The sequence below is a fragment of the Ruegeria sp. AF8 genome, from assembly GCF_056541825.1.
On record NZ_JBQFYW010000005.1, the window covers coordinates 1 to 53370 of the forward strand.

The following is a 53370-nucleotide window of genomic DNA, read 5'->3' on the forward strand; positions in this document are numbered from 1 at the left end:
GCCCGGGACAGGTGGCCAGAGACTATTCGATGAATAATCCCTCCAAAAACCCCGCATAGTTGGGAAAAAGAAAGGCCGTGGCCTAGCCGGGGCTGTCCTTTTGCGCGACGCGGGGTGACCGCTCCGACGGACACAAGACTTGCCAAACGCGCATCAAATCCTCACTTTGTCAAAGAGTTACAAGCTGAGGAAATCTTGCGCCCTGGCCACGCATCTTGAGCATATCTTTCTGAATGTCTTCAATATTGTCCTGCCGGTTCTGATCTGTATCGGCCTGGGTTATTGGCTTGCCATCATCAAGGCGCCGTTCGACAACAAGGTGATCGGAGAGCTGATTTCGCGGGTCGGCTTTCCCACATTGGTCATTTCGCACATCACCACCGCCAGGATCGACGCCGCCGTTTTTTTGAATGTCATCGGGGCGGCGGCTCTGACGGTCGTGGGATTTGGCATCCTGAGCTTTGTCGCATTCAAATTTTTGAAAATTTCAGTTCCCGCGTTTCTCGGACCCTTCATGCATGGCAATGTAGGCTCTGTCGGTCTGCCCATAACATTGCTCACCTTCGGGGGTACCGGGATGGCCTATACGATGGGCTTCGTCGTGGTTGTCCTGCTCAGCATGTTCTCGGTCGGTATCTGGATACCCTCGCGCAGGATTTCCCTGAAAACCGTATTGGCATCGCCGGTGATCTATGCGGCATTCGTCGCGCTGGCCCTCGTCGTGACCGATACAGCATTACCCAAACCACTGGCTTCGAGCCTGGATATTCTTGGTGGGCTGGCAATCCCGTTGCTGTTGCTGACGATGGGACACACCCTGGCCACTTTCAGGATCGGCAAGCTGGGGCAGTCGGTCTTGCTGGCTTCCGTGCATCTAGTCATAGCCGTCGCAGTGGCGCTGAGCGTAGTGCGGATTCTGGGACTGACCGGTACCGAACGCGGGGTAGTCATCCTGTGCTGTCTGATGCCATCATCGGTTGCGAATTACCTGTTCGCCGATCAGTACCTGCCCGATGAAGCGCCGGATGTGGCGGGCTTCATTCTGGTCTCGACAGTGGTGTCCGTGCTTGTCCTGCCGCTGGCGCTGACGTTCTGGGTCTGATCCCGCCAAGGCAGGCAGTTTTGCCATCGGTTGACATCTTATTCTTGAAGAACATGACGTTGACCGCTCCAAATGAGGTGCAAGGGTCCTGTTCGGAAACGGGCCGCAATTGGTGACGAAAACTGCCATTCAATTTCCACATTCTTAAATTAGTTCTGAATCAGAAACAGAGTTGGAGAAGAGTATGGATTGGGCCGCCAGCATTTTCGCCCAATTTCGATTGACATTCTGGGGGTGGGAATCCCGCCTGGCCATTTCTTATCTTTTTGTAACGATCCTGATGGTTTATGCGATCTGGCTGCTTCGCGGCAGACCGTCGGGCTTCCTTCGGTTCCTGCTGCCCAGGGAAGTTTACCGGCATAGGTCCAACTTGATCGATATCCAGATCTTCGTCGTGAACGCATGTCTCGGCGCATTCGGTGTGTTTGGCGCCGTGTTGTTGACTCCGGTTGTAACCCACAATTTTCTGGAGGCATTGGTGAGTTTCAACACCGCCCAGTTGCGGCCAATTCAAGTGTCCTGGGGGCGGAGCGCGCTGGCAACGGTCATCATGATCTTGTCCATGGATTTCTGTAAATACTGGGCGCATTATATCCACCATGAATACAAGCTTCTCTGGCCGTTTCACGCATTACATCATTCAGCCGAGGTGATGACGCCACTGACGGCCACGCGAAACCACCCGGTTTTTCTGGTCATCCGAAACCTGATTTACAGCGTCGTGCTGGGACTGGTGCAGGCTCTGATGCTCTATTTGCTCATCGGACAGATTGATCTGCTGACGATCGGGGGCGCGAATGCCGGGTACTTTTTGTTCAACCTGTTTGGGGCCAATCTCCGTCACAGCCATGTCTGGCTCAGCTATGGCCGGGTGATGGAACACATATTGATTTCGCCGGCCCAGCATCAAATTCACCACTCACGTGCGGTCAAGCACCACAACAAAAACTACGGTGAGGTTTTTGCCTTTTGGGACTGGATGTTCGGCACGCTCTATATTCCGAAAGCACAGGAAAAGCTTGAGTTCGGTCTGGCTGACGCCCAGGGGAATGCAATCGAGCAACCCCATGTCACATTGCGAGATGCACTGTTCAAGCCGTTTTTCGAGAGCCTTGAGGAGGCGACCGGGATACAGCCTGTGCGCCGCGCACCCGCAAAAGAACCGGCGGACCCGGCAAAGTGACCAGAGGCGTATCAATATGGCTGGATGTTTTGCGCGCCGTGGCGACCATAGTGGTTGTCTTGTCACATTGGGCCTACCCGCGCTTCACTGAAACCAGATATGCGTTTTTTCGCGACTGGAACCTTGGAAGTGACGCGGTCATCGTTTTCTTCGTGATTTCAGGATGCGTTATCGCCTATGCCGCCGAGCGCGACGCAAAGCCAGGGCGTTTTGTGTTCAATCGTCTGACAAGGCTTTGGTCCGTCATTCTCCCGGCGCTCATTCTGACGATGGCGTTTGATGCTGTGGGGATGCACAAAGACCCGTCCGCGTATCCCTCGAAATTCTATCAGGCTCATTCGGTGGTCGATTTTCTCGTCAGGGGCCTGAGTTTTTCAAACGAGTGGTCGCTGTTTGGTCGTACGCGGCTTGGCACCAATGGGCCGCTATGGTCGCTTAGCTATGAGGCGGCGTATTATGCCCTGTTCGGAGTTGCGTTCTTCCTGCGTGGTCCGTCCAGACTGGCTATGCTGATGTTGGGTGCGTTGGTATTTGGCCTCGATGTCTTGCTCCTGATGCCAGCCTGGTTGCTTGGGGTGGGTTTCTGGTATTGGTTGCGCTCAGGCGGCCCCCGGCGAATTACGCGGTATGCGGGGTTCATATTGGCCGTTGTTGGACCTTTGGGGTACCTGACGTGCCAGCTCACCGGCGTTCCACAGGTTCTTGCGGCGGCCACTGCGGATACGTTGCACGTGCAGGACGCGCGGTCACTGCTTGGATTTTCAGATGAGTTCATCTGGAATTTCCTGATTGGTGTATTTACGGTCTGCCACCTTGTCGGCATGTCCGCTGTCTATGCTGGCAGGCAGGGTCAGTTTCAGATGCTCAGGTGGCTCGCGGGTGCAAGTTTTTCGATTTACGTCGTTCATTATCCCACGCTGCATCTTTTGGATGCCTTCCTGCCGGATATGCCCGGGCGAGACGCGCTCCTCCTGTCTGGGTCAGTGGCTGCCGGATTGGTCTTCGCATCGATATTTGAACGCCCGATTGGAAAACTACGTTCGGCAATCAGGACAGGCTGGGCCAGACCCCGACTGCAGGCGTCAAAGGCCAGTACACCGCCGCCGGGCTGAAGATCGGGCACAACAGGCAAACTGCTCGGTAGATGACCGGAAACGGGGTCAAAGAATGGCCGCGCCCGGCGTCGTTTTCACCAGATTGGGCAAAACATTTTAGGGTTGCCACAGCTCCCAACCCCCTGTATAGCGCGCGAGTTCTCAGCAAGAACGTCAAGGCGGGTTGATTCCCGCCTTTTGGGTTCGAAGAGGGTTGGCGATGCGCGTCTGTCCTCCTCTCAACCCCAACGCCTGATAAAAGGCTGTTATTATGCAAAGCCAAAATATCCGTATTCGGCTGAAGGCATTTGACTATCGCGTTCTGGATGCCAGCACGCAAGAGATCGTCAACACTGCCAAGCGGACCGGCGCGAACGTGCGCGGCCCGATCCCGCTGCCGAACAAGATCGAGAAGTTCACGGTTCTCCGTGGCCCTCACGTTGACAAGAAATCCCGCGACCAGTTCGAGATCCGCACGCACAAGCGTCTGCTCGACATCGTTGATCCGACCCCCCAGACCGTTGACGCGCTGATGAAGCTCGACCTCGCTGCTGGTGTGGACGTCGAGATCAAGCTGCAGTCGTAAGATCGGAGGGTATAGATTATGCGCTCTGGTATTATCGCAAAAAAAGTTGGCATGACCCGCCTGTTCATGGAAGACGGCAAGCAGATCCCTGTGACCGTTCTTCACCTGGACAACCTGCAGGTCGTTGCACAGCGTACCGCTGAGAAAGACGGCTACACCGCCGTTCAGCTGGGCGCCGGTGCCGCCAAGGCAAAACGCACCTCCAAGGCCATGCGCGGTCACTATGCCGCTGCCAAGGTCGAGCCCAAGCGCAAGCTGGCCGAGTTCCGCGTCTCCGAAGACGCGCTGATCGAAGTGGGCGCCGAGATTTCGGCGGAACACTTCCTGGAAGGTCAGAAAGTTGACGTTTCGGGCACCTCGATCGGTAAAGGCTTTGCCGGTGCGATGAAGCGCTGGAACTTCGGTGGTCTGCGCGCCTCGCACGGTGTTTCGATCAGCCACCGTTCGCACGGCTCAACGGGTCAGTGTCAGGACCCGGGCAAGGTGTTCAAAGGCAAGAAGATGGCCGGTCACATGGGTGCTGCCCGTGTCACCACCCAGAACCTCGAGGTTGTCAAAACCGACGCCGACCGTGGTCTGGTCTTCATCAAAGGCGCCGTTCCCGGACCGAAATCGGGCTGGGTTACCGTCAAGGACGCCGTCAAGAAGAAAGCACCGGAAGGCCTGCCTTTCCCGGCTGCTGTGAAATCGGCTGCAACCGAAGCACCTGCGGAAGAAGCGCCCGCGGAAGGTGGTGAAGCATGAAACTTGATGTAATCAAACTGGACGGCGGCAAGGCCGGCGACATCGAGCTGGATGCGGACCTGTTCGGCCTCGAGCCGCGCGCGGACATCCTGCACCGTGTGGTCCGTTGGCAGCGCAACAACGCGCAGGCCGGCACCCACAAGGTCAAGACCCGCTCGGAAACCAGCTACTCGACCAAGAAGATCTATCGCCAGAAGGGCACCGGTGGCGCTCGCCATGGTGACCGCAACGCGCCGATCTTCCGCAAGGGTGGTATCTACAAGGGCCCGACCCCGCGTTCGCACGGCCACGACCTGCCGAAAAAGTTCCGCAAGCTTGGCCTGCGCCACGCTCTGTCGGCGAAAGCCAAGGCAGGTGAACTGGTCGTGATCGAGAACGCCGAAGCCGAAGGCAAGACCGCCGCACTGGCCAAACAGGTTGCAAACCTGGGCTGGAAACGCGCTCTGGTCATCGACGGCGCGACCGTGAACGAAGGTTTCCTGAAGGCGTCGCGCAACATCGAAGGTCTGGATATCCTGCCGTCGATGGGTGCAAACGTTTATGACATCCTCAAGCGTGACACCCTGGTGCTCACCAAAGCGGCTGTCGAAGCACTGGAGGCTCGTCTGAAATGAGCGCGAAGGCAGAACACTACGACGTGATCCGCAAGCCGATCATCACCGAAAAGTCGACCATGGCCTCTGAGAACGGCGCGGTTGTCTTTGAAGTGGCGATCGACAGCAACAAGCCGCAGATCAAAGAGGCCGTTGAGGCGCTGTTTGGTGTGAAGGTGAAAGCGGTGAACACCACCGTGACCAAAGGCAAGGTAAAGCGGTTCCGCGGCCAGCTGGGCCGTCGGAAAGACGTCAAAAAAGCATATGTGACCCTGGAAGAGGGTAACACCATCGACGTGAGCACCGGTCTCTGATCGGAACGTCTTTGGAGAAAGATAAAGGCCCCCGCGAAAGCGGGGGTTTTTTGTTGGTGCCTAACTCAAGAGGATAGCAAGTTTGATTGTATTGGCTTGTTTAGCCACCCGTTGCGCGATAGTCGTCTAGCAAATTTAACTTGTAGAAACCACTTGTTGATATATATGGCAACACTGTTAGAGTTATGTGAGTCGGGTCTACTGATAAAAATTGATCCGCTAGAAGATGATGAGCAACCTTGGAGAACGCTATATGCAACGCCTGAATTTGTTGAATGGCTTGACGCTGTCCTTCCGGTCATGGACCACAATGAGCTTTATTCAAGTTTGTTGCCAATCGAACAGGTGTTCGCAGTTTTTCACGAATTTGTTTCCGGCGACGAGTTCTCTACGGATCGCCGCTTCAAAAAACTAAACTTCAATCCTGAACAGTATGTTTGGGAGATAAAAACGGATGACATACGAATATTTGGTTGGGTGCCGCAAAAAGACGCCTTTATCTGTTGTTACGGTGACAACGCGGATCAAATCAAATTGCTTGATCTTTACAGTAGGTACGTAGCTCAAACATCGTACGTTCGACATGAAATCGATTTGGACGAGCCGAAGTGCTGCCAGAGCAAGGAGTATAGTGATGTCATATCAACTAAAGATTGACCCTAAATCACGCAAAGCAGCCAAATTTATTTCTCAGCTCCAGAAGAAATTGCAAGCTGAGTTAGTTGCATCAGGCATGACACAGCAAGAAGTCGCTGAAGTGCTGGGAGTCGATCGGTCGGTGGTAAATCGACGTTTAAAAGGTAGTGCGAACTTGACTGCTAGATCGATTGCAGAGTTTGCTTATGCGTTTGACAAGGAAATCGACCTTGAGTTCGTCGAGAAAGATCGTCGGGAAAAGACAAACTCTACTGAGGCGACTTCAAATGTGATCGACTTGCGGCAAGATGCACAAAACTCTCCAACTGGAAACCTCGTCTCCGGATCGACGTTTAGAATTGAAAGTGCGGCGTCGTGAATTCAGAAGCATATGGCACGACAGTCTTCTGCGATGACATTAGGTACGAAACTAATGGCAAGCTGACGTTGGTCGGGTGCTACACCGGCGAAATGAACTTCTCTGGACCGGCTCCAGGTTTGCTGCCCAACTTTGGTGCTCTTGTTAATTTGAGGGTACCGATAAATGTCGAGATCAATACTATTAAACTCTGTGTCTACCTTGAACTTGAGAGTTCTCGGGATGAGATTTTTAGCACTGAAATTGAGATTACGGACGAACAGCGAAAGAATGCATTTGCTGGGACTGAAAATGAACGCCCAGAGGACAAAGTCCTCTCTATGACGTTTCCTCTTCACTGGTCACCACTTCCGGTGAATGAAAAGGGGAGGATTAAGGTGAGAGCGTACTTGGACAATGATATAGAGGTGCGACTTGGCACCCTAAAAATGAACTTTGTCGAAGGTGATGGCAAAGGCAAAGAAGCCTAAAGGTTCTTGAGGGCTTGAGGGCTTGAGGGGTAAAGGGGAACAACGAAGTTTCTGCTTCAATCCCCTATAGACACCCACCCCCAACCCTGTTACATGCTCCCAATCTTGCGGCCTCGGATTCGTTCCGGGGCCTCTGATATTTGTAACCGGGGACCTTCGGGGCCCTATACCCTTGGCACCTACGGGGGCCTATCACATAGCGGGGGAACCCCTCGCACTTGCTAAACGGAAGACAGAAAGCATGGCACTCAAGTCGTACAAGCCGACGACGCCGGGCCAGCGCGGGCTGGTGCTGATCGACCGTTCGGAGCTTTGGAAAGGACGTCCGGTCAAGTCTCTCACTGAGGGTTTGACCAAATCGGGCGGCCGGAACAACACCGGACGGATCACTTCACGCCGCCGCGGCGGTGGCGCAAAGCGTCTCTACCGGATCGTTGACTTCAAACGGAACAAATTTGATGTCGCGGCAACCGTCGAGCGGATCGAATACGACCCGAACCGGACCGCATTCATCGCACTGGTAAAATACGAAGACGGCGAGCAGGCATATATCCTGGCTCCGCAGCGTCTGGCTGTTGGTGACAAGGTTGTGGCATCCGCCAAGGCCGACATCAAGCCGGGCAACGCAATGCCGTTCTCGGGCATGCCCATCGGTACCATCATCCACAACATCGAGATGAAGCCTGGCAAAGGCGGTCAGATCGCACGTGCGGCCGGTACTTACGCTCAGTTCGTTGGTCGCGATGGCGGCTACGCTCAGATCCGTCTGAGCTCGGGCGAGCTGCGCATGGTCCGTCAGGAATGCATGGCCACCGTTGGTGCCGTGTCCAACCCCGACAACAGCAACCAAAACCTCGGTAAAGCCGGTCGTATGCGCCACAAGGGCGTGCGTCCGTCGGTTCGTGGTGTTGCAATGAACCCGATCGATCACCCGCACGGTGGTGGTGAAGGTCGTACCTCGGGTGGCCGTACGCCGGTTACTCCGTGGGGTAAGGACACCAAGGGTAAGCGTACCCGCAACAAGAACAAAGCGTCCCAGAAGCTGATCATCCGCTCGCGGCACGCCAAGAAGAAGGGACGTTAATCCATGTCTCGCTCTGTTTGGAAGGGTCCTTTCGTCGATGCTTACGTGCTGAAAAAAGCCGAAGCAGCGCGCGAGTCGGGCCGCAACGAAGTCATCAAAATCTGGTCGCGTCGTTCCACCATTCTGCCCCAGTTCGTGGGTCTGACCTTTGGTGTGTACAACGGCCAGAAGCATATCCCCGTCAACGTCTCGGAAGACATGATCGGTCAGAAGTTCGGTGAGTACTCGCCGACCCGGACCTATTACGGTCACGCCGCAGACAAAAAAGCGAAGCGGAAGTAAGTCATGGGCAAGGAAAAGAACCCCCGCCGCGTGGCCGAAAACGAAGCAATGGCGAAAACCCGCATGCTTCGCACCAGCCCGCAGAAACTGAACCTGGTTGCGCAGATGATCCGCGGCAAGAAAGTCGAGAAGGCTCTGACCGACCTCACTTTCTCGAACAAGCGTATCGCGCAGGACGTGAAGAAGTGCCTGCAATCCGCAATCGCCAACGCCGAGAACAACCACAACCTGGACGTGGACGAGCTGATCGTCGCAGAAGCCTGGGTTGGCAAGAATCTGGTCATGAAACGCGGCCGTCCGCGGGCCCGTGGCCGTTTCGGCAAGATCATGAAGCCGTTCTCGGAGATCACCATCAAGGTGCGTCAAGTTGAGGAGCAAGCCTAATGGGTCATAAAGTAAATCCGATTGGCATGCGCCTGCAGGTCAACCGCACCTGGGACAGCCGCTGGTACGCAGACACCAAAGATTATGGTGACCTGCTGCTCGAAGACCTCAAGATCCGTGAGTTCATCCAGAAAGAATGCAAGCAGGCCGGTGTTGCCCGTGTGATCATCGAGCGTCCGCACAAGAAGTGCCGCGTGACGATCCACACTGCACGTCCCGGTGTCATCATCGGCAAGAAAGGTGCGGATATCGAAGTTCTGCGCAAGAAGCTTGCCGCCATGACCGACAGCGAACTGCACCTCAACATCGTCGAAGTGCGCAAGCCCGAGCTTGACGCGCAACTGGTTGCCGAGTCGATCGCTCAGCAGCTGGAGCGCCGGGTTTCTTTCCGCCGCGCGATGAAGCGGGCCGTGCAGAACGCCATGCGCATGGGCGCCCTGGGTATCCGGGTGAACGTCGCGGGCCGTCTGGGCGGTGCCGAAATCGCACGGACCGAATGGTACCGCGAAGGCCGCGTGCCTCTGCACACTCTGCGCGCCGACATCGATTACGCACTTGCCGAAGCCTCGACCCCTTACGGGATCATCGGGATCAAGGTCTGGATCTTCAAAGGTGAGATCATGGAGCACGATCCGCAGGCACGTGACCGTAAAGCACAGGAACTCCAGGACGGCCCTGCACCCCGTGGTGCTGGTGGCGGTCGTCGCTAAGGAGGGAAAGATATGCTTCAACCAAAGCGTACAAAATTCCGCAAGATGCACAAAGGCCGGATCAAGGGCGAAGCCAAGGGCGGCTCTGATCTGAACTTTGGCACCTACGGTCTGAAAGCACTGCAGCCCGAGCGCGTCACCGCGCGCCAGATCGAAGCTGCACGTCGTGCCATGACACGTCACATGAAACGTCAGGGCCGCGTCTGGATCCGGATCTTCCCGGATACTCCCGTGACCTCGAAGCCGACCGAAGTCCGTATGGGTAAAGGTAAAGGCTCCGTCGACTTCTGGGCGGCCAAGGTCAAGCCCGGTCGCGTGATGTTCGAGATCGACGGCGTCAACGACGACATCGCCCGCGAGGCCCTGCGCCTGGCCGCGATGAAGCTGCCGATCAAGACCCGTATCGTGGTTCGCGAAGACTGGTAAGCGATTGGGGCCTCGGCCCCGCTCGTGACAAGATTGGCCCCGTCGGGAAACCGGCGGGGTTTTTTCTGCGCCACTGGAAAACCTTGATGGTGAAAATGGGATCGACGCGTATCGGGTACACCTCTAGGCTGCTGGACATCCAAAGGGGAGCGCCATGGTCCAGCTGCGTAAGAAGGTTTTCATCAAAGAAGTTATCACTTCAGACCAGATGGGTCAGGCATGCGCGCCAATTGTCCGTGTGGCTGCAATGGCGGTATTTCGGAATCCATTGGCCGGGAGATTCGCAGAAGACTTGTCAGAGTTGTTTGAGGTCGGTGGCGATTTGGGTGAGGGCCTCGCCGCCGAAGCAATCGCTCAATTGAGCGGCGCTCCGATCTCTTACGGGAAGGCCGCGATTGTTGGCTTGAACGGTGATTTGGAGCAGGGTGGCGCGGTGATTCACCCCAGGCTTGGAGCTCCGATGCGCGCGGCGACCGGTGGGGGCGAGGCCGTAATCCCCTCCAACGCCAAATTGGGTGCGCCGGGGTGTGCAATCGACTTACCTCTTGGTCATAAGGATAACCCGTGGTCGTTTGACCATTTTGACACGATGACATTGAGTGTCCCCGACGCTCCGAAGCCGGACGAAATCGTACTATGCCTTGCTTATGCCGACGGCGGTCGCCCTATTCCGCGTTGTGGCAAAGGCCCAATTAAGATGTGATCCTGGCAACATTGGCTGGTCATGGCAAAAAGGCTGGGTTATTCCCGGCCTATGGCACAGATTGAATCCCTCTTCGTTACCCGTCTCTACCGCGCAGCTTTGTCCGAGTTCGTTCCCGAAATCGACCCGGAAGAGTTGGAAAGCTCCTGTCTTGTCATCGCCGAGGACGATGAGGCCGGGCAGGAATGGTGCGAGGAAAACGGCTATCCCGGCTATACCAGCTATGCCTCGCTGACCGATCTGCCCTGGCGGTTCCCGATCTTTGCTGATCTGGTCAAGGTGCTGGACCAGCACGTCGCGGCCTTCGCCAGGGATCTGGAGTTTGATCTGGATGACCGCGAACTTAAGCTTGAGGATCTGTGGATCAACATTCTTCCAGAGGGCGGGATGCATGCCAGCCATCTGCATCCGCATTCGGTGATTTCCGGCACCACCTATGTGTCCATGCCCGAAGGCGCCAGTGCGCTGAAACTGGAAGACCCGCGATCAGGCCGCATGATGGCCGCCCCGATGCGCCACAAGGAGGCGCGGCGTGAATTGCAGCCGTTCATCTATGTAAAGCCGCAGGTGGGCGATGTCCTGCTGTGGGAAAGCTGGCTACGCCACGAGGTGCCGATGAACATGGCGGAAGAGGAGCGGATCAGCGTCAGCTTCAACTATCGCTGGGACTGACACCGGGCCTCAGTCGAACACGACCTCGACAGGGATGCCGGCCAGCATCTCGCCCAGATTGGAAACCCGCGTCGCCCGGTCGAAACGGCCGTGGTTGTTCAGCCCGGTTCCAAGCAGTTGAACAATCTCCGGCGACCCCGCGAATTTCGAATGGCTGCCCGAGGTTGAATCGTCGATTTCCGTCAGGTCGATCGCCACAACGCCCAGATCGGCCAGTTCCGCGCTGTTGCTCGCGCCGACGCGAGGTACCCCGCCCGCCAGCCGCCGCGAGAAGTTCAGTGCGCTGTCGTCCTGCGACAGCAGCACAAAGATTTCCTTGTCGTGCGGGCCGATCTCCTGCAACTGGATCCGGAACAGGTCCATGTCGATATCGGGCGAGGCCAGAACCACAGCCTTCAGCGCTGATGCGTTTTGCAACCTTCCGCGTTTTGCAGCATCCACCAGCGCCTCCATGGTCAGAAACCCTCCCATGGAATGCGCGAATACATCGAATCCATCGGCATTGGTGCGCGACAGGATGGTGCTGATCTCCTCGATCTTCGGGCGGGCGATCAGCGCGCTGTTCAGGTCATAGACATATTTCGTCAGCTTCGCCGCCGAGGCCCAGTCGAACAGGACCGGCACGCCCTCATAGCCGGAATCCTCGACAAACTGCGCGAGGCGCAGAACCGCATCGCTGGTTGTGTTGTTGTACCCGTGCACGAAGAACAGGATATCGCGGCTGCCTGCGGGCAGCTTCGCAAGCTCCGCGTTCACGGCCCGAATAAAGGCCCCGTCCGAGCCATAGATCTTGGGGTCGATGATCGCGAATTCCTTTCGAGGGTCCGGCGGCAACCGTTTGGCCCGTTCAAGGTTGCCGGTTTCGTGGATGGGCGGGATCGACACCTCGACCGATGCAAGCCCCAGTTCCGGTGCGCGCTGGTCTGAATAAAGCGCGCCTACGACCTCCGACGCCTGCCGTGTGGAGGCAATGAAGATCTGGTGTTTTTTGGCGCTGGCCACAGAGGCTGCCGGAATTTCGGGATTGTCCACGCCGATCAGTTCGGGAGGGCGAGAGCAGCTCGCCACAATCGACAGCATCGCGACCATTCCGACCGCTTTCAGCAATGTCACCACGTTCACTTCCCCAATCTTTTAGCCAATCTGTTCATACCCGGTCACCTGCATGGCAGGGTCGTCAATACGGGTTCAAATCTCAACTGGTTTTGTGGTAGCGGGTCGGCGCGGAACAGGCAATGACGAAACCCGAAAAGGGCGTTGGCCGGGCGTGGCAAAGCGCAAACCAGATCCGCGCCGGTATGATATGATCCTCCGGGCAGAGGGGGGGCAGCATGAAAGAAACCGAACGCGTGGTTCGCCAATTCTTCGAAAGCGGGGGATTTCGAACCTACCGGGATAAGATATCATGTTCGCTATTGTTCGGTCATGCGGGTGAAAGATGGCATGGTCACCGAAGGGCGGGACTACAATGACAGCGCCACGATTGTACGACAGCTTGGGTTGATCTAAAGAACGATTGGCAAGCAAATTCTGAAACATACCGTCTTTCCAAACTTTCCCTTGCCACCCACCCCCTAAACCCTTATACGGCGGCATCCTGCGTGTCCCCCGGCCGAGTCGGGGGATTCGTATGTCTATCATTCATCCACCAGGTCCAAGGTGACCCTGTCAGGGGGCCTTCTGGTGTTTTGAGCAAAGGAAAAGGCGATGAACGCCCAAGAACTGCGTGACAAGACCCCGGACCAGCTCCGCGAGGAACTGGCCAACCTGAAGAAAGAAAGCTTCAACCTGCGCTTTCAACAGGCAACCGGTCAGCTGGAAAACACTGCCGGCATCAAAGCGGCCCGCCGCAATGCTGCCCGCGTCAAAACCATTCTGAACGAAAAGGCCGCTGCCGCGGCATCCGAGGAGTAATCAGATGCCCAAGCGTATCCTGCAAGGCACCGTGACCAGCGACGCCAACGAACAGACCATCACCGTGCTGGTCGAGCGCCGCTTCAAGCACCCGCTGCTGCACAAAACCGTCCGTAAGTCCAAGAAATACCGGGCTCATGACGAAAAGAACGCCTTCAAGGTCGGCGATACCGTACGCATCATCGAATGCGCGCCGAAATCGAAGACGAAACGTTGGGAAGTTCTGGAGGCGTAAGCCGCCAGGACTTTTCCATTTGTCGAAACCCTGGGGGATCTAACAAGACCAGCCCCCACAGGTCGGGAGAAACCACATGATCCAGATGCAGACCAATCTGGATGTCGCTGACAACTCCGGCGCACGCCGAGTTCAGTGCATCAAGGTCCTGGGTGGTTCCAAGCGTAAATACGCCTCCGTCGGCGACATCATTGTCGTCTCGGTGAAGGAAGCCATCCCGCGCGGCCGCGTGAAAAAAGGTGACGTCCGCAAGGCCGTCGTCGTACGCACCGCCAAGGAAGTCCGCCGCGAAGACGGCACCGCGATCCGCTTCGATCGCAACGCCGCCGTCATCCTGAACAACAACAACGAGCCGGTCGGTACCCGTATCTTTGGCCCGGTTGTTCGTGAGCTGCGCGCCAAGAACTTCATGAAGATCATCTCGCTCGCTCCGGAGGTGCTGTAATCATGGCTGCTAAACTCCGCAAAGGCGACAAGGTCGTCGTGCTGGCCGGCAAGGACAAGGGCAAAGAGGGAACCATTTCCTCGGTCGACCCTAAGGCCGGCAAAGCTGTTGTCGACGGCATCAACATCGCCATCCGCCACACCCGCCAGTCGCAGACCAACCAGGGTGGCCGCCTGCCTCAGGCAAACCCGATCGAGCTGTCGAACCTGGCGCTGCTGGACAAGAACGGCAAAGCAACCCGCGTCGGCTTCCGCATGGAAGGTGACAAGAAGGTTCGTTTCGCCAAGACCACGGGGGACGTGATCGATGCTTGATAACGCAACCTATACCCCGCGTCTGAAAGCTCAGTACGCTGAAACCATCCGTGCCGCTCTGAAAGAAGAGTTCGGCTACAAGAACGACATGCAGCTGCCCAAGCTGGAAAAGATCGTTCTGAACATCGGCTGTGGTGCCGAGGCCGTCAAGGACTCGAAGAAAGCGAAAGCTGCTGTCGAGGATCTGACCGCAATCGCCGGCCAGCAGGCCGTCGCGACCAAGGCGAAGAAGTCGATCGCGGGTTTCCGCGTCCGTGAAGAAATGCCGCTGGGTGCGAAAGTGACCCTGCGCGGTGACCGGATGTACGAATTCCTGGATCGTCTGATCACCATCGCAATGCCGCGCGTTCGTGACTTCCGCGGTGTGAAGCCGTCTTTCGATGGTCGTGGCAACTTTGCCATGGGCATGAAAGAGCACATCGTGTTCCCGGAAATCGACTTTGACAAGGTTGACGAAGTCTGGGGCATGGACATCGTAATTGCCACCACAGCGAAAACCGACGCTGAAGCAAAGGCACTGTTGAAAGCTTTCAACATGCCGTTCAACGCGTAAGCGCCGGGAGGATTGAGACATGGCTAAAAAAGCAATGATCGAACGCGAGAAGAAGCGCGCACGCCTGGTGGCACAATACGCCGAAAAGCGTGCGGCTCTGAAAGAGATCGCAAATGACGAGAGCAAGCCGATGGAAGAGCGCTTCAAGGCGCGCCTGAAGCTGGCGAAACTGCCGCGCAACAGCTCGGCCACCCGTCTGCACAACCGCTGTCAGCTGACCGGTCGTCCCCACGCTTACTACCGTAAGCTGAAGGTCAGCCGTATTGCGCTGCGCGAGCTGGGTTCTGCTGGTCAGATCCCCGGCATGGTGAAATCGAGCTGGTAAGGGAGAGAGTGATATGAACGATCCTATCGGCGATATGCTCACCCGTATCCGCAACGCGCAAATGCGCGGCAAGTCCACCGTTTCCACCCCCGCATCCAAGCTGCGTGGTTGGGTTCTGGACGTGCTGGCGGACGAAGGTTACATCCGTGGCTATGAAAAGACGACCGGCGAGAACGGTCATCCGGCCATCGAAATCAGCCTGAAATACTACGAAGGCACCCCTGTCATTCGCGAGCTGAAGCGGGTCTCGAAGCCCGGCCGTCGCGTGTACATGGGCGTCAATGACATCCCGCAGGTCCGTCAGGGTCTGGGCGTGTCGATTGTCAGCACTCCGAAAGGTGTGATGTCGGACGCAAACGCGCGCTCCAACAATGTTGGCGGCGAAGTGCTCTGCACCGTCTTCTAAGGAGGTCTGCAATGTCTCGTATTGGTAAAAAACCGGTCGAGCTGCCCAGCGGCGTTTCCGCCTCTGTGTCGGGTCAGACCATCGAAGTCAAAGGTCCGAAAGGCACCCGCAGCTTCACCGCCACCGACGATGTGACTCTGTCGGTCGAAGACAACGTGGTCAAAATTGATCCGCGTGGTTCGTCCAAGCGTGCGCGTCAGCAGTGGGGCATGAGCCGCACCATGGTTGCCAATCTGGTGACCGGCGTGACCCAGGGCTTCAAGAAAGAGCTGGAGATCCAGGGTGTGGGTTACCGCGCTCAGATGCAGGGCAACACCCTGAAGCTGAACCTGGGCTACAGCCACGACGTCGATTTCACCGCTCCGGAAGGTGTCACCATCACCGCGCCGAAGCAGACCGAGATCGTTGTGGAAGGTATCGACCAGCAGCAGGTGGGCGAAGTCGCGGCCAAAATCCGCGAATGGCGCCGTCCCGAGCCGTACAAGGGCAAGGGCATCCGCTACAAGGGCGAGTTCATCTTCCGCAAGGAAGGCAAGAAGAAGTAAGGACGCACACAATGGCAAACAGCAAAAGAACCCTGTTTCTGAAGCGCCGCCTGCGCGTTCGGAACAAACTTCGCAAGGTCAACGCGGGTCGTCCGCGTCTGTCCGTACACCGTTCGAACAAGAACATCTCTGTTCAGTTGATCGACGACGTGCGTGGCGTGACCCTGGCCTCGGCCTCGACCCTGGAAAAGGATCTGGGTGTTGTTGGCAAGAACAACGTCGAAGCGGCCACCAAAGTGGGCGCGGCCATCGCCGAGCGTGCCAAGAAGGCGGGCGTCGAAGAGGCCTATTTCGATCGTGGCGGCTTCCTGTTCCACGGCAAGGTGAAGGCTCTGGCCGACGCTGCGCGTGAAGGTGGGCTGAAGATCTAAGACCTGCGGGCGGGTTTCGATCCGCCCCGATGATCCGGGGGCCTCGACGCCAGTCGGGGCTCACTTGGATTGAACAAATCGGCGCCGCAAGCGCCTCTAGAGAAAAGGGATGCCAAGATGGCAGAACGTGAAAACCGTCGGGGCCGTGGCCGCGACCGTGAAGAAGCACCGGAATTTGCAGATCGTCTGGTCGCAATCAACCGCGTGTCGAAAACCGTAAAAGGTGGTAAGCGCTTTGGCTTCGCCGCTCTGGTGGTTGTCGGCGATCAGAAAGGCCGCGTCGGCTTTGGCAAGGGTAAAGCGAAAGAAGTGCCCGAGGCCATCCGCAAGGCGACCGAACAAGCCAAGCGTCAGATGATCCGCGTGCAGCTGCGCGAGGGCCGGACCCTGCACCACGACATCGAAGGCCGTCACGGCGCCGGTAAAGTGGTTATGCGCACCGCGCCTGAAGGTACCGGTATCATCGCCGGTGGTCCGATGCGTGCCGTGTTCGAAATGCTGGGCGTCAAGGACGTTGTGTCCAAGTCGCTGGGCAGCGCGAACCCCTACAACATGATCCGCGCCACCATCAACGGCCTGCAGAAAGAGCAGAGCCCGCGTTCGGTTGCACAGCGCCGTGGCAAGAAAGTTGCTGACATCCTGCCCAAGCGGGACGAAGCACCGGCTGCTGCTGAAGCAGAAGCATAAGGAGAGCGACCCATGGCAAAAACCATCGTCGTCAAGCAGATTGGCTCACCGATCCGCCGCCCCGCCGAACAGCGCGCAACCCTGATCGGCCTGGGCCTGAACAAGATGCACAAGACCCGTGAACTGGAGGACACTCCTTCGGTTCGCGGCATGGTCAACAAGATCCCGCATCTGGTCGAGATCATCGAAGAGCGCGATTAAGCGTTTCTTATCGAACCGAATTGGAAACGCCCTCGGGAAACCGGGGGCGTTTTCGTTTGCCGGGCATCCGTTTTTTGCCCGCACACATCATGGTTTACACGTAAAATCAGATCCTGCCGGCGATCTCGTTCATCGCTACGAACACCGCCACCACGAAAGCACCCGCAATCTGATGTCGGCTGAGGTCTTTTCGGTCGATTTGCGCCTGTTCTGGGTTATTGGCCAGCGGGTTAAAGATCCATACGCATGAATGCGCTGTTGGGGTCGGCATCATAGCCGTGGATTGGGCCGCAATAGCTGTAACCCAGTTTCTCATACAGTTTGCGCGCCGCGTCATAGTCAATAAGATGAGCCGCCCCGGTTTCCAGAACCACGGCAGTGGCGCCGCTGGACCGGGCTTCGTCCGCAAGGCGCATCATCAATATTCGCGCCAGCCCCCGGCCCCGGGCCGAAGCGGCGATATGGACCGATTTCACTTCGGCCGTGCCATCCGGCAAAGTCTTGAGCGCGCCGCAGCCCAACGGGTCGCCGTCATCATAAAGCGCCCAGAATCGTGTTCCCGGCTCGCGCAGGGCGTCCGCGTCCATGGTGTGGTTGCTTTCCGCCGGCCCTGCCTGCTGGCTGTGGGCCAGATGCGCCAAGATCAGCGGGCGCAGATCGTCCGCGCCCGGATCGGCCTCGCGGATGTCGATCATTCAGTGGGTCCAGGGGGCCCGGCGGTCGGTGGCGAAGTTTTCACCGTAGCCGCGCACGCGCAGGTTGGGTTTGCGTTTGTGCGGCTCACTCACCTGCGCCTCGATCCCATTGGCCTGCGCATATTCCAGCGCCTCTTTCTTGGTGTCGAACCGAAGACGCACCTGGGTTTGGGTGTCGTTTGACGAGGTCCAGCCCATCAGCGGGTCGACTTCGCGAGCGGAGCCCTGAGCGTATTCCAAAACCCATTTGCGGGTTTTGGCCATCCCCGAGGTCATCGCGTTTCTGGCAGGCTGGTAAATCCGTGCGCGCATTGCTGGCTCCGTCATCTTCGGCTGTTCCCTATATGCGCGGATCGGCGGTGTCCGACAAGGCTGTTTTCCAAGGGTGCGGCAGGAAATCCCAGCCGCTGAGTGGCTTTTGCCGCGCGCGAGCGGCACTGGGGCAGGCGCAACGCGCGCTTGCGATATATCCGTCGCGGCGTGTCCCGCAGCAACATGGCGCCAAATCAACGCGCCCCTTGCAATCGCCGCCTCAGCGACGACAATCCGTGAGGAGGGGATCGTCGAACGCATGGAAAATATCTGGCTGTCAAAAGTGAAACGCCTGCAAGCTCTGGCTTCGACCGGCCGTCATTATGCCAACAACGACTTTGATCGAGAACGCTATGACGAAATCGCCCGGCTTGCGGTCGAAATGCTGGCCGATCTGGGGGATATTCCCCTCGACCGGATCGAGGGGCTGGTTTCTGATTTCGCTCAGGGATACGTCACGCCCAAAGTCGATGTTCGCGGGGCGCTGATTGAAGACGGTAGAATCCTGCTGGTGCAGGAAAAAACAGACGGGCTATGGACCTTGCCGGGCGGATTTGCCGATGTCGGTCTTTCGGCCTCGGAGAATGTGGTCAAGGAGATGCGTGAAGAGGCTGGTCTGAGTGTTGCCGCCACCCATCTCTATAGCCTCCGGCACAAGGCCAAGAGGCCCTATACCGCTGACGCGCGCGACTTCTACAAACTGTTTTTCCTCTGCGCGCGCACCGATCTGCAATCCCCCAGCCCGGGCATCGAAACCCTGCAGGCGGCTTTCTTTGCTCCGGACGCCCTTCCGCCCCTGTCGCGGGGTCGCACAATTGAAGACGACATTCACAACGCCTTTGCCTCTTGTTCCGGATCATCCCCGACCGCATTGTTCGATTAATTCGATATCACGGACCGTCCCGGCAACCTTGGGGTTGCGCTTGGACAAAATAAGAACAAATTATGAAGGCCGAAGCGGAGCCTGCCCATGCCCTATGCCCATTCCGACAAGACCCAACTGACAGCCGAAGACGTCCGCGCGCGCCTGAAACTCGAAGGCGGCAAGCAGTTCGTCATGCACACCGGCTTTGCCCCCGCAGGCGACCAGCCCACGGCGATCAAGGAACTGGCGGGTGGTGTGCTGGACGGCGAACGCGATCAGGTGCTGCTGGGCGCGACCGGGACCGGCAAGACCTTTACCATGGCCAAGGTGATCGAGGAAACCCAGCGCCCCGCCATCATCCTCGCCCCCAACAAGACGCTGGCGGCGCAGTTGTATGGAGAATTCAAAGGCTTCTTCCCCGAGAATTCGGTGGAGTATTTCGTGTCCTACTACGATTACTACCAGCCCGAAGCCTATGTGCCGCGTTCAGACACCTATATCGAGAAGGAATCCCAGATCAACGAACAGATCGACCGTATGCGCCACTCGGCCACGCGCGCCTTGTTGGAGCGCGATGACGTGATCATCGTGGCCTCGGTCTCCTGTATCTACGGTATCGGGTCGGTCGAAACCTACGGGGCGATGACGCAGGACCTGAAGGTCGGGGGCGAGTATGACCAGCGTCATATCATGGCCGATCTGGTGGCGCAGCAATATCGGCGCAATGATCAGGCGTTCCAGCGCGGTTCGTTCCGGGTGCGCGGCGATTCCCTGGAAATCTGGCCCGCCCACCTCGAAGACCGCGCCTGGAAACTGTCTTTCTTCGGCGAAGAACTGGAGCAGATCACCGAATTCGATCCGCTGACCGGTGAAAAAACCGACACGATGGATCACATCCGGGTCTATGCGAACTCGCACTATGTGACGCCGAAACCGACGATGCAGCAGGCGATCATCGGCATCAAAAAGGAACTGCGCATCCGGCTGGATCAACTCGTCGGCGAAGGCAAACTGCTGGAAGCACAGCGTCTGGAACAGCGCACCAACTTTGACCTTGAGATGCTTGAGGCCACCGGCGTCTGCAACGGGATCGAGAACTACTCGCGCTATCTGACCGGTCGTGCGCCGGGCGAACCGCCCCCAACCCTGTTTGAATTCATCCCCGACCACGCGATTGTCTTTGCTGACGAATCCCATGTCAGCGTGCCGCAGATCGGCGGCATGTATCGGGGCGACTACCGGCGCAAGTTCACGCTGGCCGAACACGGGTTCCGCCTGCCGTCGTGCATGGATAACCGACCCCTCAAGTTCGAGGAATGGGATGCCATGCGCCCGCAATCCGTCTTTGTCTCGGCCACCCCCGCCAAGTGGGAGATCGAACAGACCGGCGGCGTTTTCACTGAACAGGTGATCCGCCCCACTGGCCTCTTGGACCCCGAGGTCGAAATCCGTCCCGTATCCATGCAGGTCGACGATCTGCTGGACGAGGTGCGCAAGGTCGCCGCCAATGGCTACCGCACGCTGGTCACCACGCTGACCAAACGCATGGCCGAGGACCTGACCGAATACCTGCACGAACAGGGCATCAAGGTCCGCTACATGCACTCGGATATCGACACGCTGGAACGGATCGAAATCCTGCGCGATCTGCGTCTGGGGGCGTTTGACGTGCTGGTCGGCATCAACCTGCTGCGCGAAGGGCTCGACATCCCCGAATGCGGGCTGGTCGCCATTCTGGATGCTGATAAGGAAGGCTTCCTGCGCTCGGAAACCTCGCTGATCCAGACCATCGGCCGCGCCGCGCGGAATTCCGATGGCCGGGTGATCATGTATGCCGACAAGATCACAGGCAGCATGGAGCGCGCGCTGGAGGAAACCAATCGCCGCCGCGCCAAACAACTCGCCTATAATCAGGAAAACGGCATCACCCCCGAGACGGTGAAAAAGAATGTCGAGGACGTTCTGGCCGGTCTCTACGAAGGCGACGTCGACATGAACCGCGTCACCGCCACCATCGACAAACCGATGCACGGCGCCAATCTAGAGGCCCATCTGGACGGCCTGCGCGAGCAGATGCGAAAAGCCGCCGAGAACCTGGAGTTCGAAGAAGCCGCTAATATCCGGGATGAGATCAAACGTCTGGAAGCGGTCGATCTGGCCATCGCCGACGATCCGATGGCGCGGCAATGGGCGGTCGAGAAAGCCTCGGAGGACGCCGTGAAATCGCGCGGACGGTCAACGGCTGGCAGGCCGGGGCAGCGGGGTGGGAATGTGAAGAGGCGGAAAAGGTAGCAACGTTCGCTTTGCCAAAACTGGAAGAACTCTCTCGAAATCGCGTGAGCTTTGCCCCATTCTTGCGCAGCATTCAATTTAAGTTACCTAGACAGCATGGCTTCTATAATCGTTATCGGTCTTCTTTTGGTTTTCGTTGGTCTTTCAACGGTTTGGGTTTGGTTCAGCGTTCTGTTCGGGATGCGCGAACCAACGGTCTTTCGAACCATTTTTTTGCTTCTATCGTTGTTTTCACTTTCAATTTTAGTGTGTTTTAGCGACGTAACTGGCGATCCATTTTCGTATTTTCTGACGTTGTTTATTTGGCCAATAGTCTGGTTCTATGCCGTTCCAAAACTGATTGCCGCAAAGGTCATTTATTTTTTGGCATCTACCCTGCTGATCTTGGCTGGAACCCTGGCTCTGGCTTTGATGACCACGCGAATTAGACGTGTACTAATCGTAGCTGCGGGCTCTGTTCTGGCAGTTTTGGCACCGGCAGTAATTGAAAATTCAGTTATAAAAACTCAGATGGCATCCAAAGCCGAAGCCTCGGGCTTATTGATTGTAAGTCGATCTTCCTTTTATAGATCCGCAAGTGAGGGTTTCTCCGAATTCAAAAATCCCCACGGTTACGCTTGTGATGCCAACGACTGGCCGAGCCTGTGGAGTTACAAGTATCGGGATTGGATTCCATTACCACCTAACTCGCGGTATGGGGGTGGCAAACCGGAGCTTATAAAAAGCTATTGTAGCCACCATAGACGCCTTCTGGCTGATAGCGCTTAACACGCATAGGATAGGTGCTCGCACCCATCTTTTCCAACCGCCATACAGTGATGGGCGAAATTATCCATGTCGCCCAACACCCCACATTTCAAACTTGCAGCCCAGCGCGCACTCCTTCACGTTTGAAATCACAAATTGTGTTTCCTAACGTTTGCCATGACGAACCCCAACACTTTGCCCAGCACGCATGAGGTCCAAAGCGCAATTCACCGGGTGCGCGGCACGCGCATGGTGCTGGACGAGGGTCTGGCGCACCCGCGATGCCCTCTTTGATTGCCCAGCCAATTCGGCTTCGTTGCCGACCGGCAGAACGGGGCGTCACTCCCCCAGTCGCATCAATATCCGGTCCACGTCCACGGTGCCGATTGATCCCGGGATACGCCCGCACTCGCCCGCGATCCGTGTGGCGATGAAGGCGTCCGAGACCGTGCCGGGCGCGCGCCGCAACAGGAGCGAGGCCGTCAGCAACAGGGCGGTGCGTTCCGCGAACCAGCGCGCCTCGGCTTCCGGGGGAAGGGCGGGCCAGCGCTCTTGATGTGCCTGCAGGGCCGCATCGTATCTCGGGTCGGCACCGGTGCCCGCCCGCAACTCGGCCTGCAGGGCTTCGGCGGTCAGCGGGTCGCGCGCAAGGCTGCGCAGAATGTCCAGGCAGATCACGTTGCCCGAACCTTCCCAGATGCCGTTGAGCGGAGCTTCGCGATAGAGCATGGGCATCGGCGTGTCTTCGACATAGCCCATACCGCCCAGCACCTCCATCGCTTCGGCCACGACAACGGGGCAGCGCTTGTTGGCGAGAAACTTGGCCAGAGCCACGCCGATCCGGGCCAGGGCCCGTTCCCCGGGCGCGTTGTCGTCGAATGCCTGTGCCACGCGCAGGCCAAGGGTCAGCGCGCCTTCCCAGTCCAGTACGAGGTCGGCCAGAACCGCCTTCATCAGGGGCTGATCGATCAGCCGCCGCTGAAACGCGCTGCGGTGCGCGACCCAGTGGTGGGCCTCTGCCAAAGCGGCGCGCATCAGCCCGGCGGGGGCCATCGCGGTATCGAGCCGGGTGTGATGCACCATTTCGATGATCGTGCGTATCCCGGCCCCCTCGTCGCCAAGCTGATAGGCCAGAGCATCGTGAAGCTCGATCTCGGCGGATGCGTTCGACCTGTTGCCCAACTTGTCCTTGAGGCGCATGATGTGGATCGCGTTTGGCCCGGTGTCCAGCCAGCGTGGCAGCAGAAAGCAGGTCAATCCGCCCGGGGCCCGGGCCAGGGTCAGAAATCCGTCGGACATCGGGGCGGAACAGAACCATTTGTGACCTCTGAGCCGCCAGTGCCCGTCCGCGCGGGTCGCAACGGTGGAGTTCGACCGCACGTCCGACCCACCCTGTTTCTCGGTCATCGCCATACCAAGGGTCGCGCTCTGCTTTTCGGCGATGGGCCGGACCGACGGATCATAGGCCCGCGCCATCAGTTTCGGCTTCCAAGCGGCTTCGATCCCGGGATCTGCCGACAGGGCCGGAATTGCGGCATAGGTCATCGTCATCGGACAGCAGTGGCCGGGCTCGACCTGGCTGGCAAGATAAACCATCGCCGCATGGGTCACATGCCCGCCGGGCTTATCTTCCCATGCGACGCCGGCATAGCCCGCGGATTGGCTGGTTTGCATGAGTTGGTGATAGGCGGGGTGAAACCGCACCTCGTCCAGCCGACGCCCGCCCCGATCGAACAGCCGCAATTCCGGCAGGGATCGATTGGCCTCGCGCCCGGCTTCGCGCATCTCGGCGCTGCCCAATAGCGCGCCGTAACTGGCCAAAGGCTCGATCTGACCGGACGCATGCACGATGTTGTCGCGCAGAACCGGGTCGGCATCCCACAGATTGCGATCGCCGCGCTCGGGCGGCTGATTGTGAACGTCGTGCGTGGGCAACTCTGAGCGGGCGTTGGATGGCATGGTGACCTCGCTGTGCTGAACGCCAACACTATGCCCCGCCCGAATGGGAAGCGGTCAAGAATAACGGCGCGTCCGGATCACCCTGAATTGTCCGGTGATTTTTCCGGAACCGGGTCGTAGCCTGTCCCGCCCAGCGGGTGGCATCGCCCGATCCGTTTGATGGTCAGCCAGGTGCCCTTTGCCGCGCCGTGCTTGTCCAGGGCTTCCAGCGCATAGGCCGAACATGTCGGTTGATAGCGGCAGTTGAACCCCACCCACGGGCTGAAAATCAGCCGATAGGCCCGCACCGGAAGAGCCATGATATGGGCGTATGGGGACATGAGGATATTCTATCCGATGCATGGTTGCATGCAATAGCCGCTCGTGTCTGCACATAAGAGTTGCCATATCAAATTGTCAACTCTAGGTTGCTTCTTTAGGGCGCCAACACATCTCAATAGCCTGCCTACATTTCCACCGGGTTGTTGTTTGGCGCATCGCCTGAGTTTAAGAATTGCGACAGTTGCGAGTTGATTGCACTGGCGCCGGAATATTCACGATGGAAGGTTCGATTATGCCGCTGGATCTTGAGTTCACAACAAGAATGGACACCAACTGCGCCTCATACTGGCGCGAATATGCCCGTATCGCAGGAGGCGAGTATCAGGAATATTCAGATGCGGTGTTCATGTACTCGAAAATCCCGTTATTCCTGTTCAACAATGTATTCGTGACCGGTCAGAACCTGGATGTGCTCGACGAAGTATTTGCAGCGGCGCAAAAGTGCATATCGGCCAACGGTACACCCGTTTTGTGGCGTACTTGTCCTGCGGCGGCGACGGATGCGGTCAAGGCAAAGTTCGAACAGCTTGGTCTGCAACCGGTGGGCAAACAGCCCGCAATGCTTTGCGACCTGACCGGGTTCGACCTGGCCCCGCAATTCGAGGGGCTCAGGATTGAACGGGTGGAGGGTCAGGCGGCCCGCCATGACTGGGCGGCGTTGGCTGCTGAAGCGTTTGAGCTTGATCCGGCATCGTGCAAGGCGATGGCCGACAGTGAAGGGGCGATCCCAGATGCGGCGCTGGGCGAACAATGGCGGTATCTGGGAATTCTGGATGGCAAACCGGTGGCGACCAGCGCCTTGAACATGGCTGACGGGCTGGCGGGTGTCTATGTCGTCGGAACCTTGCCCGCATATCGCAACAGGGGAATCGGGACCGCGATGACGCTACATGCGATGGCAGAAGGCAAGAGACGCGGCGCGACTTCTTCTATTCTGCAGGCGACTGATATGGGCAAACCGGTCTACGAGGAAATCGGATTTTCGACGGTCTACGAGTACGACTTTTATGTACAGGCCTAGTCGGAACTGAGAATCAGACAGTGTCCGGTATAGTGGAACGCCGCCTTGAAAGGCGGCGTTTACTTGTGACGGCGATCCGGAACCGCCGTCGCGGCGGTCAATCTTTCAGCCCGCTTCGGGAAAAGCGGCGTGCAGGGCGATCTCCACCATCTCACCAAAGCTTTTTTCGCGGTCTTCCGATGGCAGGGCCGCCCCGGTCAGCAAGTGATCCGAAACGGTCAGAACAGCCAGCGCCCGGCATTTGTGGCGCGCTGCGAGGATGTAAAGCTCGGCGGCTTCCATCTCGACCCCAAGAATGCCGTGGCGCACCATCTGTTCGTTCAGATCGGGGCGTTCATCATAAAACACGTCCGAGGAATAGATCCCGCCGATATGTGTCGGCGTGCCCATTGCCCCGGCGGCGTTGGCGGCGGCCTGCAACAGGCCCCAATCGGCGCAGGGGGCGAAGTTGAGTTCGCGGAGTATCCCGCGCGAAGGCGTGCTGAGTGTCGTTGATGTCATTGCCAGAATTACATCACGAAGCTGTACGCTGTCCTGCATGGCGCCGCACGAACCGATACGGATCAGCGTTTTTGCACCGTAATCGCGGATCAGTTCATTTACATAAATGGACAGTGACGGCATTCCCATGCCACTGCCCTGAAACGAAACACGATTTCCTTTCCAGACACCGGTGAATCCCAGCATGCCGCGCACATTGTTGACCTGATGTGCGTCGGTCAAAAATGTTTCCGCCGCCCATTTTGCCCGATAGGGATCTCCGGGCAAAAGAACAGTTTCGGCAATATCGCCTTTTTCCGCGCCGATATGAATTGTCATGTCAAAGCGCTGCTTTTTCAGATTTCAAGGTCAGATATATCGGCACCCGCCTTGAGGGCGTCATGCACCCATTGCGGTTTGCGTCCCCGTCCGCTCCAGGTTTGATCGGGATTTGCCGGATTGCGGTATTTTGCCTTGGCTTTTGGGCTTTTGCCAGTGCGCCGTGCATCTCCGGACAGTTCCGCGAGCGAGAATCCGTATTCCGCAGCGGCTTTTTCGGCAGCTTCCAAAGCTTCGCGGCGCTCGCGATGTTCGGCCTCTTGCAGAGCGGTTTCGATGTTTCCACGCAATTCCAACAATTCCTTGCGTGACATTTTGCTGAGGTCGATCGCCATTCTCATTCCGTTTCTGCAATTGCCAATTGGATGTGATGCGCTTTTCGGGCGCATCACGTTAATAGGGGTAATGGGAATTTACCGCCAGAAGAAACTATGGGGAATATTGTTTATTCCGCGGCAATTTCCTTTGTTTCGACCAAGGTGATCAGATCGCCCATGATGGCGTTGAGTTCGAAGTTTTTTGGCGTGTAAACCTTGGCCACGCCCATTGCTTCAAGCTTCATGGCGTCATCATCCGGAATGATCCCGCCCACAACGACGGGAATATGGCTCAGACCCGCAATGCGCAGGCGCTGCATCACATCCTCGACCAGCGGGACATGGCTGCCGGAAAGGATCGACAGACCGATGACATGCGCGCCTTCCTCGGCGGCAGATGATACGATCTCTTCGGGCGTCAGCCGGATGCCGTCATAGGTGATGTCCATGCCGCAATCGCGGGCGCGGAAGGCTATTTGTTCGGCGCCGTTGGAATGGCCGTCAAGGCCCGGCTTGCCGACAAGGAACTTCAGGCGGCGGCCCAGTTTGTCACTGACCGCATCCACGGCGCTGCGCAGATCGTCCAGCCCTTCGGTCTTGTTCGAAACCGAGCCGGACACGCCGGTCGGGCCGCGATAGGTGCCAAAGGCCTTGCGCATCTCTTCGGCCCATTCGCCCGTGGTGACTCCCGCCCGGGCGGCGGCAATCGACGGCTCCATGACGTTTGCACCGGTTTTGGCCGCCTCGCGCAACGCGGTCAGGGCGGTCGCAACGGCGTTGTCGTCGCGCTCCTCGCGCCAGGCTGCAAGGCGCGAGATCTGTTCCTGTTCGACTGCCGGGTCGACCACCATAATGCCGCCATCCTCGGTTTGCAGGGGCGAGGGCTCGCCTTCGGTCCATTTGTTGACACCGACAACGACAGTATCGTTGCGCTCGATGCGGTTCAGGCGTTCGGCGTTGGAATCCACCAGCCGGGATTTCATATACTCGATCGACGCGACCGCACCGCCCATCGAATCGAGATTTGCCAGTTCGGCGCGTGCGCCCTCTTTCAGTTCCTCGACCTTGGCGTCCACGGCCGGGTTGCCGTCGAACAGGTCGTCATATTCCAGCAGATCGGTTTCATAGGCCAGGATCTGCTGCATCCGCATCGACCATTGCTGATCCCACGGGCGCGGCAGGCCCAGCGCCTCGTTCCAGGCCGGAAGCTGTACGGCGCGGGCGCGGGCCTTTTTCGACAGGGTCACGGCCAGCATCTCGATCAGGATGCGATAGACGTTGTTTTCCGGCTGCTGCTCGGTCAGCCCCAGCGAGTTCACCTGCACGCCATAGCGAAAGCGGCGGAACTTCGGGTCGGTGACGCCATAGCGCTGCTCCAGTATTTCGTCCCAAAGATCGACAAAGGCACGCATTTTGCACATTTCGGTGACAAAGCGGATACCCGCGTTCACGAAAAACGAAATCCGCCCGCACAGGGCTGGAAAATCCTCGGCCGGAACGCGGGGCTTCAGTTCGTCCAGCACCGCAATGGCGGTGGCGAGCGCATAGGCCAGTTCCTGTTCGGGCGTCGCACCGGCCTCCTGCAGGTGATAGGAACACACGTTCATCGGGTTCCATTTCGGCACGTTGGTATAGCAATACTCGGCCACGTCGGCGATCATCTTCAGCGACGGTTTCGGCGGGCAGACATAGGTGCCGCGCGACAGGTATTCCTTGATCAGATCGTTCTGAACCGTGCCCTGCAACTCAGAAACTTCCACCCCCTGTTCCTCGGCCACTGCGATATACAGTGCCAGCAGCCATGGTGCGGTGGCGTTGATCGTCATCGAAGTGTTCATCTGATCCAGCGGAATTTCGTCGAACAGCATCCGCATGTCACCCAGATGGCAGATCGGTACACCGACCTTGCCCACTTCGCCGCGGGCCAGTGTGTGATCGCTGTCATAACCTGTCTGGGTCGGCAGATCGAAGGCCACCGAAAGGCCGGTCTGTCCCTTGGCTAGATTGCTCCGGTACAGCGCGTTCGAGGCTTTGGCGGTGGAGTGACCGGCATAGGTCCGGATCAGCCAGGGGCGGTCTTTCTGCGTCTGCGTCATGGGTGAGCCTCGCGTTGAGTGGGCAATAATATTTCGTTATTGCGTTCTAAATCGCAATTTTCGGGATATGTCAATTCGCTGCGTTGCGGCATCCCGGATTTCTGACGATTGTGGCCCTGTTTGAATGGTGGCACTGTGCGGGCATGACGCGAACCGTGGAACTTCCGCTTTGGCTTTTCATCCTGATCCTGCTGTTTGCGGCGGTCACGTTCGCATCGCATTTTCTGTTTCCGTCCGTCCGCTGGTTCTTTCGGCGCAGGCTGGAGCGGGCAGTCGAGCGGCTGAACAAGAACCTGCAACGCCCGATCCAGCCATTCAAGCTGGCGGAGCGCCACGACATGATCCAGCGGCTGATCTATGATCCGCAGGTGGCGCGGGCGGTGCAGCAAGAGGCAAGGGAAACCGGTATCCCGGAAGCGGTGGCATCCGAGCAGGCGCGCCGATACGCGCGCGAAATTGTGCCTTCGTTTTCCGCTTTTGCCTATTTCAGCTTTGCGATCCGGGCGGCCCGGATGCTCAGCAATGCATTCTACCATGTGCGCCTGACCTATGAGGATGAACCGGCGGTGGACGGGATCGATCCCGATGCGACAGTGGTTTTTGTCATGAACCATCGCAGCAACATGGACTATGTTCTGATCACCTATCTGGCCGCCGAACAATCGGCGTTGTCCTATGCGGTTGGCGAATGGGCAAGGGTCTGGCCGCTGAGCCGCCTGATCCGCGCCATGGGGGCCTATTTTATCCGGCGCAAATCGGGAAGCGATTTGTACAGACAGGTTCTTGCCGCCTATGTCCGGCACGCCACCGAAGCAGGTGTGACGCAAGCCATGTTCCCCGAGGGCGGGTTGAGCCTGACCGGTGGGCTGGGGCGCCCCAAGCTGGGACTTTTGAAATACATCATCGACGGGGTCGAAACCGGCGGCAAGGATGTAGTGTTTGTTCCTGTGGCTCTGAACTATGACAGGGTTCTGGAAGACACCATTCTGACAGCTGCCGCCTCGCGCAAGGAGCGGCGGTTCCAAGCGCGGATCGGTGTGATAACAGGATGGATGCTCAAACAGGTCTGGCGGCGTCTGACTGGGCACTATCAAAGGTTTGGCCTGGCCTCGGTGCGTTATGGCACCCCCTTGTCGCTCGCCGCATTCCGTGCGGAACACCCGAAGGATTTGATGACGGACCTGGCGCGCGAGCTGATAAAGCGGATTGGTTCGGCTGTTCCCCTGGTTCCGGGGCCGCTGGCATGCTGGCTGGTGCTGAAGAACGGAAGCATGAACGAAGCCGAGTTGATGGGTGAAGTCGCCCGGCTGATGGAAGATCGGGGCATGGCACCGGATCAGGCCAATGGGTCGGTAACTTTTGCCATCGGCCAGTTGGTGGATCGCCGCATCTTGCTGCGCAAGGGCGAAATGATCTCGACTTCGGTCGAGAGGGGCGACCTGGCACGGTTCTATGCGCAATCGGTTGCGCACCACTTCGCAGGGGATGAAATCGGAGATGCCGCGAGTGCAAAGTAACTTTCTGCACTCGCAGGGTCATAAAATTTCAAAATCCCACCGAAATTCTATTGCATTGTTACTCTGCGGCCAATATTTCATCCATTGAGATCCGCGATTCTGCGTTGCGGCAACAGACGAGAAGAAAGGAGGCCATCATGGCTTTGGATACCGACAGCGGCATTGCGTCGTACGAGGCGCCTGAAAAAGACCTCTACGAAATGGGTGAAATCCCTCCGATGGGATATGTGCCTCAGAAGATGTACGCCTGGGCCATCCGGAAGGAACGGCATGGTGAGCCGAACACGGCCATGCAACTCGAAGTCGTGGACGTTCCGAAACTCGACAGCCACGAAGTGCTGGTTCTGGTGATGGCGGCGGGCGTCAACTACAACGGTGTCTGGGCTTCGCTGGGCAAGCCGATCAGCCCGTTTGACGGGCACAAGGCCCCCTATCACATTGCCGGTTCCGATGCGTCGGGCATCGTTTGGGCAGTGGGCGACAAGGTCAAGCGCTGGAAGGTCGGGGATGAGGTCGTCATCCACTGCAACCAGGATGACGGCGATGACGAGGAATGCAACGGTGGTGATCCGATGTATTCCACCAGCCAGCGGATCTGGGGATACGAGACACCGGACGGTTCGTTCGCGCAGTTCACCAACGTCCAGGCCCAGCAGCTGATGCCCCGCCCCAGACACCTGACCTGGGAGGAAAGTGCCTGTTACACGCTGACGCTGGCGACAGCGTACCGGATGCTGTTCGGGCACGAGCCGCATGACCTGAAGCCGGGCCAGAACGTTCTGGTCTGGGGCGCGTCGGGCGGTCTTGGCTCTTACGCGATCCAGCTGATCAACACTGCGGGTGCAAACGCGATCGGCGTGATCTCGGACGAAAGCAAGCGTGACTTTGTGATGGGTCTGGGCGCCAAGGGCGTTTTGAACCGCAAAGACTTCAACTGCTGGGGTCAGCTGCCCACGGTGAACACGCCGGAATATGCCGAGTGGTTCAAAGAGGCCCGCAAATTCGGCAAGGCCATCTGGGACATCACCGGCAAAGGCATAAACGTCGACATGGTGTTCGAACACCCGGGCGAAAGCACCTTCCCGGTCTCGACCTTCGTTGTCAAAAAAGGCGGCATGGTCGTGATCTGTGCCGGCACCACCGGCTATAACCTGACCTTCGACGTGCGCTACATGTGGATGCACCAGAAGCGCCTGCAGGGTTCGCACTTTGCGCACCTGAAGCAAGCATCGGCTGCAAACCAGCTGATGGTCGAACGCCGTCTGGATCCGTGCATGTCCGAAGTGTTCACCTGGCAGGACCTGCCGGAAGCGCACATGAAGATGATGCGCAACGAACACAAGCCCGGCAACATGTCGGTTCTGGTGCAATCGCCCCGCACAGGCCTGCGTACGCTCGAGGAAGTTCTGGACGCGCGCGACTGATCCGGGACTGCCCGATGAGATTTGCACCCGCGACTCACCGAAGTGAGTCGCGGGTGTTTTCGTTTCAGGCGCGGGTTGAATGGTTTCAAGACTTTGCTTTTCGATGCCTCGCCATTTTTGGGGAATGGGAACCGGTGAATTTCTTTCGGGAATCTTTTCATGTTATGGTTGTGTTAACCGTTCGTTAACCATTTCGGAGAGACTCTGATGCAGCATAATGAGTGGATACTGGACGTTCTGTCCGACCTCAGAACTTTCGCTGCTGCGAACGGGTTGAGTGTGCTGGCTGAACAGCTTGATGATACCAGGCTGATCGCTGCTGCGGAAATTGCGTCCGGCAAAAATGAGGTACGGGCGGCCACGCATGCGAACGAAGGTCGATTTGAACCAGGTCATCGAGGAGCTGGACAACAGCAGCACGCTTGAAGACCTGGAACGTGTTGCCATCTCGCTCAGGAACAGGCTGGGCATAGATCACATCATCTATCACTGGGTCGACAGCGCCGGGGATCAATACGGATGCACGACCTATCCGGATGCATGGGCGGAACGTTATCTCGACCGGAACTACCATCGGATCGACCCGGTCATCCTGGGCTGTTTCCAGCGTTTCCATCCCGTCGATTGGAAAAAACTGGACTGGTCGGGCAAGGTGCAAAACGGGTTTCTGAAGGATGCCTTGCAGCACGGGGTCGGAAATCAGGGCTATTCGATTCCGATCCGCGGTCCCAATGGCCAATTCGCTCTGTTCACGGTTAACCACAGCTGCGACGACGAGGCCTGGGCACAATTCACAGAGACGCACGGGCGCGACCTGATTCTGATCGCGCATTATTTCAACCGGAAGGCGCTGGAATTCGAAGGCGGGCAGCAACCCGAGGCAAATCGGGCGTTGTCACCGCGAGAAGTGGATGCGATGACCCTTTTGGCGCTGGGCTACAACCGCGCTCAGGTCGCGCATTCACTGTCAATTTCGGAACATACTCTGCGCGTCTATATCGAAAGCGCGCGGTTCAAACTGGGCGCGCTGAACACAACCCACGCCATCGCCACGGCCATGAGTCGGGGATTAATAGTGGTTTAACGCCCGCGCGGCCTGATGACCTGAAATTAACCAACACTTCGTACCCCCTTTGTTCTCAAGTGTGCGACGAGGGGAAATCGTTATGTTGCGTTATGTCTATGCGGATGAATTGCATAAGTTTCCAAAACTGGCCGAAGGAATGTTCCGGGACCGGGCGGATCAGTTCAAAACCCGGCTGGGTTGGGACGTTCATGTCAATGACAAGGGGGAAGAACGGGATCAATATGACGATCTGAACCCCTTGTATGTCATCTGGGAAGAAGAAGATGGCAGTCACGGCGGGTCGATGCGCATCCTGCCGACCACCGGCCCGGTGATGGTCAACGATGTCTTTGGCCATCTGACCGGAGGGGCGCCGATCTGCAGCCCGCTGATCTGGGAAGTCACGCGGTTTTGCCTGTCCCGCGACGCCAGCCCGCGAACGGCCGGCGCGATCATGTTGAGCGGAGGCGAAGTGATGGGAGGGTTCGGGCTGACCCATATCGCCGGGGTGTTCGATGCCCGGATGGTGCGGATTTATCGCCTGATCGGGTCTTCTCCGGTCATTCTGGGTTCCGAGGGGACCGGGCGGAATCAGGTGTCGGTTGGGCTGTGGCCCTATTCGCAGGAGGATTGCGCGCGGGTCGCGGAACGGGCGGGCATCCCGCGCGAAATGTCGCGGATGTGGTTCAACGCCGCCTTCGGAAAGGCACTGCGGCCCCGCTTCGCGCAAAGCGCATGAAGACGCGCGTGTAAATGGTGTCTGGCGATGGTTGGCGCGGCCCTGTAGGGTCGCGCCATGTCCTTGCCGCAAGTGAAATTCTCCGACGATCAGGCCACCGCTTTCGACAGCATCGCCGAGATGCTGCGGCTGGCGGGTATCGATCTGGATGACGAAGCACTGTTGAAATCTCCGGGTGACGGAAAATCCGGCGTCATGGCGGTGATCGGCAAGGCGGGCTCGGGCAAAACGTTGTTGTTGTCAGAGCTCTACAAGGCCTTGAGCGATGCGGGCGTCAGCGTTGTCTCGGGCGACTATGAAAGCCGCAAATCGCGCGACAAGCGGACATTGGCGATTCTCGCACCGACAAACAAGGCGGCGAGTGTCCTGCGTCTGCGCGGTGTTCCGGCGACCACCATCCACCGAATTCTCTATACGCCGGTATACGACCCGGAATACGAACGCATCGCCGAGTGGCTGGCAGGCAATGACGAGCGCCCCGAGATCGAAGGGCTGACAGACGAGGCGCTGGACCGCGCCGCCGCGTTTTATGCAAGGAACAAGTCCATTCCCGGCGCGCTGGCGGCGGCGGGATTGCGCGGGTCGGATTTCATCACCGGCTGGAAGCGCCGCGAAGAGCCTCTGGATATCGGCTTCGTGGACGAGGCATCGATGCTGGACGACCGGCAGTTCGAAGACCTGAAGGAAATTTTTCCGACCCTCCTGCTGTTTGGGGACCCGGCACAGCTGGCCCCGGTCAATCAGTCAGGCTCGATGGTGTTTGACGGGCTGCCCGATCCGCGCAAGCTGACGCTGAGCCGAATTCACCGACAGGACGCGGACAATCCCATTCTGGATCTCGCCCACGCGCTGGCCGACCCGCTGCTGGGCTTCGAAGATTTCGAACGCATGATCGAAGAAACCGCACGCCGGGACGATCGCGTCGTCTGGGGGCAACGGGTCGAGGTCGATCTGATGGCGCGCAGCCCGGTTCTGGTCTGGCGCAACGCGACACGCATCCGGCTGATCAACGCTTTTCGCCACGTTCACGGCGCGCCCGAAACCGAGCTTCTGGAAGGCGAGCCGCTGATCTGCGACGGGATCGAGCTGCCATTGAAGCATCGCAAGAAACGTCTGGATCTCGAAGCGCGCGGCCTGATCAAGGGCGCGCAGGTGATCTATCTGGGGCCGGGGCGCAAGCCGGGCTTTTCGCGCTTGCACGTGACGGGGGCCGAGGATCCGCAGGTCAGTGCCGCCTCAATCGTCAAAATCGAGAAGCCGGATGAGGAAGAGCCGTTCATCCCCTATGCCGCGCGTATGGGCGCTACGTTTCTGCACGGGGCGGCGGTGACCATCCACAAGGCGCAGGGCTCTCAGTGGGAGACGGTCCAGGTCTTTGCCCCGGACATATATGCGGCGGCCCGTATGGGGCGGACAGAGGCGGGTCAACCCTTGTGGAAACGGCTGGCCTATGTGGCGATCACCCGGGCGCAGGAGCGGCTGATCTGGGTGGTGCGCAACAGGTTGTCGAAACCGACCTATCCGCTGCGGGTGGACGACCTGCGGGTGATGGCCGCGCCGGAACTGACACTGGAGGCCGAACAGATATGAAGACGATCATCGTGACCGGGGCCAGCTCGGGCATTGGCCGGGCGACGGCAGAATTGTTTCTTGCCGAAGGATGGCGCGTCGGATTGCTGGCGCGGCGCGGCGAAGTGTTGGAAGAGATGGCTCGGGGGCAGCCCAATGCCCTGCCGCTGACGGCGGACGTGACCGACCCGCATGCCGTCGTGGCGAGCTTTCGCAAATTCGTGGACCGGGCCGGGCGATTGGATGTCTTGTTCAACAATGCCGGGATCTTTGCGAAGGGCGGTACAATTGAGGAAATCGCGCTGCAGGACTGGTACAATTCGGTCAACGTCAATCTGAACGGCATGTTCCTGTGCGCCCGCGAAGCGTTTGCGGCGATGCGCAAGCAGTCGCCGCAGGGGGGACGGATCATCAACAATGGCTCAATCGCCGCGCATGTGCCGCGCCCAAACTCGGTGCACTACACGGCGACCAAGCACGCCATAACCGGGCTGACACGCAGCCTTTCGCTGGACGGCCGCCCGTTCGGTATCGCCTGCGGACAGATCGACATCGGCAATGCGCGAACCCCCATCGTGCAAGGGCTGGTAGACGCCGCGCTGGCCGAGGGGCGCGAGCCGGATCCCACGATGGCAGTGGAGGACGCGGCACGATCCGTTTTGCACATGGCAAACCTTCCGCCCGAAGCGAATGTTCAGTTCATGACGGTAATGGCTACGACAATGCCCTATATTGGCCGGGGTTAGTTGTTGCGCAGCAAGCGGAATGCGGTCGATGCTCCCCAGCCGGCAGCAATCGCGATAGCCAGCGACATCAGACCATAGACGATTGGCTGTTGGCGTGACATCGAATAGAGAATGCGTTCCAGCCCGACCTTGCGCACATCTATGGTCGTTTCGAATTCCGAGATCACTTCGCCGCCACGGGTCAGAAAGATGCGCGCAAGATAATCACCTTCGGTCAGGTCGGCTGGCATGGCGATCAAAGTTCGGAACAGGGTCTGTTCATCCACAGCGACGGTGTTTTCGCGGATCGAATACAGGTCCGCATGTTCGCGAATTCGCACAACCGCATCGGCAAAGGACTGTGCACCGCGAATATGCATCGCCGCGCCGACTGATCGGATGGCCCGCTCGATCGATATGCGATAGCGCAGATCCTCTGTGTCGGTAATCGCGTCCTTGAACGGGGCGCTGGTTGCGACAGCGTAAAAACTGGGGGCGGAATCGACCAGAACGCTGTCGACATTGACCCAGATCCCGAACTTCTTCTCCTTGCGGCGCACCAGCACCGGTTCGGCCGGTCCAGAGACGGCTACGATGACCTCAAGCGGGTTGCCGGACGGGATTGGCGTTTCGCGTTTTACAGCGCCGAAAACCAGAATTTCGGAACCGTTGAAATCGGCGGTGATGGCCACCCGGTCCTGGCTGAGACCCAGCACAACGGTCTCTTCCGCGGCGGCGGGAAGGGACAGTAAAACAAGCGCGGCAAGCAGGCGGAGCATCAGTGGCCTCCTTCGGCGCCGATTGAATACAGTTCCGCGGGTTGCAGCAGCAGGTCCGTCGCCAGCTTGCCGCAAACCACCAGCACCATCAGGGCCAGTAGGATGCGAAGCTGCTCGGCTTTCATGCGTGCGCCGATGACGGTCCCGAATTGCGCGCCGACCACCCCGCCAACCAGCAGCAGAACCGCCAAAACAACATCAACGGTAAAGTTGGTGGTGGCGTGCAGCATGGTGGTGAAGGCGGTCACAAAGATGATCTGAAACAGCGAGGTTCCCACCACGACTTTGGTCGGCATGCCCAGCAGATAGATCATCGCGGGAACCATGATAAAGCCACCGCCAACACCCATGATGGCGGACAACACACCAACGAACAGACCGACGATCAGCGGCGGCAGAACCGAGATATAAAGGCCCGATGTCCGAAAGCGCATTTTGAAAGGCAATGCGTGAATCCAGCCACGCTGCCGTCGTTTCGGGGCTGCGTGGCCGTCGGATTTTCGGGATTTCCTGATGGCGTTCAGGCTTTCGACGAACATCAGCCCGCCGATAATGCCGAGGAACACGACATAGCAAAGCTTGACCAAAAGATCGACCTGGCCAAGGCTTTTGAGATAGTTGAACACAACCACACCCAAGGCCGCGCCGGTCAGGCCCCCGACCAAAAGCACTGTCCCCATTTTCAGATCTACGGTCTTTCGTCGGAAATGCGCAAGCACGCCCGAAAAAGACGACGCAACGATCTGGTTGGCTTCGGTCGCGACCGCCACCGCCGGCGGTATGCCGATGAAGAAAAGCAGGGGCGTCATGAGAAAGCCGCCGCCAACGCCGAACATGCCGGACAAAATGCCGACCATTCCACCCAAACCCAACAGTAGAAAGGCGTTTACAGAGACTTCGGCGATGGGAAGGTATATTTGCATACTCTCTTAGAACCGGTGCCGCGTACAAAATCAACCATCCATGCTGCTGCGCAGCGATTAGGACTGATTTATGATCGTGAACTGGCCTTATCAACGTTCCTTGACATAGGGTTCACCACCTGCGCGCGGCGGAATGGCCTTGCCGACGAAGCCGGCGAGAATCACCACGGTCAGGATATAAGGCAGGGCGTCCATGACCTGTACCGGGATCACGATTCCGCCCAGATCAATGTTCTGGAACCGCAAGGCGATGGCTTGCAAAAGACCGAACAGCAGGCAGGCCCACATTGCATGCCATGGGCGCCACTTGGCAAAGATCAGTGCCGCCAGAGCGATAAAGCCACGACCGGCCGTCATGTCCTTGACGAATCCGGCTTGAAGGGCGGTGGCCAGATAGGCTCCGGCAATGCCGCACAGCACACCGCAGATCGCCACAGCGGCATAGCGCAGGCCGACGACCGAAACACCAGCGGTATCAACCGCGGCCGGGTTCTCGCCCACGGCGCGCAGGCGCAGGCCGAACCGCGTGCGGTTGAGAACCCACCATGTCGCCGGCACGGCCAGAAATGCAATATAGACAAGAACACTATGGCCCGAGATCAGTTCGGAAAAAATTTGCTGAAAGAGGTTCGCCTCGCTCATCAGGTCGGAAACCGGTCGTCCGAGTCTCTCGGCATCGTCAGGGCCGATTGCGAAAGGAAATTCCGCGCTTTCGAACCGTCCTCCGCCAAACAGCGAGGGTGTTCTTCCGCCCTGCTGGAACCAGTCCTGCGCCACCAGAACGGTCATACCCGCCGCCAGAAAGTTGATCGCCACTCCGGAAATCAGCTGATTGCCCCGGAACGTGATCGAGGCCAGACCGTGCAGCCCCGCAAGCACCAACGACGAGGCCATGCCTGCCAGAAGGCCAAGCCAGACCGACCCGGACACGGCGGCGACGGCGGCTGAAAAAAAGGCGGACATAAGCATCTTTCCCTCAAGGCCGATGTCGAAAATGCCGGCACGTTCCGAATACAATCCGGCCAAACAGGCCAGAAGCAACGGAGTGGACAGTCGAATTGTCGAATCGAGGATCTGGATAATCGTCAGGAAATCCATCAGGCCGATCCTTTCCGAAATCCGAGAAACAGTTTTTCAAGCGGGGCGCGTACCATATTGTCCAGCGCTCCGGTGAACAGGATCACCAGCGCCTGGATGACAACGATCAGTTCGCGGGGGATCGACGTCCAAAGTGCCAGTTCCGCGCCGCCCTGATAGAGAAAGCCAAACAGGATTGCCGCCACAAACACACCAAAGGGATGGGATCGACCCATCAGGGCGACCGCGATTCCGATGAAACCCGCGCCCTCGGTCGAGTTGAGCACCAGGCGCTCTGCTTCGCCCATCACGTTGTTGGTCGCCATGAGACCGGCCAATGCACCTGAGATCAGCATCGACACGATGGTGATCCGCACCGGCGAAATCCCGGCATAAAGCGCGCCGGTTTCGGAATGCCCGTAAGCCCGGATCTCATAGCCCAGGCGCGTGCGCCAGATCAGCGCCCAAACCACGACACAGGCGAGGATCGCCACGATCAGAGAGATATTGGCGGGCGCGGCCTTGGAAAAGCTGATGCCGATGGGGGCCAGCAGGTCGTGAAGCGTCGGCAGATGCACCGCCTCGGGAAAGCGCTGGGTTGCCGGATCCATCGACCCTTCGGGCCGCATGACATTGACCAGCATATAGTTCAGAAACGCGGCCGCGATGAAATTGAACATGATCGTGGTGATCACGATATGGCTGCCGCGCCTGGCCTGCAGATAGGCCGGGATCGCCGCCCAAGCCGCGCCAAAGACCATCGATGCGGCGCAGGCGGCCAGCAACGCGATGCTCCAGTGTGGCCAGGGCACGTAAAGGCAGACGAGCGCAACGCCAAGCCCGCCCAGCATCGCCTGCCCCTCGCCGCCGATATTGAACATCCGCGCGTGGAAAGCCACGGCGACCGCAAGGCCGGTGAAGATGAAATTGGTGGCGTAATAGAGCGTATAGCCCCAGCCATAGGTCGAACCCAGCGCGCCGGAAACCATCAGCTTGACAGCGGCGACCGGATCTTCGCCGATGCCGAGGATAACAAGGGCTGACAGGATCGCCGCAAGGATCAGGCTGATCAGCGGGATCAGGACCACATCGGCCCATTTGGGCATCTTTTCCATGTTACGCGGCCTCCCCGGCCACACCGGCCATCAACAGGCCCAGCTCTTTTTCATCGGTTTCCTGTGGCAGGCGCTCGCCCATGATGTGCCCGTCGAACATCACCGCAATGCGGTCGGACAGCGAGAAAATCTCTTCCAGTTCGACCGAAACCAGCAGGATCGCCTTGCCCTGATCGCGCAGGGCGACGATCTGTTTGTGAATGAACTCGATGGCGCCAATATCGACACCGCGCGTCGGTTGGCCGACCAGCAGCAGATCGGGGTTGCGTTCGATCTCGCGCGCCACGACGATTTTCTGCTGGTTGCCGCCCGAGAAGTTCTTGGCCGCCAGCCAGCCATCCGCGGGACGGACATCGAACTTTTCGATCTTGCGCTCGGTATCGGCACGCAGGGCGGTATTGTCCATGAAGATACCGCGCTGATAGGCCGGATCGCGGTGATAACCGAAGGCGACGTTCTCCCAGGCATGGAAATCCATGATCAGCCCTTCGCGCTGGCGGTCCTCGGGGACGTGCGCGATGCCCTGAGCGCGCCGCGCCTGGCCGTCGGCGCCGTGGCCCCAAAGCGCCAGCGGCTCGCCGTTCAGCCTGATGTCGCCGGATGCCGGACGCATGCCGCCAAGGACTTCCAGCAGTTCGGACTGGCCATTCCCGGCGACGCCCGCGATGCCGAGGATTTCTCCGGCACGGACCGTCAGATCGATACCCTTGACGCGCTCGACACCCGTCTCGTCAATGACGCGCAAGCCTTCGATTTCGAGCACCGGTTTGCCTGGCTGCGCCGGCACCTTGTCGACCCGCAGCAGGACCTTGCGGCCCACCATGAGTTCGGCCAAGTGCTCGGGGTTGGTGTCGGATGTCTTGACGGTGGCCGTCATCTCGCCCCGGCGCATCACCGACACGGTATCGGTCGCCTCCATGATTTCACGCAGTTTGTGGGTAATCAGGATGATGGTTTTTCCTTCTTCCCGCAGGCGGTGGAGGATACGGAAAAGCTGATCCGCCTCGGCCGGGGTCAGAACTCCGGTGGGCTCGTCCAGGATCAGGATTTCGGCCTTGCGATACAGCGCCTTGAGGATCTCGACCCGCTGCTGCATTCCGACGCCGATCTCGTCGATGCGTTTGTCGGGATCGACGAAAAGCTCGTATTCTTCCTCGAGCGCCTTCAGCTCTTTACGTGCCTTGGCCAGTGAAGGTGCCAGAAGCCCGCCTTCCTCGGCACCCAGAACGATGTTTTCCAGGACGGTGAAATTCTCGACCAGCTTGAAATGCTGGAAAACCATGCCGATCCCGGCGGCAATAGCGGCCTGACTGTCGGGGATCTCGGTTTGGGTTCCGTTGATCCAGATCTCGCCCTTGTCGGCCTTGTAGAAGCCGTAGAGAATGCTCATCAACGTGGATTTGCCAGCGCCGTTTTCGCCGATGATCCCGTGGATTGTGCCGGGGGCGACGCTGATCGATATGTCCTTGTTTGCCTGGACCGGTCCAAAGGCCTTGGAAATCCCTTTGAGCTCGATTGCGGGAGCGGTCATGTCTTGTCCTCAATGGCCGACGGGGCCGATCATCCACCCGGACAGGCGTCTTCGCGGGGAAGAAAACCCGAAAGGGTTTGATGAGCGGCGCCAGGGGCTGGCGGGATTTCTCCCGCCAGACGTTGCATCAGAAGTTCAGCGCCGGGCAGCTGTCATTTTCATAATAGCTGGTCACGGCGACATTTCCGTCGATGATATCCTGGCGGGCCTTGTCTACGGCCGTTTTCATGTCATCGGAAACCAATGGCGCATTGTTGTCATCCATTGCATAGCCCACGCCATCATCCGCCAGTCCCATGGTGAAGACGCCGGTTTCAACGTCGGCGCCGGCTTTCATGGCGTCATAGACTGCAACGTCTACGCGCTTGAGCATCGAGGTGAGCACCTTGCCCGGATGCAAATGGTTCTGATTGCTGTCCACGCCGATCGACAGGATGCCTTCGTCGGCGGCAGTTTGCAGAACGCCGACACCGGTGCCGCCCGCCGCTGCGTAAATCACGTCAGCGCCCTGGCTGATCTGCGCCTTGGTCAGTTCAGAGCCCTTGACCGGGTCGTTCCAGGCAGCCGGAGTCGTGCCAGTCATGTTGGCCACGATCTTGACGTCCGGATTGACGGCCTTGGCACCCTGCGCATAGCCACAGCCAAAGTGACGGATCAGCGGGATGTCCATGCCGCCGATGAAACCGACGGTGCCGGATTTCGACGCCATCGCAGCCAGCATGCCAACCAGGTAAGATCCTTCATGTTCGGCAAAGCTGACCTGACGGATGTTTTCCGCATCCAGCCAGTTCACATCCACGGCCACGAATTTGGTGTCCGGATAGTCAGGCGCGACGGCGGCCAGCGGATCGGCCATGGCAAATCCCATGGTGATCACCGGGTTCGCGCCTGCTTCGGCAAAGCGGCGCAACGCTTGTTCGCGCTGAGCTTCGGACTGCAGCTCGATCTCGCGATAGGTGCCGCCGGTTTCCTCGGCCCAGCGCGATGCGCCGTTATGTGCGGCTTCGTTGAACGACTTGTCGAACTTGCCGCCGAGATCGAAGATCAGCGCCGGTTCGGCAAGCGCGGCTCCCGCGGTCATGGCGACGGCGGCTGCGGCACCCATCAGGGATTTCATGAGGGTCATTTTGTACTCCCGTTGTTTATTATCGGTCCGAGGCGGCGGAAATTTCCGCGGCCCCGCACAATGCGAGCAGAACTGCTGTGGTGCTGGCAATTAAGGCCGTTTGCAACAGTGGCGGTCAACCGCTTTTTCACGGGTTTTTGACCAGATGGTCTGAAAATCTGTTCCTTGCCGTCAGGGCAAGCTGCGCTCCATCAATATCGCGTCGGCGTTCTTGTCGCCTTGGCGCCGATAGTAGCCCCGGCGCAAACCGCAGGGCACATAGCCGCAACGGTCATAAAGGGCAATGGCCGGAGCGTTGTCGGCGGCAACGTCCAGAAACGCGCGATTGGCTCCCAAGAGCGCCGCCTTCTCCTGCCAATTCCGCATACAGGCGAGAGCCAGCCGTCGCCGTTGATGATCCGGGTGCGTCGCGATTGTCAGCAATTCGGCCTCGCCTGCGACGATCTGGAACAGAGCGAAACATTTCTCGTTGCCGAGAACATATGTGTAGGGGTTGGCGAGCAGATCGGCGAATTCCGCAGCGCGCCATGGTCGGGATTGCGTGAATGCCGCTGCGTGGGTCGCAGCCATCTGCGCCGGTGTCATCCGTCCAGCAGAACCGGTGGCACGTCGCTGGACGGAGCCGCGTCGGCGGGTCGAACATACAGCGGTGCGGGAGGTGAGATGTCCTGACGCCAGCGGGTGGCGGCGATGCGGGCGATGTTTTCCGCCAGAATTGCGGGCGACTCTTCACAAAACAAAGGCCCAAGCAATTCCGCTTGGCCGCGCGACAAGAGAGCCGGGTCGGATTCTGCGGCCCGGACATAGACCTGATCACGGGGGGCGGGGATGGCCGCAATGTGACCTTCGGGCGCGCTGAAGCTGTGGGACTCGAAGCCCGAAATGCCCACTGCCGGAATACCCAAACCCAGCGAAAGGCCGCGCGCGGCGGAGACCGAGATCCGAATACCGGTGAAATTGCCGGGGCCTACACCCACGCCGATGGCGTCCAGATCATGCCAGGTTGCCTCGGACCGGGCGAGAAGTTCTTCGACAAGTGGCATCAACCTTTCTGCCTGACCGCGCGCCATCGTTTCGGCGGTTGAAGCGACGAGCTCCGGTCCTCGCAACAAAGCGGCCGCGCAATGCGCGGCCGACGTGTCAAAGCCCAGAATCAATGGATCAGACGGCAACGGGCCGGACCTCGGTCACCTCGGGGATGTAGTGCCGCAGCAGGTTCTCGATACCCATTTTCAGCGTCAGCGTGGACGAAGGGCAACCCGCGCAGGCGCCTTGCATGTGCAGATAGACGACTCCACGATCGAATCCATGAAAAGTGATGTCACCGCCGTCCTGGGCAACGGCGGGGCGGACCCGGCTGTCCAGCAGTTCCTTGATCTGGTTGACGACCTCGGCATCCTCGCCATCATGATCCGCGTGACCCGTGGTGGTGGCGGCATCCGCGCCCATCACCGGCTGGCCGGATTGGTAATGCTCCATCACGGCGCCCAGAATGGCGGGTTTGATGTGATCCCATTCGACATCGTCCGCTTTTGTCACCGTTACGAAGTCATTGCCAAAAAATACACCGGTTACGCCATTCACGGTGAATATGCGTGCGGCAAGCGGCGAATTTGTTGCCGCCTCGATCGTGGGAAAATCAGCCGTGCCGGTTTCCAGAACCGTCTGGCCGGGCAGGAATTTCAAAGTCGCCGGATTTGGGGTCGATTCGGTCTGAATGAACATGGTGGCACTCCGTTTCACTTGGCATTGATATGCGGGCAGGAGCCGGGGAAGTCAATATTTGGAACGATTCTAAAGAGTGGCGGCAAACCGCAATGCCTGATCCAGCCGATCATCCCCCCAGAACAGCTCGTCAGCGACCGTGAAGCTGGGCGCGCCAAAGATGCCGAGGGCCTTGGCTTTCGCGCCCTGATCAAACAGTGCCGACTTGATCTCGGCGGAACCGGCGCGCTCGAACAGAGTTTCCGGTAAATTCGCGGCGGCAAGGCAGGCGGTCAGAACCGGCATGTCCGAGATATCCTGCCCTTTGCCGAACTCGGCATCGAACACGGCTCGTACAAACCGGCCCGCATTCCCGGTCTCTCGCGCCGCCAATGCCAGGCGGGCAGCCTTCAGCCCGTTTTGCGGGAACGGGTCAGGGCGCTGGAACGGCAGACTACGCGCTTTGCACAGACGCTCCATATCGCGCCACATATAGCGGCCCTTGGCGGGGTAGAGGTTGAATGGAGAATTGTCCCATCCCTGATCCGCAAAGATCGGACCCAGAAGGAACGGCTGCCAGTCCACCATGATACCATGTGCGGCGGCCGCATCTTCGATCCGCATTGCGCTGAGATACGAATAGGTCGAGGCGAATTCGAACCAGAACTGAATACGCCTCTGCATCTACCGCCTCAGGTTATCTCTTCGAGTTTTTCCTTGCTCAGATCGCCCGGAACGATGGTGATCGGAATCGGCAGGCTGCCGGAATTGCGGGTCAGTTGCGTCACCAGCGGGCCGGGGCCTTTTTTGTCGGTTCCGGCACCCAGAACCAGAACCCCGATTTCGGTGTCCGACTGCACATGCGAAATAATCTCGGGCACAGGTTCACCTTCGCGGATCGCCAGTTCCGGCTCAATGCCCTGCTTGTCGCGCATCCATTTGGCGAAAACCTCGAAATGCGCGTGAATCCGTTCGCGCGCTTCTTCGCGCATCATTTCGCCGACGCCGATCCAGTGGTTGAACTCATCCGGCGGGATCACCGACAGAATCGTAACGCCACCGCCAGTATGCGCCGCGCGCATCGCCGCAAAGCGCATGGCATTCAGGCATTCGCGACTGTCATCCAGAACGACCAGAAACTTACGCATACAGTACCTTTCAGTTTACGGCGATCATGCCTCAGCAAAATGCAACTGGCAACTGAGAGCACCAGTCGGTCACCCGTTTGATGCGGCCCAGTCCCAATACAACTCACGCACGCGTCGGGCGATAGGTCCAATTTGAAACTGCGTGTCGTCCAGCGCGGTCACGGGCGTGACCTTGTTCATGTTGCCGGACATGAATACTTCGTCGGCATCGTGGAAATCGGCGAAAGTCAGAACCTTTTCGTGAACGGTAACGCCATCGGCGCGCAAATTCTTGATATGTCGCGCACGGGTAATTCCGGCCAGAAACGTGCCGTTGGGAACGGGCGTGAACACCTCGCCATCCTTGACCATGAAGATGTTTGCCGTTGCCGTTTCGGCCACATTGCCCATGGCATCGGCCACCAGCGCGTTCGAAAACCCTTTCGCCCGAGCCTCGCGGATCATTCGGGCGTTGTTGGGATAAAGGCAGCCCGCCTTCGCGTTGACCACGGCATCCTCCAGCACCGGGCGACGAAAACGTGTCGTGGTCAGCGTCGCCGAGGCCGTTGCGGGAGCCAAGGGGATTTCCTCCAGACATACGGCAAAGGCGGTGCTGGCCTCTTTCGGAGCGATGGTGGTAATGTCGCCGTCCGTGGCCCAGTACATTGGCCTGATATAGACGGCTTTGTCGGGGTCATAGGTTTTCAACCCCTCGCGGATGATTTCAACCATGGCGTCGACGCTCATCGTGGGGGTAAGCATCAGCGCCTCGGCCGAACGATTGGTGCGTGAACAATGTGCATCGAGATCCGGGGACAATCCGTCAAAATAGCGCGCGCCGTCAAAGACCGAAGAACCAAGCCAGGCCCCGTGATCGGCCGCATGCATGATAGGGGTGTCACCGTCATGCCACGCGCCTTTGAAATACGTGCGAATATTGGTACCGGCGGCCATCTTTCTCTCCCTCGTTTGCGCGAAAGGTAGGGTGAGGTGGGTCAGAGGTCCAGACCTTTTGTCATTCCGGCATGGGCAGAACCTCGCGCTTGACCATGGTGCGCAGGGCGAAGTTGGACCTCAGATTGCGAATGCCGGGGATATGCATCAGGCGGTTTTCCAGAAACGTGTCGAATGCCGCAAGATCGGCGGCCACGACCCGCAGCAGAATATCACGCGATCCGGTCATGAGATAACACTCCATCACCTCCTCGCAGCGTCGGATCGCACGCTCGAACGCGTCGATGGCCGCCCGGTCCTGTTTGTCCAGTTCGACCGAGACGAAAATCGACACGCCCAGCCCAAGTTTCGACGGGTCAACCTGAGCGGCATAGCCGATGATCACCCCATCTTTCTGAAGCCGCTCCAGCCGCCTTGCGCAGGGTGTGGCAGACAGGCCAACCGTGTCCGCCAGTTCGGTGACGGTCATTCGACCGTCGCGTTGCAAGGCGCGGATGATTCTGCGGTCAATCTCGTCCATTCGGGTCTATTCCCTAATTTTTGGCAAGTTTTTAGGGAAACACGCTATCATATGGCCTTGCGGCAGGCAATCTTGGTGAAATCCGCTCTGAAATTCATGCGATGACTTGGGTAGGGCATTGGAGAGGACACATGAAATTAATTGCAGTCGATGCACCTGACCACGAGCAGGTCATCCAGTTTGAAGACGCCGCATTGGGCTTGAAAGGATTTATTGCGATACATTCCACTCAACTTGGCCCCGCTGCAGGCGGTGTTCGTATGCATCCCTATGGGCACCCGGCGGAGGCGCTGAACGATGCGTTGCGCCTGTCGCGCGGAATGACGTTCAAGAATGCCGCGGCCGACCTGCCTTTGGGCGGTGGCAAGGCTGTCATCATCGGTGATCCCGCCGCGGATAAGACGCCCGAACTGATGCAGGCTTTTGGCCGCGCGGTTCAAAGCCTCGATGGCCGCTATTGGACGGCTGAGGATATGGGCATGACTCCTGCAGACATGGCGATGATCGGAACCGAAACGCGTTTTGTCGCGGGTCTCGCGGAGGGGGCGTTTGCCAGCGGCGATCCTTCTCCGATCACCGCGCGCGGTATCTTCAACGCAATCCGGACGACGGCGCGGCACCGGTTCGGATCGGCAGATCTGGCCGGCAAAACCGTGTCAGTGCAGGGGTTGGGCCATGTGGGCCATCACCTGTGCGGTTTGCTGAATAAGGCCGGTGCCAGGTTGATCGTCACCGACATTGACGCCCAGCAGGTTGCGCGAGTGGCCGACGAGTTCGCCGCCAAGCCGGTGAAGCCAAACGCGATCTATGAGGCTGGGGCGGATATTTTCGCCCCCTGCGCCATAGGCGCGATCCTCAACGAGGCCAGTATCCCGTTGCTCAGGGTCGGCGCGGTGGCGGGTGGAGCCAACAACCAGCTGGCCACCAAGGCTGACGCGCAACGTCTGCACGAACGCGGCATTCTCTATGCGCCGGATTTCGTGGCCAATGGCGGCGGTATCATCAATGTGGCGACGGAAATCCTGAAAATTGCCAATCGCAAGGATTGGGTGGCGGGCAAGCTTGACGCGCTGGACCGGACGATGGACAGCATTTTGACCCGTGCGATCAACCAATCCGTCAGTCCCAATGACGTGGCCGAGGCGATCGTCCAGGACATCCTGCACCAAAAAGCGGCCTGAGGCGCGTCGATCCGCTCTGTCGATAATCGCGGCAGAGCGCGTTCACGAAACTTTGACCGCGCTTTGCCGTGTCTTTCCGTGCTCTGTTCCCGGAAACATCCCTGTCGTGCTATCATTTGTGGAAGCTCCGGCGTGACCGGTCCCGCAAGGTCGGTCGCGCAGCCGCCCGTTGGACAGGAGACATCCACATGCAGACTTCTCTCTTTACCCGCCGTTCTCTTCTCGCCACAGGTGGCGCTCTTGTGGTGACCGGTGTCTCTAGCCACCTGGTTCCTGCCCGCGCACAGGGACTTGCGCCGACGCTCTCAATGCGGGGCGGGGCCAACAACTATCTGCCTGGCGCGCCAATCGTGGAACGGATCGGGGGCGGAGGGTTCTGGATGACGGGCACGGTGCGCCGCGCCGGGGATGGTGCGCCGCTCGCTGGACAAAGAATCCAGATATGGGCGCACACGACCGAAGGGCACGAACGCGAACCGCGCAGCCACGGCGCCACGCTCACCGACGAGCATGGGGTTTTCCGGCTGGAAATGCCGCAGATTGTCCCCGCCTTCGGTCAGCCGCACGGTCATCTCGCCTATGACAGCGGCGAATTCGAAACTGTATTCCTGCGCCCCATCATGCCCAGCGCAAAAGACACCAGCCTGACAGCGCATTTCGTGCTACGGCCCGTCTGATCGCGGCGGTGTCCACGGGAGCCGGTCGAATCCGCGTGTTCCTGATTTGGAGTACGCTTGCGGTCGTACTCGTCGTGCCGGTCGCGGCCGCGGCCATGAGTCCGCTGTTAGCCTGGCGCAATCCGATCTACATCATGGCCGGGTTTGCCGGGGTTGTCGCGATGAGCTTATTGCTCGTACAGCCCCTTTTGGCAGGTGGGCGACTGCCGGGTCTGTCCAGATACCGCAGTCGGCGGTTGCATCGCTGGGTTGGCATCTGTCTGACTGCCGCGGTGATGGTTCATGTCGCCGGTCTCTGGATAACCAGCCCGCCGGATGTGGTCGATGCCCTGCTTTTCATGTCGCCGACGCCGTTCTCGGCCTGGGGTGTCATCGCGATGTGGGCGGTGTTCGCCGCCGCACTCCTGGCCGCGCTCCGGCGGCGCCTTCGATGGCGAAACTGGCGTATCGGTCACACCGCCTGCGCGGCGGTGGTCGTCATCGGGTGCATTGTGCATGCCCTGCTGATCCAGGGAACGATGGAGATACTGACCAAGGCCCTGCTCTGTGGGCTGGTCCTCGCCGCCACGGTCAAAACGTTCGCGGATTTGCGTGTGTGGTCGGCACGCGCCCGTGATGGCCCAAGACGCTGAAACCGGGCTGCTCGCATGACGTCGCCATCACCCGGCGCCGACCATCCCCACGATCTCATAGGTCTTGCGCAGGATCGGCACACTGATTTCACGCGCCCGCTCGGCGCCACGGGCGAGAATCCGGTCGATCTCGGCCTGATCGTCCATCAGCCGGGCCATCTCGCCCGAGATTGGTGCCAGCTTGGCGACCGCAAGGTCGGCCAGCATGGGCTTGAATTCACCGAACTGCCTGCCGCCGACCTCGGTTAGAACCTGATCGACGCTCCGGTCGGACAGCGCGGCGTAAATGTTGACCAGATTGCGCGCCTCAGGCCGCTCTTCCAGCCCCTTCGCCTCGGAGGGCAGGGCGTCGGGATCGGTCTTGGCCTTACGGATCTTTTTGGCGATGGTGTCGGCGTCGTCGGTCATGTTGATCCGGCTCATGTCCGAAGGATCGGATTTCGACATCTTCTTGGACCCATCGCGCAAGCTCATGACGCGGGTGGCGGCGCCCTCGATCACGGGTTCGGTCACTGGAAAGAAATCGACGCCGAAATCATTGTTGAACTTGATCGCGATGTCGCGGGTCAGTTCAAGATGTTGCTTCTGATCCTCACCCACCGGCACATGGGTGGCGTGATAGATCAGGATGTCGGCGGCCATCAGCGAGGGATAGGCAAACAGACCAAGCGAGGCGTTTTGCTGATTCTTGCCCGCCTTGTCCTTCCATTGAGTCATCCGCTGCATCCAGCCCATGCGGGCGACGCAGTTGAAGATCCAGGCCAGTTGCGCGTGTTCCGGCACCTGGCTTTGGTTGAACAGGATCGATTGTTCCGGGTCGATACCGGCGGCGATGAAACCCGCACAAAGTTCGCGTGTATTGTGCGCCAGCGCGGCGGGGTCCTGCCAGACGGTGATCGCGTGCAGATCGACCATGCAATAGATGGTCTCGAACTCTGCCCCCTGCATATCCACAAAGCGCTTCATCGCGCCAAGGTAGTTGCCAAGCGTCAGCCCGCCCGAGGGCTGGATGCCGGAAAACACCCGTGGCGTGAACTTTGTCTCGGTCATGGAAGGGAACTCCCGTCTGGAAAAATCGGCCCCCGTCGCTTACCCATGAGGTCAAGGGACGTCAACAGCCGCGAAAGGCCAGCCCATGAGCAGTGACCATTACACCCCAGCCGTGAACCCGCTGCCACCCGTTGTAGTGGCTCTGGTGCTGTTCATCATGGGGATCGAACTGGCGTTTTCACTTGGTGCGCGCGGGCTGGTCGGCGGGCCAGAGGCGATAGGCTGGCGTCTGGCCGCGATTCAGTCCTATGCGTTTTCGGCGGACATCTTTGACTGGATGGTCGAAACCGGGCGCTGGCCGGTCGAGCATGTCATCCGCTTTGTCACCTATCCCTTCGTGCATGGCAGTTTCACCCAGGCCGTCTTTGTCTGTGTGTTCGTTCTGGCCATGGGCAAGATGGTGGGCGAGGTGTTCGGCAGCGTCGCCATGATCCTGATCTTCGTCCTGTCCGGCATCGGCGGGGCGTTGGCCTATGCCATCATTCTAGATCCGCGCTATCCGCTGATCGGCGGATTTCCGGCGGTCTATGGTCTGATTGGGGCCTTCACTTGGCTCTTGTGGCGGAAACTGTCGCTGGTCGGGGCCCATCAGGCCCGCGCTTTCAGTCTCATTGCGGTGCTGATGGGGCTGCAACTGCTGTTCGGCCTGCTGTTTGGCGGCACCGGAGATTGGGTCGCCGATCTGGGTGGATTTGCCACCGGTTTCGGGCTGTCCTTCTTCCTTGCGCCGGGGGGATGGGCGCGGATCGTAGGCCGGATGCGCCGGGATTGACCCGGCGCAACGGCATTATTCTTTCAGGGGGCAGGTGCTGAAGCCCAGTACGTGATAGAGCGGGCAATAACCGATAAGCCCGGTCACCAGCGGGATGACCCCGATCAGGCCCCACATGCTTTGCGGGCCGATCACGGTCAGTGACAGCAGAACCAGGCCCAGCAGAACACGGGCGGCGCGATCAAAGGTTCCTTCGTTGCGGATCATGTTGATTCTCCGATTTCAGATCAGTCGATGGAACCGTTCTGCCCTGATTTGGGAGCTCTGTCGGTGACAGTGTCACCGTTCGTCCTCAGCAAGCCGTTCCAGACCGGGCCGGTCCAGTACCGCAATCCTGCCGCGGGCCAGCCCGACCAGTCCAAGGCGGGTGAATTCGCCCAGTCGACGGCTGACAAAGGCCCTTCCCGAGGCGGTTTCGGTGGCCAGCGCATCATGGGTGGTATGTACCACGCCATTTTTTTCCAGCCGCAGCAGGGTACGGGCGAGGCGGGCGTCAAAGCCGGTGAGCGCGACGTCCTGGACCAGTTGTTCGAAGTCGGCAAAACGGCGGGCCACCGCCGTCAGGACTTCGGTTCGAAAGCCATCGTCCGATGTCATGGCCGAGCGAAAGGCCGCATGGGAGATGATTTCCCCCTTGATCGCGGTTTCGGCTATCCCTTCGGCGGAATAGCTGCGCCCTTCGGTGAGGCAAGCGAAGGTTTGCAGGCATACGTCACCCGGCTGGACGCGGTAAAGCACGACTTCGCGCCCGTTTGGTGCGGTCAGGGTCACCCGGATCGTGCCAGAGGTGAGCCGGACAAAGCCGGGGCATTCCTGACCGGGGCGGAAAACCACGGTTCCTGCGGGGCAATCAAGGATGCTCATGACCGGCGCATCGCCCGTTTGAATTCCGACATGCGGAACGCGCCAAGGGCCAGACCCGAGCCGAAATAGATGACGGCCGCGGCGGCAATCAGGCCGACCAACGCCGGATACCGCCAGCTCGGCACTGTGAACACCCAACCGAACAGCGCGACAATTGTGAACAGGACTATACCCATGATTGCCGAGGCCAAGACGATCCGCCAGGTGCGTTCCCGGAACCTTTCATCGAACCGGGCGACCTCGCCCATGCGACGCGCGCCCAGCGCGAGTTGCAGGACCATGACCCAGCCTGCGACCGAGGTCGCAATAGCCGGAGCGATCCAGCCGATCACCGGAAGAAGACCAAAGGCAAGAACCGCATTGATCACCATCGCGACCACCGCATAGCGAAAGGGTGATTTGGTGTCTTCTCGGGCAAAGAACAGCGGTTGGAGCAGCTTTTGCAGCATGAAGGATGGCAGGCCCAGCCCATAGATGGCGACCGCAAGGGCGGTTGCGGCGCTGTCTGCGGCGCTGAACTGGCCACGCTCGAACAGGACCGAAACAAGCGGCAAAGGGACAACCACCAGCGCCACGGTGGAAGGGATGGTCAAGAACATCGAAAACTCGCCCGCCCGCGAGAAGGCATCGCGCGCGCCAGCGTCATCCCCGGCCCGCAAGCGGCGCGACAGATCGGGCAGCAACACAATCCCAACGGCGATGCCCACGACGCCCAGCGGGAGTTGGTACAGCCGGTCGGCGGCAAAAAGCCAGCTTACGGCTTTTTCGGTTTTCGACGCGACCAGCTGACCAACGACAAGATTCACCTGCGTCACGCCCATTGCCAGCGCGGCGGGCAGTGCGACGCGCACCATATGGCGCATCTCGGGCGTCAGGCGGGGCAGACCGGGGCGGAGGCGGATGCCCGCCCGTTCGGTCGCGACCCAGACCAGCGCCAGTTGCGCGATACCTGCAACAGGGATGACCCAGATCAGCCAGGTGATGGCTTCGCCGCCGGACAATGTACCGGCTATCAGCGCCGCGCATGCAAAGATGTTCAAAAGGACAGGGGCGGCTGCGGCGGCCGCAAACCGGCCGGTGGCGTTCAGAACCCCGGAAAACAGCGCAGATAGTGACATGAACAGGATGTAGGGAAAGACGACATGGCCGTACCCCACGGCCATATCGAACCGTTCGTCCCCGTGGAACCCCTGGGCGGTGATCCAGACCAGCGCGGGCATAAAGACCATCGCCAGACCGACCAGCGCCAGAACCGCCGCGCCAAGCAGGTTGAAGGCGTCACGCGCGAAGCCTTCGGCGTTCTCGCCGCCTTCCAGCCGTTTCGAGAACATCGGCACGAAGGCCGCGTTGAAGGCGCCTTCGGCAAAGAAGCGGCGGAACATGTTGGGCAGGCGGAAAGCGGCAACAAATGCATCCATCACCGGGCCGGGCCCGATAAAGGCGGCCAGCAGGATTTCCCGCAAGAAACCCAGAATCCGGCTGGCAAGGGTCCAGAA

General features: G+C 59.1%; 67 protein-coding genes (1 of these 67 only partly in view). 42 read left to right on the top strand and 25 right to left on the bottom strand.

Features of this window, described 5'->3' with window-relative positions; translation table 11 throughout:
- The first annotated feature begins 139 nt into the window (after positions 1-139).
- From ACR0AO_RS10560 to ACR0AO_RS10640, 17 genes are all read left to right on the top strand, one after another.
- The gene (locus ACR0AO_RS10560) at positions 140-1102 is read left to right on the top strand and encodes an AEC family transporter (protein WP_480603183.1); all 963 of its coding nucleotides are present in this window, start codon (positions 140-142) and stop codon (positions 1100-1102) included.
- A gap of 184 nt (positions 1103-1286) precedes the next feature.
- Positions 1287-2285 carry a sterol desaturase family protein gene (locus ACR0AO_RS10565; protein ID WP_480603185.1) on the top strand — a complete coding sequence of 333 codons (999 nt, stop codon included), beginning with the start codon at positions 1287-1289 and terminating at the stop codon, positions 2283-2285.
- Complete coding sequence (locus tag ACR0AO_RS10570) at positions 2282-3397, top strand: acyltransferase family protein (protein ID WP_480603187.1); 1116 nt, start codon at positions 2282-2284, stop codon at positions 3395-3397. The genes ACR0AO_RS10565 and ACR0AO_RS10570 overlap by 4 nt, the downstream gene beginning before the upstream one ends.
- A gap of 253 nt (positions 3398-3650) precedes the next feature.
- Positions 3651-3965, top strand: a complete 315-nt coding sequence (gene rpsJ / locus ACR0AO_RS10575) for a 30S ribosomal protein S10 (RefSeq protein WP_008756422.1) — start codon at positions 3651-3653, stop codon at positions 3963-3965.
- Positions 3966-3983: 18 nt separating this feature from the next.
- The gene (gene rplC, locus ACR0AO_RS10580) at positions 3984-4709 is read left to right on the top strand and encodes a 50S ribosomal protein L3 (protein ID WP_480603189.1); all 726 of its coding nucleotides are present in this window, start codon (positions 3984-3986) and stop codon (positions 4707-4709) included.
- The gene (rplD, locus tag ACR0AO_RS10585) at positions 4706-5323 is read left to right on the top strand and encodes a 50S ribosomal protein L4 (RefSeq protein WP_171638100.1); all 618 of its coding nucleotides are present in this window, start codon (positions 4706-4708) and stop codon (positions 5321-5323) included. Before rplC ends, rplD begins: the two co-directional genes overlap by 4 nt.
- On the top strand, positions 5320-5616 hold the full coding sequence (locus tag ACR0AO_RS10590; RefSeq protein WP_008757532.1) for a 50S ribosomal protein L23: 297 nt from the start codon (positions 5320-5322) through the stop codon (positions 5614-5616). Before rplD ends, ACR0AO_RS10590 begins: the two co-directional genes overlap by 4 nt.
- 165 nt (positions 5617-5781) lie before the next feature.
- A complete protein-coding gene (locus tag ACR0AO_RS10595; RefSeq protein WP_480603190.1) occupies positions 5782-6273 on the top strand; it encodes a hypothetical protein in 492 nt (163 codons plus the stop codon).
- Positions 6251-6631, top strand: a complete 381-nt coding sequence (locus ACR0AO_RS10600) for a helix-turn-helix domain-containing protein (RefSeq protein WP_480603192.1) — start codon at positions 6251-6253, stop codon at positions 6629-6631. Before ACR0AO_RS10595 ends, ACR0AO_RS10600 begins: the two co-directional genes overlap by 23 nt.
- The gene (locus ACR0AO_RS10605; protein WP_480603194.1) at positions 6628-7101 is read left to right on the top strand and encodes a hypothetical protein; all 474 of its coding nucleotides are present in this window, start codon (positions 6628-6630) and stop codon (positions 7099-7101) included. The genes ACR0AO_RS10600 and ACR0AO_RS10605 overlap by 4 nt, the downstream gene beginning before the upstream one ends.
- A gap of 241 nt (positions 7102-7342) precedes the next feature.
- Positions 7343-8185 (top strand): 50S ribosomal protein L2, encoded by an 843-nt coding sequence (gene rplB / locus ACR0AO_RS10610; protein WP_037311765.1) that lies wholly within the window; start codon positions 7343-7345, stop codon positions 8183-8185.
- A 3-nt stretch (positions 8186-8188) separates the two neighbouring features.
- The gene (gene rpsS, locus ACR0AO_RS10615; protein WP_005980699.1) at positions 8189-8467 is read left to right on the top strand and encodes a 30S ribosomal protein S19; all 279 of its coding nucleotides are present in this window, start codon (positions 8189-8191) and stop codon (positions 8465-8467) included.
- Positions 8468-8470: 3 nt separating this feature from the next.
- Positions 8471-8851, top strand: a complete 381-nt coding sequence (rplV, locus tag ACR0AO_RS10620; RefSeq protein WP_120633916.1) for a 50S ribosomal protein L22 — start codon at positions 8471-8473, stop codon at positions 8849-8851.
- Positions 8851-9561 carry a 30S ribosomal protein S3 gene (gene rpsC, locus ACR0AO_RS10625; RefSeq protein ID WP_480603196.1) on the top strand — a complete coding sequence of 237 codons (711 nt, stop codon included), beginning with the start codon at positions 8851-8853 and terminating at the stop codon, positions 9559-9561. The genes rplV and rpsC overlap by 1 nt, the downstream gene beginning before the upstream one ends.
- A 12-nt stretch (positions 9562-9573) precedes the next feature.
- The gene (rplP, locus tag ACR0AO_RS10630) at positions 9574-9987 is read left to right on the top strand and encodes a 50S ribosomal protein L16 (RefSeq protein ID WP_480603198.1); all 414 of its coding nucleotides are present in this window, start codon (positions 9574-9576) and stop codon (positions 9985-9987) included.
- A 154-nt stretch (positions 9988-10141) separates the two neighbouring features.
- Positions 10142-10690, top strand: coding sequence for an amino acid synthesis family protein (locus ACR0AO_RS10635; protein ID WP_480603200.1), 549 nt, complete (start codon positions 10142-10144; stop codon positions 10688-10690).
- 51 nt (positions 10691-10741) lie between these two features.
- On the top strand, positions 10742-11362 hold the full coding sequence (locus ACR0AO_RS10640; protein WP_480603201.1) for a 2OG-Fe(II) oxygenase family protein: 621 nt from the start codon (positions 10742-10744) through the stop codon (positions 11360-11362).
- 9 nt (positions 11363-11371) lie between these two features.
- Here the strand turns inward: ACR0AO_RS10640 and ACR0AO_RS10645 are convergent, their stop codons facing one another.
- Positions 11372-12475, bottom strand: a complete 1104-nt coding sequence (locus ACR0AO_RS10645; RefSeq protein WP_480603203.1) for an alpha/beta hydrolase — start codon at positions 12473-12475, stop codon at positions 11372-11374.
- A gap of 594 nt (positions 12476-13069) precedes the next feature.
- Between ACR0AO_RS10645 and rpmC the strand changes: the two genes are divergently transcribed.
- The 11 genes from rpmC to rpmD all read left to right on the top strand — a co-directional run bounded on the left by rpmC (position 13070) and on the right by rpmD (position 17358).
- Positions 13070-13276, top strand: a complete 207-nt coding sequence (rpmC, locus tag ACR0AO_RS10650) for a 50S ribosomal protein L29 (RefSeq protein ID WP_010437082.1) — start codon at positions 13070-13072, stop codon at positions 13274-13276.
- A 4-nt stretch (positions 13277-13280) separates the two neighbouring features.
- Positions 13281-13511, top strand: coding sequence for a 30S ribosomal protein S17 (gene rpsQ / locus ACR0AO_RS10655; protein WP_480603205.1), 231 nt, complete (start codon positions 13281-13283; stop codon positions 13509-13511).
- A gap of 76 nt (positions 13512-13587) precedes the next feature.
- On the top strand, positions 13588-13956 hold the full coding sequence (gene rplN, locus ACR0AO_RS10660; RefSeq protein WP_005621870.1) for a 50S ribosomal protein L14: 369 nt from the start codon (positions 13588-13590) through the stop codon (positions 13954-13956).
- A gap of 2 nt (positions 13957-13958) precedes the next feature.
- Complete coding sequence (rplX, locus tag ACR0AO_RS10665) at positions 13959-14270, top strand: 50S ribosomal protein L24 (RefSeq protein ID WP_480603207.1); 312 nt, start codon at positions 13959-13961, stop codon at positions 14268-14270.
- Positions 14263-14823: a 50S ribosomal protein L5 gene (gene rplE / locus ACR0AO_RS10670; RefSeq protein WP_480603208.1), complete on the top strand. Its 561-nt coding sequence runs from the start codon at positions 14263-14265 to the stop codon at positions 14821-14823. The genes rplX and rplE overlap by 8 nt, the downstream gene beginning before the upstream one ends.
- A 19-nt stretch (positions 14824-14842) precedes the next feature.
- Entirely contained in the window at positions 14843-15148 is a 306-nt protein-coding gene (gene rpsN / locus ACR0AO_RS10675) for a 30S ribosomal protein S14 (RefSeq protein WP_093965360.1), read from the top strand.
- Between the two features lie 13 nt (positions 15149-15161).
- A complete protein-coding gene (gene rpsH, locus ACR0AO_RS10680; RefSeq protein ID WP_068340741.1) occupies positions 15162-15554 on the top strand; it encodes a 30S ribosomal protein S8 in 393 nt (130 codons plus the stop codon).
- 11 nt (positions 15555-15565) lie between these two features.
- Positions 15566-16099 (top strand): 50S ribosomal protein L6, encoded by a 534-nt coding sequence (gene rplF, locus ACR0AO_RS10685; protein ID WP_170716663.1) that lies wholly within the window; start codon positions 15566-15568, stop codon positions 16097-16099.
- Between the two features lie 11 nt (positions 16100-16110).
- Positions 16111-16470: a 50S ribosomal protein L18 gene (gene rplR, locus ACR0AO_RS10690; protein WP_058283506.1), complete on the top strand. Its 360-nt coding sequence runs from the start codon at positions 16111-16113 to the stop codon at positions 16468-16470.
- Between the two features lie 117 nt (positions 16471-16587).
- A complete protein-coding gene (gene rpsE, locus ACR0AO_RS10695) occupies positions 16588-17157 on the top strand; it encodes a 30S ribosomal protein S5 (RefSeq protein WP_480603211.1) in 570 nt (189 codons plus the stop codon).
- Positions 17158-17169: 12 nt separating this feature from the next.
- Complete coding sequence (rpmD, locus tag ACR0AO_RS10700) at positions 17170-17358, top strand: 50S ribosomal protein L30 (protein ID WP_113791481.1); 189 nt, start codon at positions 17170-17172, stop codon at positions 17356-17358.
- A 230-nt stretch (positions 17359-17588) separates the two neighbouring features.
- Here rpmD and ACR0AO_RS10705 read toward each other — a convergent pair whose 3' ends face one another.
- Positions 17589-18053: a GNAT family N-acetyltransferase gene (locus tag ACR0AO_RS10705; RefSeq protein ID WP_480603214.1), complete on the bottom strand. Its 465-nt coding sequence runs from the start codon at positions 18051-18053 to the stop codon at positions 17589-17591.
- Entirely contained in the window at positions 18054-18365 is a 312-nt protein-coding gene (locus ACR0AO_RS10710; RefSeq protein ID WP_480603216.1) for an ETC complex I subunit, read from the bottom strand.
- 259 nt (positions 18366-18624) lie between these two features.
- Here ACR0AO_RS10710 and ACR0AO_RS10715 point away from each other — a divergent pair, with 259 nt between their 5' ends.
- From ACR0AO_RS10715 to ACR0AO_RS10725, 3 genes are all read left to right on the top strand, one after another.
- Positions 18625-19248 (top strand): NUDIX hydrolase, encoded by a 624-nt coding sequence (locus tag ACR0AO_RS10715; protein WP_480603218.1) that lies wholly within the window; start codon positions 18625-18627, stop codon positions 19246-19248.
- 87 nt (positions 19249-19335) lie between these two features.
- Positions 19336-21522 carry an excinuclease ABC subunit UvrB gene (gene uvrB, locus ACR0AO_RS10720; protein WP_480603221.1) on the top strand — a complete coding sequence of 729 codons (2187 nt, stop codon included), beginning with the start codon at positions 19336-19338 and terminating at the stop codon, positions 21520-21522.
- A gap of 96 nt (positions 21523-21618) precedes the next feature.
- Positions 21619-22290: a hypothetical protein gene (locus ACR0AO_RS10725; protein WP_480603222.1), complete on the top strand. Its 672-nt coding sequence runs from the start codon at positions 21619-21621 to the stop codon at positions 22288-22290.
- Positions 22291-22608: 318 nt separating this feature from the next.
- Here the strand turns inward: ACR0AO_RS10725 and ACR0AO_RS10730 are convergent, their stop codons facing one another.
- Positions 22609-24228: an acyl-CoA dehydrogenase family protein gene (locus ACR0AO_RS10730; protein WP_480603225.1), complete on the bottom strand. Its 1620-nt coding sequence runs from the start codon at positions 24226-24228 to the stop codon at positions 22609-22611.
- Between the two features lie 77 nt (positions 24229-24305).
- The gene (yidD, locus tag ACR0AO_RS10735) at positions 24306-24548 is read right to left on the bottom strand and encodes a membrane protein insertion efficiency factor YidD (protein WP_480603228.1); all 243 of its coding nucleotides are present in this window, start codon (positions 24546-24548) and stop codon (positions 24306-24308) included.
- Between the two features lie 218 nt (positions 24549-24766).
- Here yidD and ACR0AO_RS10740 point away from each other — a divergent pair, with 218 nt between their 5' ends.
- The gene (locus tag ACR0AO_RS10740; RefSeq protein ID WP_480603230.1) at positions 24767-25570 is read left to right on the top strand and encodes a GNAT family N-acetyltransferase; all 804 of its coding nucleotides are present in this window, start codon (positions 24767-24769) and stop codon (positions 25568-25570) included.
- 105 nt (positions 25571-25675) lie between these two features.
- Here the strand turns inward: ACR0AO_RS10740 and deoD are convergent, their stop codons facing one another.
- The 3 genes from deoD to ACR0AO_RS10755 all read right to left on the bottom strand — a co-directional run bounded on the left by deoD (position 25676) and on the right by ACR0AO_RS10755 (position 28802).
- Complete coding sequence (gene deoD, locus ACR0AO_RS10745; RefSeq protein WP_480603232.1) at positions 25676-26389, bottom strand: purine-nucleoside phosphorylase; 714 nt, start codon at positions 26387-26389, stop codon at positions 25676-25678.
- Positions 26390-26406: 17 nt separating this feature from the next.
- Positions 26407-26724 (bottom strand): H-NS histone family protein, encoded by a 318-nt coding sequence (locus ACR0AO_RS10750; RefSeq protein WP_480603234.1) that lies wholly within the window; start codon positions 26722-26724, stop codon positions 26407-26409.
- Positions 26725-26834: 110 nt separating this feature from the next.
- Entirely contained in the window at positions 26835-28802 is a 1968-nt protein-coding gene (locus ACR0AO_RS10755; RefSeq protein WP_480603236.1) for a protein meaA, read from the bottom strand.
- A gap of 143 nt (positions 28803-28945) precedes the next feature.
- On the opposite strand from ACR0AO_RS10755, the gene ACR0AO_RS10760 reads away from it, so the two are divergent.
- The 6 genes from ACR0AO_RS10760 to ACR0AO_RS10785 all read left to right on the top strand — a co-directional run bounded on the left by ACR0AO_RS10760 (position 28946) and on the right by ACR0AO_RS10785 (position 35863).
- Complete coding sequence (locus ACR0AO_RS10760) at positions 28946-30319, top strand: 1-acyl-sn-glycerol-3-phosphate acyltransferase (protein ID WP_480603238.1); 1374 nt, start codon at positions 28946-28948, stop codon at positions 30317-30319.
- A 137-nt stretch (positions 30320-30456) separates the two neighbouring features.
- Complete coding sequence (gene ccrA / locus ACR0AO_RS10765) at positions 30457-31743, top strand: crotonyl-CoA carboxylase/reductase (protein ID WP_480603240.1); 1287 nt, start codon at positions 30457-30459, stop codon at positions 31741-31743.
- Between the two features lie 364 nt (positions 31744-32107).
- Entirely contained in the window at positions 32108-32827 is a 720-nt protein-coding gene (locus tag ACR0AO_RS10770; RefSeq protein ID WP_480603242.1) for a helix-turn-helix transcriptional regulator, read from the top strand.
- Between the two features lie 82 nt (positions 32828-32909).
- Complete coding sequence (locus ACR0AO_RS10775; protein WP_480603243.1) at positions 32910-33548, top strand: acyl-homoserine-lactone synthase; 639 nt, start codon at positions 32910-32912, stop codon at positions 33546-33548.
- A 57-nt stretch (positions 33549-33605) separates the two neighbouring features.
- Entirely contained in the window at positions 33606-35138 is a 1533-nt protein-coding gene (locus ACR0AO_RS10780) for an ATP-dependent DNA helicase (protein ID WP_480603246.1), read from the top strand.
- Positions 35135-35863: an SDR family oxidoreductase gene (locus tag ACR0AO_RS10785; protein WP_480603247.1), complete on the top strand. Its 729-nt coding sequence runs from the start codon at positions 35135-35137 to the stop codon at positions 35861-35863. The genes ACR0AO_RS10780 and ACR0AO_RS10785 overlap by 4 nt, the downstream gene beginning before the upstream one ends.
- On the opposite strand, the gene ACR0AO_RS10790 is transcribed toward ACR0AO_RS10785, so the two are convergent.
- The 13 genes from ACR0AO_RS10790 to ACR0AO_RS10850 all read right to left on the bottom strand — a co-directional run bounded on the left by ACR0AO_RS10790 (position 35860) and on the right by ACR0AO_RS10850 (position 46698).
- On the bottom strand, positions 35860-36621 hold the full coding sequence (locus tag ACR0AO_RS10790) for a TIGR02186 family protein (protein WP_480603251.1): 762 nt from the start codon (positions 36619-36621) through the stop codon (positions 35860-35862). The two genes, ACR0AO_RS10785 and ACR0AO_RS10790, sit on opposite strands and share 4 nt — an antisense overlap.
- Entirely contained in the window at positions 36621-37544 is a 924-nt protein-coding gene (locus ACR0AO_RS10795) for a sulfite exporter TauE/SafE family protein (RefSeq protein WP_480603253.1), read from the bottom strand. The genes ACR0AO_RS10790 and ACR0AO_RS10795 overlap by 1 nt, the downstream gene beginning before the upstream one ends.
- Before the next feature lie 90 nt (positions 37545-37634).
- A complete protein-coding gene (locus ACR0AO_RS10800; RefSeq protein WP_480603255.1) occupies positions 37635-38642 on the bottom strand; it encodes an ABC transporter permease in 1008 nt (335 codons plus the stop codon).
- Positions 38642-39736: an ABC transporter permease gene (locus ACR0AO_RS10805; RefSeq protein ID WP_480603259.1), complete on the bottom strand. Its 1095-nt coding sequence runs from the start codon at positions 39734-39736 to the stop codon at positions 38642-38644. The genes ACR0AO_RS10800 and ACR0AO_RS10805 overlap by 1 nt, the downstream gene beginning before the upstream one ends.
- A 1-nt stretch (position 39737) precedes the next feature.
- On the bottom strand, positions 39738-41267 hold the full coding sequence (locus ACR0AO_RS10810; RefSeq protein WP_480603261.1) for an ABC transporter ATP-binding protein: 1530 nt from the start codon (positions 41265-41267) through the stop codon (positions 39738-39740).
- 127 nt (positions 41268-41394) lie between these two features.
- Complete coding sequence (locus ACR0AO_RS10815) at positions 41395-42393, bottom strand: BMP family lipoprotein (protein WP_480603263.1); 999 nt, start codon at positions 42391-42393, stop codon at positions 41395-41397.
- 171 nt (positions 42394-42564) lie between these two features.
- The gene (locus ACR0AO_RS10820; protein ID WP_480603265.1) at positions 42565-42963 is read right to left on the bottom strand and encodes a GNAT family N-acetyltransferase; all 399 of its coding nucleotides are present in this window, start codon (positions 42961-42963) and stop codon (positions 42565-42567) included.
- Between the two features lie 11 nt (positions 42964-42974).
- On the bottom strand, positions 42975-43565 hold the full coding sequence (gene tsaB, locus ACR0AO_RS10825) for a tRNA (adenosine(37)-N6)-threonylcarbamoyltransferase complex dimerization subunit type 1 TsaB (RefSeq protein ID WP_480603267.1): 591 nt from the start codon (positions 43563-43565) through the stop codon (positions 42975-42977).
- Positions 43555-44118 carry a NifU family protein gene (locus tag ACR0AO_RS10830; RefSeq protein WP_480603269.1) on the bottom strand — a complete coding sequence of 188 codons (564 nt, stop codon included), beginning with the start codon at positions 44116-44118 and terminating at the stop codon, positions 43555-43557. The genes tsaB and ACR0AO_RS10830 overlap by 11 nt, the downstream gene beginning before the upstream one ends.
- 69 nt (positions 44119-44187) lie before the next feature.
- A complete protein-coding gene (locus ACR0AO_RS10835) occupies positions 44188-44781 on the bottom strand; it encodes a DsbA family protein (protein WP_480603272.1) in 594 nt (197 codons plus the stop codon).
- An 8-nt stretch (positions 44782-44789) separates the two neighbouring features.
- A complete protein-coding gene (locus ACR0AO_RS10840; protein WP_480603274.1) occupies positions 44790-45245 on the bottom strand; it encodes a universal stress protein in 456 nt (151 codons plus the stop codon).
- Positions 45246-45314: 69 nt separating this feature from the next.
- Positions 45315-46178 (bottom strand): branched-chain amino acid aminotransferase, encoded by an 864-nt coding sequence (locus tag ACR0AO_RS10845; protein WP_480603276.1) that lies wholly within the window; start codon positions 46176-46178, stop codon positions 45315-45317.
- Between the two features lie 61 nt (positions 46179-46239).
- Positions 46240-46698 carry an Lrp/AsnC family transcriptional regulator gene (locus tag ACR0AO_RS10850; RefSeq protein WP_480603278.1) on the bottom strand — a complete coding sequence of 153 codons (459 nt, stop codon included), beginning with the start codon at positions 46696-46698 and terminating at the stop codon, positions 46240-46242.
- 131 nt (positions 46699-46829) lie between these two features.
- On the opposite strand from ACR0AO_RS10850, the gene ACR0AO_RS10855 reads away from it, so the two are divergent.
- From ACR0AO_RS10855 to ACR0AO_RS10865, 3 genes are all read left to right on the top strand, one after another.
- A complete protein-coding gene (locus ACR0AO_RS10855; protein ID WP_480603280.1) occupies positions 46830-47879 on the top strand; it encodes a Glu/Leu/Phe/Val family dehydrogenase in 1050 nt (349 codons plus the stop codon).
- A 188-nt stretch (positions 47880-48067) separates the two neighbouring features.
- Positions 48068-48556, top strand: coding sequence for a peptidase associated/transthyretin-like domain-containing protein (locus tag ACR0AO_RS10860; RefSeq protein WP_480603283.1), 489 nt, complete (start codon positions 48068-48070; stop codon positions 48554-48556).
- A gap of 95 nt (positions 48557-48651) precedes the next feature.
- Positions 48652-49188, top strand: a complete 537-nt coding sequence (locus tag ACR0AO_RS10865) for a ferric reductase-like transmembrane domain-containing protein (RefSeq protein ID WP_480603285.1) — start codon at positions 48652-48654, stop codon at positions 49186-49188.
- 27 nt (positions 49189-49215) lie between these two features.
- Here ACR0AO_RS10865 and trpS read toward each other — a convergent pair whose 3' ends face one another.
- On the bottom strand, positions 49216-50238 hold the full coding sequence (gene trpS / locus ACR0AO_RS10870; RefSeq protein WP_480603287.1) for a tryptophan--tRNA ligase: 1023 nt from the start codon (positions 50236-50238) through the stop codon (positions 49216-49218).
- An 85-nt stretch (positions 50239-50323) separates the two neighbouring features.
- On the opposite strand from trpS, the gene ACR0AO_RS10875 reads away from it, so the two are divergent.
- The gene (locus tag ACR0AO_RS10875) at positions 50324-51010 is read left to right on the top strand and encodes a rhomboid family intramembrane serine protease (protein ID WP_480603289.1); all 687 of its coding nucleotides are present in this window, start codon (positions 50324-50326) and stop codon (positions 51008-51010) included.
- Positions 51011-51025: 15 nt separating this feature from the next.
- Here ACR0AO_RS10875 and ACR0AO_RS10880 read toward each other — a convergent pair whose 3' ends face one another.
- The 3 genes from ACR0AO_RS10880 to murJ all read right to left on the bottom strand — a co-directional run.
- On the bottom strand, positions 51026-51217 hold the full coding sequence (locus ACR0AO_RS10880; protein WP_480603291.1) for a YgaP family membrane protein: 192 nt from the start codon (positions 51215-51217) through the stop codon (positions 51026-51028).
- Positions 51218-51289: 72 nt separating this feature from the next.
- Positions 51290-51874, bottom strand: coding sequence for a Crp/Fnr family transcriptional regulator (locus ACR0AO_RS10885; RefSeq protein ID WP_480603293.1), 585 nt, complete (start codon positions 51872-51874; stop codon positions 51290-51292).
- Positions 51871-53370, bottom strand: the 3' portion of a protein-coding gene (gene murJ, locus ACR0AO_RS10890) for a murein biosynthesis integral membrane protein MurJ (protein WP_480603295.1). Its footprint extends 42 nt past the window's final position; the window shows 1500 of its 1542 coding nt (coding positions 43-1542); its start codon lies off the right edge, out of view — the gene reads right to left on this strand; its stop codon occupies positions 51871-51873. Before murJ ends, ACR0AO_RS10885 begins: the two co-directional genes overlap by 4 nt.

Excerpts from the sequence above, each read along its gene's own strand:
- ACR0AO_RS10565 (WP_480603185.1), top strand. The coding sequence starts at position 1,287 with ATGGATTGGGCCGCCAGCATTTTCGCCCAATTTCGATTGACATTCTGG.
- rpsJ (WP_008756422.1), top strand. The coding sequence starts at position 3,651 with ATGCAAAGCCAAAATATCCGTATTCGGCTGAAGGCATTTGACTATCGC.
- rplC (WP_480603189.1), top strand. The coding sequence starts at position 3,984 with ATGCGCTCTGGTATTATCGCAAAAAAAGTTGGCATGACCCGCCTGTTC.
- rplD (WP_171638100.1), top strand. The coding sequence starts at position 4,706 with ATGAAACTTGATGTAATCAAACTGGACGGCGGCAAGGCCGGCGACATC.
- ACR0AO_RS10590 (WP_008757532.1), top strand. The coding sequence starts at position 5,320 with ATGAGCGCGAAGGCAGAACACTACGACGTGATCCGCAAGCCGATCATC.
- ACR0AO_RS10595 (WP_480603190.1), top strand. The coding sequence starts at position 5,782 with ATGGCAACACTGTTAGAGTTATGTGAGTCGGGTCTACTGATAAAAATT.
- ACR0AO_RS10600 (WP_480603192.1), top strand. The coding sequence starts at position 6,251 with ATGTCATATCAACTAAAGATTGACCCTAAATCACGCAAAGCAGCCAAA.
- rplB (WP_037311765.1), top strand. The coding sequence starts at position 7,343 with ATGGCACTCAAGTCGTACAAGCCGACGACGCCGGGCCAGCGCGGGCTG.
- rpsS (WP_005980699.1), top strand. The coding sequence starts at position 8,189 with ATGTCTCGCTCTGTTTGGAAGGGTCCTTTCGTCGATGCTTACGTGCTG.
- rplV (WP_120633916.1), top strand. The coding sequence starts at position 8,471 with ATGGGCAAGGAAAAGAACCCCCGCCGCGTGGCCGAAAACGAAGCAATG.
- rpsC (WP_480603196.1), top strand. The coding sequence starts at position 8,851 with ATGGGTCATAAAGTAAATCCGATTGGCATGCGCCTGCAGGTCAACCGC.
- rplP (WP_480603198.1), top strand. The coding sequence starts at position 9,574 with ATGCTTCAACCAAAGCGTACAAAATTCCGCAAGATGCACAAAGGCCGG.
- ACR0AO_RS10635 (WP_480603200.1), top strand. The coding sequence starts at position 10,142 with ATGGTCCAGCTGCGTAAGAAGGTTTTCATCAAAGAAGTTATCACTTCA.
- ACR0AO_RS10640 (WP_480603201.1), top strand. The coding sequence starts at position 10,742 with ATGGCACAGATTGAATCCCTCTTCGTTACCCGTCTCTACCGCGCAGCT.
- rpmC (WP_010437082.1), top strand. The coding sequence starts at position 13,070 with ATGAACGCCCAAGAACTGCGTGACAAGACCCCGGACCAGCTCCGCGAG.
- rpsQ (WP_480603205.1), top strand. The coding sequence starts at position 13,281 with ATGCCCAAGCGTATCCTGCAAGGCACCGTGACCAGCGACGCCAACGAA.
- rplN (WP_005621870.1), top strand. The coding sequence starts at position 13,588 with ATGATCCAGATGCAGACCAATCTGGATGTCGCTGACAACTCCGGCGCA.
- rplX (WP_480603207.1), top strand. The coding sequence starts at position 13,959 with ATGGCTGCTAAACTCCGCAAAGGCGACAAGGTCGTCGTGCTGGCCGGC.
- rplE (WP_480603208.1), top strand. The coding sequence starts at position 14,263 with ATGCTTGATAACGCAACCTATACCCCGCGTCTGAAAGCTCAGTACGCT.
- rpsN (WP_093965360.1), top strand. The coding sequence starts at position 14,843 with ATGGCTAAAAAAGCAATGATCGAACGCGAGAAGAAGCGCGCACGCCTG.
- rpsH (WP_068340741.1), top strand. The coding sequence starts at position 15,162 with ATGAACGATCCTATCGGCGATATGCTCACCCGTATCCGCAACGCGCAA.
- rplF (WP_170716663.1), top strand. The coding sequence starts at position 15,566 with ATGTCTCGTATTGGTAAAAAACCGGTCGAGCTGCCCAGCGGCGTTTCC.
- rplR (WP_058283506.1), top strand. The coding sequence starts at position 16,111 with ATGGCAAACAGCAAAAGAACCCTGTTTCTGAAGCGCCGCCTGCGCGTT.
- rpsE (WP_480603211.1), top strand. The coding sequence starts at position 16,588 with ATGGCAGAACGTGAAAACCGTCGGGGCCGTGGCCGCGACCGTGAAGAA.
- rpmD (WP_113791481.1), top strand. The coding sequence starts at position 17,170 with ATGGCAAAAACCATCGTCGTCAAGCAGATTGGCTCACCGATCCGCCGC.
- ACR0AO_RS10705 (WP_480603214.1), bottom strand. The coding sequence starts at position 18,053 with ATGATCGACATCCGCGAGGCCGATCCGGGCGCGGACGATCTGCGCCCG.
- ACR0AO_RS10710 (WP_480603216.1), bottom strand. The coding sequence starts at position 18,365 with ATGCGCGCACGGATTTACCAGCCTGCCAGAAACGCGATGACCTCGGGG.
- ACR0AO_RS10715 (WP_480603218.1), top strand. The coding sequence starts at position 18,625 with ATGGAAAATATCTGGCTGTCAAAAGTGAAACGCCTGCAAGCTCTGGCT.
- uvrB (WP_480603221.1), top strand. The coding sequence starts at position 19,336 with ATGCCCTATGCCCATTCCGACAAGACCCAACTGACAGCCGAAGACGTC.
- ACR0AO_RS10725 (WP_480603222.1), top strand. The coding sequence starts at position 21,619 with ATGGCTTCTATAATCGTTATCGGTCTTCTTTTGGTTTTCGTTGGTCTT.
- ACR0AO_RS10730 (WP_480603225.1), bottom strand. The coding sequence starts at position 24,228 with ATGCCATCCAACGCCCGCTCAGAGTTGCCCACGCACGACGTTCACAAT.
- yidD (WP_480603228.1), bottom strand. The coding sequence starts at position 24,548 with ATGTCCCCATACGCCCATATCATGGCTCTTCCGGTGCGGGCCTATCGG.
- ACR0AO_RS10740 (WP_480603230.1), top strand. The coding sequence starts at position 24,767 with ATGGAAGGTTCGATTATGCCGCTGGATCTTGAGTTCACAACAAGAATG.
- deoD (WP_480603232.1), bottom strand. The coding sequence starts at position 26,389 with ATGACAATTCATATCGGCGCGGAAAAAGGCGATATTGCCGAAACTGTT.
- ACR0AO_RS10750 (WP_480603234.1), bottom strand. The coding sequence starts at position 26,724 with ATGGCGATCGACCTCAGCAAAATGTCACGCAAGGAATTGTTGGAATTG.
- ACR0AO_RS10755 (WP_480603236.1), bottom strand. The coding sequence starts at position 28,802 with ATGACGCAGACGCAGAAAGACCGCCCCTGGCTGATCCGGACCTATGCC.
- ACR0AO_RS10760 (WP_480603238.1), top strand. The coding sequence starts at position 28,946 with ATGACGCGAACCGTGGAACTTCCGCTTTGGCTTTTCATCCTGATCCTG.
- ccrA (WP_480603240.1), top strand. The coding sequence starts at position 30,457 with ATGGCTTTGGATACCGACAGCGGCATTGCGTCGTACGAGGCGCCTGAA.
- ACR0AO_RS10770 (WP_480603242.1), top strand. The coding sequence starts at position 32,108 with ATGCGAACGAAGGTCGATTTGAACCAGGTCATCGAGGAGCTGGACAAC.
- ACR0AO_RS10775 (WP_480603243.1), top strand. The coding sequence starts at position 32,910 with ATGTTGCGTTATGTCTATGCGGATGAATTGCATAAGTTTCCAAAACTG.
- ACR0AO_RS10780 (WP_480603246.1), top strand. The coding sequence starts at position 33,606 with ATGTCCTTGCCGCAAGTGAAATTCTCCGACGATCAGGCCACCGCTTTC.
- ACR0AO_RS10785 (WP_480603247.1), top strand. The coding sequence starts at position 35,135 with ATGAAGACGATCATCGTGACCGGGGCCAGCTCGGGCATTGGCCGGGCG.
- ACR0AO_RS10790 (WP_480603251.1), bottom strand. The coding sequence starts at position 36,621 with ATGCTCCGCCTGCTTGCCGCGCTTGTTTTACTGTCCCTTCCCGCCGCC.
- ACR0AO_RS10795 (WP_480603253.1), bottom strand. The coding sequence starts at position 37,544 with ATGCAAATATACCTTCCCATCGCCGAAGTCTCTGTAAACGCCTTTCTA.
- ACR0AO_RS10800 (WP_480603255.1), bottom strand. The coding sequence starts at position 38,642 with ATGGATTTCCTGACGATTATCCAGATCCTCGATTCGACAATTCGACTG.
- ACR0AO_RS10805 (WP_480603259.1), bottom strand. The coding sequence starts at position 39,736 with ATGGAAAAGATGCCCAAATGGGCCGATGTGGTCCTGATCCCGCTGATC.
- ACR0AO_RS10810 (WP_480603261.1), bottom strand. The coding sequence starts at position 41,267 with ATGACCGCTCCCGCAATCGAGCTCAAAGGGATTTCCAAGGCCTTTGGA.
- ACR0AO_RS10815 (WP_480603263.1), bottom strand. The coding sequence starts at position 42,393 with ATGACCCTCATGAAATCCCTGATGGGTGCCGCAGCCGCCGTCGCCATG.
- ACR0AO_RS10820 (WP_480603265.1), bottom strand. The coding sequence starts at position 42,963 with ATGGCTGCGACCCACGCAGCGGCATTCACGCAATCCCGACCATGGCGC.
- ACR0AO_RS10830 (WP_480603269.1), bottom strand. The coding sequence starts at position 44,118 with ATGTTCATTCAGACCGAATCGACCCCAAATCCGGCGACTTTGAAATTC.
- ACR0AO_RS10835 (WP_480603272.1), bottom strand. The coding sequence starts at position 44,781 with ATGCAGAGGCGTATTCAGTTCTGGTTCGAATTCGCCTCGACCTATTCG.
- ACR0AO_RS10840 (WP_480603274.1), bottom strand. The coding sequence starts at position 45,245 with ATGCGTAAGTTTCTGGTCGTTCTGGATGACAGTCGCGAATGCCTGAAT.
- ACR0AO_RS10845 (WP_480603276.1), bottom strand. The coding sequence starts at position 46,178 with ATGGCCGCCGGTACCAATATTCGCACGTATTTCAAAGGCGCGTGGCAT.
- ACR0AO_RS10850 (WP_480603278.1), bottom strand. The coding sequence starts at position 46,698 with ATGGACGAGATTGACCGCAGAATCATCCGCGCCTTGCAACGCGACGGT.
- ACR0AO_RS10855 (WP_480603280.1), top strand. The coding sequence starts at position 46,830 with ATGAAATTAATTGCAGTCGATGCACCTGACCACGAGCAGGTCATCCAG.
- ACR0AO_RS10860 (WP_480603283.1), top strand. The coding sequence starts at position 48,068 with ATGCAGACTTCTCTCTTTACCCGCCGTTCTCTTCTCGCCACAGGTGGC.
- ACR0AO_RS10865 (WP_480603285.1), top strand. The coding sequence starts at position 48,652 with ATGAGTCCGCTGTTAGCCTGGCGCAATCCGATCTACATCATGGCCGGG.
- trpS (WP_480603287.1), bottom strand. The coding sequence starts at position 50,238 with ATGACCGAGACAAAGTTCACGCCACGGGTGTTTTCCGGCATCCAGCCC.
- ACR0AO_RS10875 (WP_480603289.1), top strand. The coding sequence starts at position 50,324 with ATGAGCAGTGACCATTACACCCCAGCCGTGAACCCGCTGCCACCCGTT.
- ACR0AO_RS10880 (WP_480603291.1), bottom strand. The coding sequence starts at position 51,217 with ATGATCCGCAACGAAGGAACCTTTGATCGCGCCGCCCGTGTTCTGCTG.
- ACR0AO_RS10885 (WP_480603293.1), bottom strand. The coding sequence starts at position 51,874 with ATGAGCATCCTTGATTGCCCCGCAGGAACCGTGGTTTTCCGCCCCGGT.